General features: G+C 64.7%; 50 protein-coding genes (2 of these 50 only partly in view). 20 read left to right on the plus strand and 30 right to left on the minus strand.

Going from position 1 to position 57506, the window contains the following annotated elements:
• Positions 1–1183: the 3' portion of a sensor domain-containing diguanylate cyclase gene (locus tag MTX19_RS25795; RefSeq protein ID WP_280979900.1), read on the plus strand. The gene continues 320 nt to the left of window position 1, outside the view; only the last 1183 of its 1503 coding nucleotides appear in the window; its start codon lies off the left edge, out of view; the stop codon is at positions 1181–1183.
• 5 nt (positions 1184–1188) lie between these two features.
• On the opposite strand, the gene MTX19_RS25800 is transcribed toward MTX19_RS25795, so the two are convergent.
• From MTX19_RS25800 to MTX19_RS25845, 10 genes are all read right to left on the minus strand, one after another.
• Entirely contained in the window at positions 1189–2067 is an 879-nt protein-coding gene (locus MTX19_RS25800) for a transglutaminase family protein (protein ID WP_280985528.1), read from the minus strand.
• On the minus strand, positions 2064–4595 hold the full coding sequence (locus MTX19_RS25805; RefSeq protein WP_280979902.1) for a circularly permuted type 2 ATP-grasp protein: 2532 nt from the start codon (positions 4593–4595) through the stop codon (positions 2064–2066). Before MTX19_RS25805 ends, MTX19_RS25800 begins: the two co-directional genes overlap by 4 nt.
• A 20-nt stretch (positions 4596–4615) precedes the next feature.
• Positions 4616–7882 carry a transglutaminase family protein gene (locus MTX19_RS25810; protein WP_280985529.1) on the minus strand — a complete coding sequence of 1089 codons (3267 nt, stop codon included), beginning with the start codon at positions 7880–7882 and terminating at the stop codon, positions 4616–4618.
• A gap of 227 nt (positions 7883–8109) precedes the next feature.
• Positions 8110–9633: an altronate dehydratase family protein gene (locus MTX19_RS25815; RefSeq protein WP_280979903.1), complete on the minus strand. Its 1524-nt coding sequence runs from the start codon at positions 9631–9633 to the stop codon at positions 8110–8112.
• Positions 9634–9828: 195 nt separating this feature from the next.
• Positions 9829–10605 (minus strand): aldolase/citrate lyase family protein, encoded by a 777-nt coding sequence (locus tag MTX19_RS25820; protein ID WP_280979904.1) that lies wholly within the window; start codon positions 10603–10605, stop codon positions 9829–9831.
• A 39-nt stretch (positions 10606–10644) separates the two neighbouring features.
• Positions 10645–11730: a malate/lactate/ureidoglycolate dehydrogenase gene (locus MTX19_RS25825; RefSeq protein ID WP_280979905.1), complete on the minus strand. Its 1086-nt coding sequence runs from the start codon at positions 11728–11730 to the stop codon at positions 10645–10647.
• Between the two features lie 76 nt (positions 11731–11806).
• Positions 11807–12535, minus strand: coding sequence for an ABC transporter ATP-binding protein (locus MTX19_RS25830; protein WP_280979906.1), 729 nt, complete (start codon positions 12533–12535; stop codon positions 11807–11809).
• Positions 12535–14310: a branched-chain amino acid ABC transporter ATP-binding protein/permease gene (locus MTX19_RS25835; RefSeq protein ID WP_280985530.1), complete on the minus strand. Its 1776-nt coding sequence runs from the start codon at positions 14308–14310 to the stop codon at positions 12535–12537. Before MTX19_RS25835 ends, MTX19_RS25830 begins: the two co-directional genes overlap by 1 nt.
• Entirely contained in the window at positions 14307–15182 is an 876-nt protein-coding gene (locus MTX19_RS25840; protein ID WP_280976866.1) for a branched-chain amino acid ABC transporter permease, read from the minus strand. The genes MTX19_RS25835 and MTX19_RS25840 overlap by 4 nt, the downstream gene beginning before the upstream one ends.
• A gap of 86 nt (positions 15183–15268) precedes the next feature.
• The gene (locus tag MTX19_RS25845; protein ID WP_280979907.1) at positions 15269–16414 is read right to left on the minus strand and encodes an ABC transporter substrate-binding protein; all 1146 of its coding nucleotides are present in this window, start codon (positions 16412–16414) and stop codon (positions 15269–15271) included.
• Between the two features lie 292 nt (positions 16415–16706).
• Here MTX19_RS25845 and MTX19_RS25850 point away from each other — a divergent pair, with 292 nt between their 5' ends.
• Positions 16707–17696, plus strand: coding sequence for a GntR family transcriptional regulator (locus MTX19_RS25850; RefSeq protein ID WP_280984882.1), 990 nt, complete (start codon positions 16707–16709; stop codon positions 17694–17696).
• Positions 17697–17731: 35 nt separating this feature from the next.
• On the opposite strand, the gene hpaR is transcribed toward MTX19_RS25850, so the two are convergent.
• On the minus strand, positions 17732–18268 hold the full coding sequence (hpaR, locus tag MTX19_RS25855; protein ID WP_280979908.1) for a homoprotocatechuate degradation operon regulator HpaR: 537 nt from the start codon (positions 18266–18268) through the stop codon (positions 17732–17734).
• Positions 18269–18378: 110 nt separating this feature from the next.
• On the opposite strand from hpaR, the gene hpaH reads away from it, so the two are divergent.
• The 5 genes from hpaH (at position 18379) to MTX19_RS25880 (ending at position 23124) form a co-directional block, all read left to right on the plus strand.
• A complete protein-coding gene (gene hpaH, locus MTX19_RS25860; RefSeq protein WP_280985531.1) occupies positions 18379–19185 on the plus strand; it encodes a 2-oxo-hept-4-ene-1,7-dioate hydratase in 807 nt (268 codons plus the stop codon).
• A 29-nt stretch (positions 19186–19214) separates the two neighbouring features.
• Complete coding sequence (locus MTX19_RS25865; protein WP_280979909.1) at positions 19215–19613, plus strand: 5-carboxymethyl-2-hydroxymuconate Delta-isomerase; 399 nt, start codon at positions 19215–19217, stop codon at positions 19611–19613.
• Positions 19606–21147 carry a 5-carboxymethyl-2-hydroxymuconate semialdehyde dehydrogenase gene (gene hpaE, locus MTX19_RS25870; RefSeq protein WP_280979910.1) on the plus strand — a complete coding sequence of 514 codons (1542 nt, stop codon included), beginning with the start codon at positions 19606–19608 and terminating at the stop codon, positions 21145–21147. The genes MTX19_RS25865 and hpaE overlap by 8 nt, the downstream gene beginning before the upstream one ends.
• Positions 21148–21252: 105 nt before the next feature.
• Positions 21253–22236, plus strand: coding sequence for a 3,4-dihydroxyphenylacetate 2,3-dioxygenase (gene hpaD / locus MTX19_RS25875; RefSeq protein ID WP_280979911.1), 984 nt, complete (start codon positions 21253–21255; stop codon positions 22234–22236).
• Positions 22237–22248: 12 nt separating this feature from the next.
• The gene (locus MTX19_RS25880; protein WP_280979912.1) at positions 22249–23124 is read left to right on the plus strand and encodes a fumarylacetoacetate hydrolase family protein; all 876 of its coding nucleotides are present in this window, start codon (positions 22249–22251) and stop codon (positions 23122–23124) included.
• Positions 23125–23180: 56 nt separating this feature from the next.
• Here the strand turns inward: MTX19_RS25880 and tnpA are convergent, their stop codons facing one another.
• Entirely contained in the window at positions 23181–23645 is a 465-nt protein-coding gene (tnpA, locus tag MTX19_RS25885) for an IS200/IS605 family transposase (protein WP_280984622.1), read from the minus strand.
• Positions 23646–23783: 138 nt separating this feature from the next.
• On the opposite strand from tnpA, the gene MTX19_RS25890 reads away from it, so the two are divergent.
• A complete protein-coding gene (locus MTX19_RS25890; RefSeq protein ID WP_280979913.1) occupies positions 23784–25412 on the plus strand; it encodes a thiamine pyrophosphate-dependent enzyme in 1629 nt (542 codons plus the stop codon).
• 23 nt (positions 25413–25435) lie between these two features.
• Here MTX19_RS25890 and alkB read toward each other — a convergent pair whose 3' ends face one another.
• From alkB to MTX19_RS25935, 9 genes are all read right to left on the minus strand, one after another.
• Positions 25436–26107, minus strand: a complete 672-nt coding sequence (gene alkB, locus MTX19_RS25895; protein ID WP_280979914.1) for a DNA oxidative demethylase AlkB — start codon at positions 26105–26107, stop codon at positions 25436–25438.
• 12 nt (positions 26108–26119) lie between these two features.
• Positions 26120–26863 carry a 2OG-Fe(II) oxygenase gene (locus MTX19_RS25900; protein ID WP_280979915.1) on the minus strand — a complete coding sequence of 248 codons (744 nt, stop codon included), beginning with the start codon at positions 26861–26863 and terminating at the stop codon, positions 26120–26122.
• Positions 26864–27049: 186 nt separating this feature from the next.
• Positions 27050–27736: a DUF2848 domain-containing protein gene (locus MTX19_RS25905; protein ID WP_280979916.1), complete on the minus strand. Its 687-nt coding sequence runs from the start codon at positions 27734–27736 to the stop codon at positions 27050–27052.
• Positions 27729–29078 (minus strand): amidase, encoded by a 1350-nt coding sequence (locus tag MTX19_RS25910; protein WP_280979917.1) that lies wholly within the window; start codon positions 29076–29078, stop codon positions 27729–27731. The genes MTX19_RS25905 and MTX19_RS25910 overlap by 8 nt, the downstream gene beginning before the upstream one ends.
• Before the next feature lie 91 nt (positions 29079–29169).
• Complete coding sequence (locus tag MTX19_RS25915; RefSeq protein WP_280979918.1) at positions 29170–29889, minus strand: ABC transporter ATP-binding protein; 720 nt, start codon at positions 29887–29889, stop codon at positions 29170–29172.
• Positions 29879–30610 carry an ABC transporter ATP-binding protein gene (locus tag MTX19_RS25920; protein ID WP_280979919.1) on the minus strand — a complete coding sequence of 244 codons (732 nt, stop codon included), beginning with the start codon at positions 30608–30610 and terminating at the stop codon, positions 29879–29881. The genes MTX19_RS25915 and MTX19_RS25920 overlap by 11 nt, the downstream gene beginning before the upstream one ends.
• Complete coding sequence (locus MTX19_RS25925; protein ID WP_280979920.1) at positions 30600–31520, minus strand: branched-chain amino acid ABC transporter permease; 921 nt, start codon at positions 31518–31520, stop codon at positions 30600–30602. The genes MTX19_RS25920 and MTX19_RS25925 overlap by 11 nt, the downstream gene beginning before the upstream one ends.
• Positions 31513–32433, minus strand: a complete 921-nt coding sequence (locus tag MTX19_RS25930) for a branched-chain amino acid ABC transporter permease (RefSeq protein ID WP_280979921.1) — start codon at positions 32431–32433, stop codon at positions 31513–31515. The genes MTX19_RS25925 and MTX19_RS25930 overlap by 8 nt, the downstream gene beginning before the upstream one ends.
• A 45-nt stretch (positions 32434–32478) precedes the next feature.
• Entirely contained in the window at positions 32479–33726 is a 1248-nt protein-coding gene (locus tag MTX19_RS25935) for an ABC transporter substrate-binding protein (protein ID WP_280979922.1), read from the minus strand.
• 210 nt (positions 33727–33936) lie between these two features.
• On the opposite strand from MTX19_RS25935, the gene MTX19_RS25940 reads away from it, so the two are divergent.
• From MTX19_RS25940 to MTX19_RS25955, 4 genes are all read left to right on the plus strand, one after another.
• The gene (locus MTX19_RS25940) at positions 33937–34350 is read left to right on the plus strand and encodes a Zn-ribbon domain-containing OB-fold protein (protein ID WP_066504448.1); all 414 of its coding nucleotides are present in this window, start codon (positions 33937–33939) and stop codon (positions 34348–34350) included.
• A 4-nt stretch (positions 34351–34354) separates the two neighbouring features.
• Positions 34355–35494 carry a thiolase gene (locus tag MTX19_RS25945; protein ID WP_280979923.1) on the plus strand — a complete coding sequence of 380 codons (1140 nt, stop codon included), beginning with the start codon at positions 34355–34357 and terminating at the stop codon, positions 35492–35494.
• Between the two features lie 203 nt (positions 35495–35697).
• Positions 35698–36612 (plus strand): SDR family oxidoreductase, encoded by a 915-nt coding sequence (locus tag MTX19_RS25950; protein WP_280976844.1) that lies wholly within the window; start codon positions 35698–35700, stop codon positions 36610–36612.
• Between the two features lie 137 nt (positions 36613–36749).
• On the plus strand, positions 36750–37862 hold the full coding sequence (locus MTX19_RS25955; RefSeq protein ID WP_280979924.1) for an SMP-30/gluconolactonase/LRE family protein: 1113 nt from the start codon (positions 36750–36752) through the stop codon (positions 37860–37862).
• 115 nt (positions 37863–37977) lie between these two features.
• Here MTX19_RS25955 and ppc read toward each other — a convergent pair whose 3' ends face one another.
• The 3 genes from ppc to MTX19_RS25970 all read right to left on the minus strand — a co-directional run bounded on the left by ppc (position 37978) and on the right by MTX19_RS25970 (position 43451).
• Positions 37978–40785: a phosphoenolpyruvate carboxylase gene (ppc, locus tag MTX19_RS25960; protein WP_280979925.1), complete on the minus strand. Its 2808-nt coding sequence runs from the start codon at positions 40783–40785 to the stop codon at positions 37978–37980.
• Positions 40786–40952: 167 nt separating this feature from the next.
• Positions 40953–42500, minus strand: a complete 1548-nt coding sequence (locus MTX19_RS25965) for an acyl-CoA synthetase (protein WP_280979926.1) — start codon at positions 42498–42500, stop codon at positions 40953–40955.
• 138 nt (positions 42501–42638) lie between these two features.
• The gene (locus tag MTX19_RS25970; protein WP_280979927.1) at positions 42639–43451 is read right to left on the minus strand and encodes a crotonase/enoyl-CoA hydratase family protein; all 813 of its coding nucleotides are present in this window, start codon (positions 43449–43451) and stop codon (positions 42639–42641) included.
• Between the two features lie 100 nt (positions 43452–43551).
• Between MTX19_RS25970 and MTX19_RS25975 the strand changes: the two genes are divergently transcribed.
• Both MTX19_RS25975 and MTX19_RS25980 read left to right on the plus strand, forming a co-directional pair.
• Positions 43552–44427 carry an SDR family oxidoreductase gene (locus MTX19_RS25975; RefSeq protein WP_280979928.1) on the plus strand — a complete coding sequence of 292 codons (876 nt, stop codon included), beginning with the start codon at positions 43552–43554 and terminating at the stop codon, positions 44425–44427.
• A 240-nt stretch (positions 44428–44667) separates the two neighbouring features.
• A complete protein-coding gene (locus MTX19_RS25980; RefSeq protein WP_280979929.1) occupies positions 44668–46248 on the plus strand; it encodes a fatty acid--CoA ligase in 1581 nt (526 codons plus the stop codon).
• Positions 46249–46435: 187 nt separating this feature from the next.
• Here the strand turns inward: MTX19_RS25980 and MTX19_RS25985 are convergent, their stop codons facing one another.
• Positions 46436–46915: a GFA family protein gene (locus tag MTX19_RS25985; RefSeq protein ID WP_280979930.1), complete on the minus strand. Its 480-nt coding sequence runs from the start codon at positions 46913–46915 to the stop codon at positions 46436–46438.
• A 22-nt stretch (positions 46916–46937) separates the two neighbouring features.
• The gene (locus MTX19_RS25990; protein ID WP_280979931.1) at positions 46938–48212 is read right to left on the minus strand and encodes an acyl-CoA dehydrogenase family protein; all 1275 of its coding nucleotides are present in this window, start codon (positions 48210–48212) and stop codon (positions 46938–46940) included.
• 220 nt (positions 48213–48432) lie between these two features.
• Here MTX19_RS25990 and MTX19_RS25995 point away from each other — a divergent pair, with 220 nt between their 5' ends.
• Complete coding sequence (locus MTX19_RS25995; RefSeq protein ID WP_280979932.1) at positions 48433–49212, plus strand: enoyl-CoA hydratase-related protein; 780 nt, start codon at positions 48433–48435, stop codon at positions 49210–49212.
• Between the two features lie 102 nt (positions 49213–49314).
• Here MTX19_RS25995 and MTX19_RS26000 read toward each other — a convergent pair whose 3' ends face one another.
• From MTX19_RS26000 to MTX19_RS26010, 3 genes are read right to left on the minus strand one after another with little or no spacing between them, the layout of a single operon-like run.
• The gene (locus MTX19_RS26000) at positions 49315–49689 is read right to left on the minus strand and encodes a DUF6285 domain-containing protein (RefSeq protein WP_280979933.1); all 375 of its coding nucleotides are present in this window, start codon (positions 49687–49689) and stop codon (positions 49315–49317) included.
• Position 49690: 1 nt separating this feature from the next.
• The gene (locus MTX19_RS26005; RefSeq protein WP_280979934.1) at positions 49691–50677 is read right to left on the minus strand and encodes a phosphotransferase family protein; all 987 of its coding nucleotides are present in this window, start codon (positions 50675–50677) and stop codon (positions 49691–49693) included.
• Positions 50674–51468 carry an enoyl-CoA hydratase/isomerase gene (locus MTX19_RS26010; protein ID WP_280979935.1) on the minus strand — a complete coding sequence of 265 codons (795 nt, stop codon included), beginning with the start codon at positions 51466–51468 and terminating at the stop codon, positions 50674–50676. Before MTX19_RS26010 ends, MTX19_RS26005 begins: the two co-directional genes overlap by 4 nt.
• 154 nt (positions 51469–51622) lie before the next feature.
• Between MTX19_RS26010 and MTX19_RS26015 the strand changes: the two genes are divergently transcribed.
• The 5 genes from MTX19_RS26015 (at position 51623) to MTX19_RS26035 (ending at position 56470) form a co-directional block, all read left to right on the plus strand.
• Positions 51623–52405: an SDR family oxidoreductase gene (locus MTX19_RS26015; RefSeq protein WP_280979936.1), complete on the plus strand. Its 783-nt coding sequence runs from the start codon at positions 51623–51625 to the stop codon at positions 52403–52405.
• Between the two features lie 887 nt (positions 52406–53292).
• The gene (locus MTX19_RS26020) at positions 53293–53670 is read left to right on the plus strand and encodes a VOC family protein (protein WP_280976828.1); all 378 of its coding nucleotides are present in this window, start codon (positions 53293–53295) and stop codon (positions 53668–53670) included.
• A gap of 289 nt (positions 53671–53959) precedes the next feature.
• Complete coding sequence (locus tag MTX19_RS26025; RefSeq protein ID WP_280979937.1) at positions 53960–55234, plus strand: acyl-CoA dehydrogenase family protein; 1275 nt, start codon at positions 53960–53962, stop codon at positions 55232–55234.
• Between the two features lie 328 nt (positions 55235–55562).
• Positions 55563–56183, plus strand: a complete 621-nt coding sequence (locus MTX19_RS26030) for a flavin reductase family protein (protein WP_280979938.1) — start codon at positions 55563–55565, stop codon at positions 56181–56183.
• 11 nt (positions 56184–56194) lie between these two features.
• Positions 56195–56470: a GNAT family N-acetyltransferase gene (locus tag MTX19_RS26035; protein WP_280979939.1), complete on the plus strand. Its 276-nt coding sequence runs from the start codon at positions 56195–56197 to the stop codon at positions 56468–56470.
• 175 nt (positions 56471–56645) lie between these two features.
• On the opposite strand, the gene yghU is transcribed toward MTX19_RS26035, so the two are convergent.
• Positions 56646–57506, minus strand: partial view of a glutathione-dependent disulfide-bond oxidoreductase gene (yghU, locus tag MTX19_RS26040; RefSeq protein WP_280979940.1) — the 3' portion only. The gene runs 18 nt beyond the window's last position; 861 of the gene's 879 nt are visible here — the last part of the coding sequence; the start codon falls outside the window, past its right edge; its stop codon occupies positions 56646–56648.

The raw sequence follows: 57506 nt of genomic DNA on the forward strand, positions 1-57506 counted from the left end.
CTCAATCCTCGTGCTCGATACCGTCGGCAATGTCACGCTGGATTCCAGGACGTTGATGCCGCGAAAGGCGAATTTCGCCGATCATGATTTCTTCCGAATACACCGGGCGCGATCGGACGCCGGACTATTCATCAGCCCTCCCTGGATGACATCGGAGGGAGAGTATCTGATCAGCCTGAGCCGGCGCATCAGCAACAATGACGGCTCCTTCGCCGGCGTGGTCGCCGGCAGCATGCGGCTCAGCTACTTCCACAACCTGTTCCGGAAGCTGAATTTCGGACCTCTTGACAGCATGGCGCTGTTCAATAGCGACGGCACCATGCTGATGCGCGCGCCGTTCGAGATCGACCGCATCGGCCAAAGCATCAGGGATGCCCAGGTGTTCCGGCTGTTTCCGCGCCAGCGGTCCGGGTCCTATACAACGAATTCGATCGTCGATCACGTCAATCGGCTCTACGTCTTCCAGCAGATCGGGAACCGCCCGCTGCTGATCGCCGAGGGCCTCGCGCTCGACGGCATCTATGCGGACTGGTGGCAGCAGTTCTGGCTGATCAGCATCGTAGTCGTTGCACTTGGCAGCTTCGCGATCGTGCTGATGTTCTATTTGGTGGCCGCCGTGAAGCGGCGGGCCGCCGCAGAAACCCAGCTGGCACACCTCGCCGGCACCGACGGATTGACCGGACTCGCCAACCGCAGGCGGCTCGACCAGACCCTGGCCGTCGAATGGCGCCGCGGCCTGCGCGCACAAGCACCGCTCTCGCTGTTGATGATCGATGTCGATCACTTCAAGGCCTTCAACGACACCTACGGACACCAGGCCGGCGATGCGGTGCTGGCCACCGTGGGTCAATGCATCGCGACGAGCATCAAGCGCGCGTCCGACCTCGGCGCACGCTATGGCGGCGAGGAATTTTCCGTGCTGCTGCCCGGCGTCGGCAGGGCTGGCGCGCTGGAGATTGCAAACCGGATTCGTGAGCTCATGGCAGCGTTCCGCCAAACCCAGCATGAGTTGCCGACCGTGAGCATCGGATTGGCCTGCATGACGCCGGCCGAGGAAGGCGCCTTGCACGACCTCGTTTCGGCCGCAGATCTTGCACTCTATGAAGCCAAGCACGCAGGCCGCGATCGCGTGGTCGTCAGCCCCGCCGGGCACGACGGCTCGCGTGAACGCCGTGCGGCGTAGGCCGCCTACTCCACCGGCAGCACATCGACCGCGACGTTGAGCTTCTGCTTGCTCGCGCCGACGATGACGCCGTCGACCGGCGAAACATCGGCGAAGTCGCGGCCGATGGCGAGGATGATATGATCGTTGGCGACCATCAGATCGTTGGTGGGATCGAACCCGATCCAGCCGAGGTCGTCGCCGCACCAGACCGACACCCAGGCGTGCGTCGCATCCGCGCCCTGCAGCCGCGGCTGGCCCGGCGATGGAATGGTGCGCAAATAGCCGCTGACATAGGCCGCCGGCAGGCCGAGCCCGCGCAGCCCCGCGATCATCACATGGGCGAAATCCTGGCACACGCCATGGCGCTTCTCGAACACTTCCCGAAGCGGCGTCGAGATCACGGTCGCCTTTGGATCGTATCTGAAATCGGCGCGGATGCGGCGCATCAGGTCGGCCGCGCCGGCGAGGATGCCGCCTCGCTGTGGGAAGCTCGCGGCGGCGTAGTCGGTCAGCGGACGCAGCAGCGGCACCAGCGCACTGGCAAAGACATAGCCGACCGGTGAGGACGGACCGAGGCTCGTCGCCTCCAACGCGGTGTCGCGCACCTTCTCCCATGGCGCGCTCGCAGCATCGCGGGCCGGCGCCTGCCGCGCCACCGAGACCCGCGAGCGGGAATCGATGCGGAGATTGCGATGCGCAGTCTCGATCAGCACGCTGTCGGTCAGCGTGCCGAAGAAATCACGCCGCGCGGTGCGCTCCGCGGGCCTCGGGCGGATCTCGACGCTATGGGAGATCAGCTCCTGACCGTCCCCGCTCAGCGGCACCAGCCGCAGCGAGCAGCGCGCGAAGCTGACCTGGGCCTCGTAGCTGTAGGTCGTGACGTGACGGATGTCGTAGATCACGCCAGCCCCGTGAGCTTCTCCGGCCGGCTGGCGTTCGGTCCATGCGGGAAGTAATGCAGCCCAATGGCGTCGGCGAGATTGAGCAGATCCTGCTCCAGCGCGAACAGCATCTTGACGTCGAGGCTGGCGGCCTCCGCCGTCGTCAGCATTGCCTCCACGGCGACCGCGAGCCGCTGCGGCCGCTCGATCAGCCCGTGCTCCTTCAGGCTCGGCAACGCAGCGATGTGCTCGTTCAGGTCAGCGACCTGGAACGCAACCGAACGCGGGTTGTAGGGATCGAGCACGGCAAGATCGCGCACCGGCGCGAGCAGCGGTTGCACCAGATAGCGCGAGCGATAGGTGATCTGGCAGTCGACCAGCGTGAGCAGGACGTCGAGGTCCTCGTCGCCGGCTTCGTCATAGGCGAACTGGCGGGCGAAGCGCGTGGTGTTGATGGCGCGTTCGGCGCGGCGGCCCATGTCGAGGAAGCGCCAGCCGGCGGCGCGGTTCATGTTCTCCTGCGCAAGCCCCGCGAAGCTCGCCAGCTCCTGCAGCGTCAGTTCGGCAGCACTGACGACGCCGTCATCATCATGGACCTCGATCGCGAGCCGATCGGCCATCTCGGTGATGACCTGCCAGGCGTCGGGCGACAGCCGCTCGCGCAACGAGGTCGCGGTGCGCTGCGCCGACCGCACCAGCGAGAGCGCCGAGCCGAACTTGTCCTCGCTCTGCAGTGCCTCGAGCGCGACCTTCGCCGGATTGGCACGTGCGGTCTGTGAGGCCGCGCCCCAGGCGACCAGCAGGCGCTGGATGCGCTCCGCTGAATGCAGTGTCGGCGTGGTGCCGGCCGAATTGTTGCGGGCGGGATCGCGCAGTTGCGTGCACAGCGCGCGGATCAGCCGGATGGTCGCCTCGGCGCGCTCCAGGTAGCGGCCGAGCCAGAACAGATTGTCGGCGGCGCGGCTCGGCAGCACGCCGGCGATGCGGCGGATCCGCACGGTGTCGACCGCCGGCAGCAATGTCGAGGTTGCGACCGCCTTGTCGGAAACCACCCAGACGTCGGCCGACACGGCACCATCGCCCATCGACACCGCGCGCGCATCCGCTCTTTCGGCGATCCGGCAGAAGCCTCCGGGCAGCACCGTCCAACCGTTCGGCGTCGCGGCCGCGAACACCCGCAGCACGAAGGGCCGCGGCGCGATGCGGCCGTTCTCCCAGACCGGCGTCGTGGAGAGGCGCACCAGCTCCTGCCCGACATAGTCGATGCCGCGATGGCTGATCGCATCCTTCAGACGATCACGATCGGCTGCCGACAATTCGCTGGCCAGCACCGGGCCGTTGCCGGGGAAGCCGGGAACGCCGCGGCCATAGGCGCCCTCGATTGCGAACTCATCGAGCCGCGACAGCACCTCCTTGCGCGCGGATCTCTGGCCGCACCACCAGGTCGCGATGTGCGGCATCATCAGATCTTCACTCAGCAGGCGCCGGCAGAGATTGGGCAGGAAGCCAAGCAGCGCCCGCGCCTCCATCACACCGGAGCCCGGCATGTTGGCGACCACTGCGCCGCCCTTGCGCAGCACCTCGACCAGGCCGGGCACGCCAAGATAGGACGACGCGTCGAGCTCGAGCGGATCGAGCATGTTGGAATCGACCCGGCGCAGCAGCACGTCGAGCCGCTTCAGCCCGGCCACGGTGCGGATATGGATGCGGTCGCCGGAGACCGCGAGGTCGTCGCCTTCGACCAGCAGGAAGCCGAGATATCGCGCGAGCGTGGCGTGCTCGAAATAGGTCTCGCTAAATGCGCCCGGCGTGAGCAGGCCGATTCGCGGCTCGTCGCGGTCGGCGCTGGCGCGCAGCGAATCGCGGAACGCTTCGAAGAACGACGCGACGCGTTCGACATTCATCGACTTGTAGAGATTGGAGAAGGCGCGCGACAGCACCAGGCGGTTTTCCAGCGCGTAGCCCGCGCCCGAGGGCGCTTGCGTGCGGTCGCCGAGCACCCACCAGCGACCATCGGGCCCGCGGCCGATGTCGGCGGCGTAGAGATGCAGATAGCGGCCGCCCGGCGGCTTGATGCCGCTGACCGCACGCAGATATTCGCTGCTGCCCGCGATCGCCGCGGCCGGTATGGCGCCGCTCGCGACCAGGCGGCCCTCGCCGTAGAGATCGGCCAGCACCATCTCGAGCAGTTGCGCGCGTTGCGCGACCGCCGCGCTCAGTTGCCGCCAGTCGGCGGCGTCGATGATCAGCGGCAGATGGCTCAGCGGCCAGATCCGGTCGGCGGTGTCGCCGGGCGCGCGGTAGGTGACGCCGGCCTCGCGCAGATGGCGGTCGGCGGAGGCGAAGCGGCGCTTGATATCGACCGGCGACAGCGCGGCAAAGGCGTCGAAGAAGCGGGTCCAGACCAGGCGCGGCGCGCCGCTCTCGCCGAGATATTCGTCGGGAATGCCGGGAAGCCGGACGTAGTCGCGCATCCATTGCGCCATCCGCCGTTGACCGGGACTGGCCCTGCTCTCCTGACTGCTGCCTTGGCCGCCCGATCCGGTCATTGCACTTCCCCTGAGCACAATTAGTGCAGGAGCGGCGTTCGCAAGTCGAGGGTCAACGGAAACTCAATTGTGTGTTCCTGCGGCGGCGTCTCGATCTTGCCGGGGGTGTGACCGTGGTCCTGGAAGCGCGCCAGCCGCCGCGCCTCAGCCTCGTAGGAATTGACCGGCTTGCTCTCGTAGTTGCGACCGCCGGGATGCGCGACATGGTAGACGCAGCCGCCGAGCGAGCGGCCGTTCCAGGTGTCGATCAGGTCAAATGTCAGCGGCGCGTGCACGGGGATGGTCGGGTGCAGGCCCGAAGCCGGCTGCCAGGCCTTGAAGCGGACGCCGGCCACCGCCTCGCCGGCGCGGCCGGTCTCGGTCATCGGCATCCGGCGCCCATTGCAGGTGACGACGTGGCGTCCCTCGACGAAGCCGGTCGCTTTGACCTGCAGCCGCTCGACCGAGGAATCGACGTAGCGCACGGTGCCGCCCGAAGTGCCCTCCTCGCCCAGCACGTGCCAGGGCTCCAGCGCCTGCCGCAGCTCGAGGCCGACGCCGCCGTGATGGACGCGGCCGAAGGCGGGGAAGCGGAATTCGAGCTGGGCCTGGTACCATTCCGGCTCGACGTCGTAACCGGACTGTTTGAGCTCCGCGAGCACGCCGAGAAAATCCTCCCAGAGAAAATGCGGCAGCATGAAGCGGTCGTGCAACGCGGTGCCCCAGCGCACGAACCGACCCTGCTGCGGCTCCCGCCACAGCTTTGCGATCAGCGCGCGGATCAAGAGCTGCTGCGCAAGTGACATCCGCGGATCGGGCGGCATTTCGAGCGCACGGAATTCGACCAGCCCGAGCCGGCCGGTCGGGCCGTCAGGCGAATAGAGCTTGTCGATGCAGATCTCGGCGCGATGGGTGTTGCCTGTGATGTCGACCAGGATGTGCCGGAACAGGCGGTCGACCAGCCACAGCGGCGCCTCCATGCCCGGCGGCGGCACGTGTGAGAGCGCGATCTCCAGCTCATAGAGCCCGTCATGCCGCGCCTCGTCGATACGCGGCGCCTGACTGGTCGGGCCGATGAACATGCCGGAGAACAGATAGGACAGCGACGGGTGCCGCTGCCAATACAGCACCAGGCTCTTCAACAGATCGGGCCGGCGCAGGAACGGTGAGTCCTCCGGCCTGCTGCCGCCGACCACGACGTGATTGCCGCCGCCGGTGCCCGTGTGACGGCCGTCGATCAGAAAGCGGTTGGCACCGAGCCGCGTCTTCGCCGCGTCCTCGTAGAGTCCCAAGGTGATGTCGACGGCCTCGCGCCAGCTTTGCGCTGGTTGTACGTTGATCTCGATGACGCCGGGATCGGGCGTCACCTTGATGACCTCGATGCGCGGGTCGAAGGGCGGCGCGTAGCCTTCGACATGGACCTGCAATTGCAGCTCTTCCGCTGTCGCCTCGATTGCGGCGACCAGATCGAGATAGTCGTCGGCCGTCTCGACCGGCGGAATGAACGCGCACAGCGCGCCGTCGCGAAGCTCGATCGACATCGCGGTCCGCACCGGCAGCGGCTCGGGAATCTCCTTCAGCGCCTGCTGCAGCTCCGCATCGATCTCGGAGAGCGCATCGCGCGGCGCCATCGGATCAAGCTCGATGATGTAGGGATAGTCTTCGGGAGCGATATATTCGAGCGAGGAGATCGGAAGCCGCAAGCCCAACGGGGAATCGCCGGGTGACAGGAACAGATGGCTGCGCCGGATCTTCCAGCGCTCGCTGCGCCAGCGCGCAGGCACGCGATCGCCGAGCGGCGTCCAGCGCTGGATCGGCAGCACATAGCCTTTCGGCGTCGTCAATCCCTCGTCGAACACTCGCGCCAATCGCGCACGCTCTTCCGGATCGGTCAACCTGGAATTGGCGGGACTGACATTGGCGGGCAAACCTGCCTCGCGCTGCAGCCAGAAGGCGGGATCTTCATAGGCCGGCATGACATAGTTGGTGCTCAGCCCGAGCTTCCCTGAGATACCTTCGGCGAAGCGTTGGGCGTCCTCGATTTCGGCCTTGCGCGGATTGTCGATCGCAGCGATCAGGTCGGCGTTCTTCCAGATCGGCTTGCCGTCCTTGCGCCAGTACAGGCCGAACGCCCAGCGCGGCAGGCTTTCGCCGGGATACCATTTGCCCTGGCCGTAGTGCAGCAGGCCGCCGGGCGCAAAGCGCGTGCGGAGCTTGCGGATCAATTCGTCGGCGAGCGCACGCTTGGTCGGCCCGACCGCGGCGACGTTCCATTCCGGCGATTCCAGATCGTCGACCGAGACGAAGGTCGGCTCGCCGCCCATGGTCAGCCGCACGTCGTCCGTCTTCAAATCGGCATCGACCTGCCCGCCGAGGCGATCGAGCCGTGCCCAGGCTTCGTCCGAGAACGGTTTGGTGATCCGCGGCGCCTCGCGGATGCGCTTGACGCTCATCTCGAAGTCGAAATCGACATTGGCGACGCCTGCCGTGCCGGTGATCGGTGCGGCCGAGCGATAGTGCGGCGTGGCGCAGACGGGGATGTGTCCCTCGCCCGTCAACATGCCCGAGGTGACGTCGAAGCCGATCCACCCCGCACCCGGCAGGTAGACTTCCGCCCAGGCGTGCAGGTCGGTGAAATCACTCTCGACCTCACGCGGCCCCTCGACCGGGTCGATGTCAGGCCGAATCTGGATCAGATAGCCGGAGACGAAGCGCGCGGCGAGCCCGAGATGGCGCAACATCTGGATAAGCAGCCAGGCCGAGTCGCGACAAGAGCCGGAGCCTGCGGCCAGCGTCTCCTCGGGCGTCTGGATGCCGGGCTCCATACGGACGATGTAGCTGATCCTCTTCTGCAACTGCACGTTCAGCTCGACCAGAAAATTGACCGTGCTGTCGGCTGTGCGCGGAATCTCGTTCAGGTAAGCCGCGAGCAGCGGGCCGGGCTCGTCCGTCTCGAGATAAGGCGCGAGCTCGGCCTTGAGATGGTCGGCATATTCGAACGGAACGCTGTTGGCATAGGGCTCGACGAAGAAGTCGAACGGATTGACGACCGTCATCTGCGCGGTGAAATCGACCTCGATCCTGAGCTCGGTTACCTTCTCCGGAAACACGTAGCGCGCGAGCCAGTTGCCCTGCGGATCCTGCTGCCAGTTCACGAAGTGGTTTGTTGGCGTGACCTTGAGCGAATAGCTCAGGATCGGGGGGCGCGTATGTGGTGCGGGCCGGAGGCGAATGGTCTGGGGCCCGAGATCGATCGGCCGGTCGTATCTGTAGTGCGTGACGTGATGCAGTGCGACGAAGATCGACACGGACCAATGGCTCCAGCGGCTTTTTTGAGCAGAACATTGCCGCCGGAACGGATCAAGCACTAACAACGGGCACGCGGTGCCTGAAGTAATGGCGAACTCGTAGCCCGAATGAAGCGAAGCGCAATCCGGGAGCCCTCGTCGCTTGGGTAGACCCCGGATTTCGTGGAGCCTGTTATCGGGCGCGCATTCGCGCGACCCGTTGGCTCCATCCGGGCTACGCGATCGCGCTACATCGTCGCCCCTAACACCCAGGGCGCGAACTCGGCGCCGCCGAAATCAAAGCTCTCGCTCTTGGTCGGTTGGCCCGACGCGGTCTTGAGGATGAGGTCGAAGATGCGCTGGCCGCATTCCTGCACGCTCTCCTCGCCGTCGAGGATGGTGCCGCAATTGACGTCCATGTCGTCTTCCATCCGCTTGTACATCGGCGTGTTGGTGGCGAGCTTGATCGACGGTGCGGGCTTGCAGCCGAACACGCTGCCGCGGCCGGTGGTGAAGCAGACGAGATTCGCGCCGCCCGCCACCTGCCCGGTCGCGGCGACCGGGTCGTAGCCGGGCGTGTCCATGAACACGAAGCCTTTCTTGGTGACCGGCTCGGCATAGTGCAGGACGTCGACCAGATTGGTGCTGCCGGCCTTCGCCATCGCGCCGAGCGACTTCTCCAGGATCGTGGTGAGGCCGCCGGCCTTGTTGCCGGGGCTCGGATTGGCGTTCATCTCGGCGCCCTCGCGGCTCGTATATTCCTCCCACCAGCGCATCAGGCCGACGAGCTTCTCGCCGACCTCGCGGCTCACGGCACGGCGCGTCAACAGATGCTCGGCGCCATAGGTCTCCGGGGTTTCCGAGAGGATGACCGTGCCGCCGTGACGCACCAGCAGGTCACTCGCAGCGCCGAGCGCCGGATTGGCTGACACACCGGAGTATCCGTCCGAGCCACCGCACTGCAGCGCCACTGTCAATTCGCTTGCCGGCACCGGCTCGCGCTTGACCTTGTTGGCGTCGGCCAATGCTTCCTTCACGAAGGCGACGCCGGCCTCCACCGTCTTGCGGGTGCCGCCGACCTCCTGGATGTCCATCGCACGCAGACGGCCGGCGAGCTTCTGTTCCTGCATCAGGCCGCCGATCTGGTTCACCTCGCAGCCGAGGCCAAGGACAATGACGTTGGAGAAATTCACATGCCGCGCATAGCCGCCGAGCGTGCGGCGAAGCAGCGCCAGCGGCTCGTCCTGGGTCATGCCGCAGCCGGTCTTGTGGGTCAGCGCGACGACGCCGTCGACATTGGGAAAGTCGGCGAGCGGATTGTCGCCGGTGAACGGGTTCTTCTTGAAGACGTCGGCGACGAGGCCCGCGACATGGGCGCTGCAATTCACCGAGGTGAGGATGCCGATATAGTTGCGGGTGGCGACGCGCCCATCGGGGCGGCGGATGCCGTCGAACGTCGCCGGCAGATCGAAATTCGGCACCGGCTTGACGTCGACACCATAGGCATAGTCCTTGTCGAAATCGCCCATACCGCAATTCTGCGTATGCACATGCTGGCCCGGCGCGATCGGCTGCGTCGCAAAGCCGATGATCTGCCCGTAGCGCTTGATCGGCTCGCCTTGCGCGATCGGCTTGATCGCGACCTTGTGGCCGGCCGGAATGCGGTCGACCGTAGTAACGCCCTCGGTGACCACCAGCCCCGGCGGCAGGCTAGCGCGCGCGATCAGGACGCTGTCGTCGGGATGCAGGCGGATCACTTGTGCCGGGGCCATGTGGGTTCTCCTTTGGAGTTCTTCACCTCTCCCCGTCCTTTACGGGGAGAGGTCGGATCGCGACAGCGATCCGGGTGAGGGGCAAGGCACGTGCGCAATCACTAGCAATGTGCTCGCCGGATGGAAGCCCCTCACCCCAACCCTCTCCCCGCAAGAGCGGGCGAGGGAGCAGAGCATAATGCTTTGCCGGTGAGCTTACGCCTTGCCGCCGGACTTCTCGCGGGTCTGGTTGACCTGCATCTTGGCGTAGGTCTGCATCAGGCCGACCTCGTTCGACAGCGTCACGAGCTTGAAGCCCATGTTGATCGCGCGCACCGCGCCTTCCGCGCCGGAGCAATGGATGCCCGGGTTGAGGCCGCGCTTGCCGCACTCCTTGATGATCTTCTCGTAGATCTTTAGGATCTCCGGCTCGTCGCGATCGAGCTTCGGCACCAGGCCGTAGGAGAAGCCGAGGTCGGACGGGCCGATATAGACGCCGTCGATGCCCTCGACATCGAGGATCGCTTCCATGTTCTCGACCGCAGTCTTGGTCTCCATCATCGGCAGCAGTACGATCTCGTCATTCGCGGTCTGCTGGTAGGTGCCGGCCGAGCCGTACATGCCGGCGCGGATCGGACCGTTGGAGCGCACGCCCTTCGGCGGATACTTGGAATAGGAAACGAGGTTCTTGGCTTCCTGCGGCGTGTTGACCATCGGGCAGATCACGCCGTAGGCGCCGCCATCGAGCACCTTGCCGATGATACCGGGCTCATTCCAGGGCACGCGGACCATCGGCGTGACCGGGTGGGCATGCATCGACTGGAAGCACTGCACCATCGAGAGATAGTCCTGCACGCCATGCTGCATGTCGACGGTGACGCTGTCGAAGCCGCACTGCGCGATCACCTCGGCCGAAAATCCCGACGGGATCGCGAGCCACGCGTTCACCACCGCCTTGCCCGATGCCCAAATCTGTTTGACCTTGTTTGCCATTGATCGCGTTTCCTTTTCGCGTTTCTTGGAGGGCGAGCCTTAGCTGGTCGCCCGCTGGATAGAGACTTCGCTGACGCCGACTTCGCGCGCGGTGTTCACTATCGCCGCCCAGGTGTCGTCAGGCAAGGGGATGCCGTTCCTGGTGCGCTCGGCGCGGGTTTTCCGCTCGGGATCGCCCGGAACCAGCACGGACTCTGTGCCCGCGATCGGCTTGGTGGCGCGGATGAAATCGGTGTAACGGGTGATCTCCCCGTCGAAGAAATTGCTGGTGTCGACCACCTTGGGATCGATGTAGAACGCCATCATGCCGTTGGCGAAACGCCGGTCCGACGACGTCGCGCCGGTGCCGGTGAGCGCGCCGCCGAGCAGTTCACAGATGAAGGCAAGGCCCGAGCCCTTGTGATCGCCGAAGGCGCGGATCGCGCCGGTGCCCTTGGTGTGATCGCGCGGACCGTCGGGCGTGTACGGGCCATACAGCACGTGCGGATCCTCGCTCAGCGTGCCGTCGGCATCTACGAGTGCGCCGGCTGGCAGCTTCTTGCCGCCGCGGCTTGCGACCAGGCACTTGCCCTCGGCAACGACAGAGGTGGCGAAATCGAGCACGATCGGGTCCTGGCCCTGCCGCGGAATGCCGACGCAATACGGCGCGGTGGACAGGCGCTTTTCGACGCCGCCGTAGGGCGCGACCAAGAGCGAGCCTGCCGCGGTCACGAAATGAATCGAGACGAAACCTTCCGCGGCGGCCATTTCGGCCCAGTCGCCGACGCGGCCAAGATGGCCGGAGTTGCGCAGCGCGACCGCGGCAAGCCCTGCCTTCTTGCACTTCTCGATGCCGATCCTGACCGCGATCGGCGTGACGGTCTGGCCGTAGCCGAATTTGCCGTCGACCACCGCGAGCGACGGCGTATCGACCACGACCTCCGGCGTCTGGTTCGGCACGATCGAGCCCATCTTCTTCCAGCGGACATAGACGGGCACGCGGATCACGCCGTGGCTGTCATGGCCGGTAAGGTTCGCGGTCGTCAGGTAAGTCGCGATGCGCCGCGCCTCTTCCGGAGAGGATTCCGAATGGGAAAAGACCTCGGAGACGAAGTTGATGAGGTTCTCGACCTTGATGGTGACCATGAAAGACTAGCTCGCTCGGTTGTTGAAGCATGATCTGATCGGAAGACCGGGGCCCACTTTTCCGGATCATGTAGCTTTAGGCATGGGCCTTGGCGTGACCGCCAAGATAGGCCGCAGCGATGGCTTCGTTGCCCCACAATTCGTCGGGTTTGCCGCCCAGCACGATCCGTCCGGTTTCCAGGACGAAGCCGTGATCGGCGACCGAGAGTCCCATGCGCGCATTTTGCTCGACGAGCAAGACCGTGGTGTCCTTCCTGATCTGCGAAATGATGCGGAAGACGGCCTGCACGATCACCGGCGCCAGCCCGAGCGAGGGTTCATCGAGCAGCAGGAGCCGGGGCTTGGCCATCAGGCCGCGGGCGACCGCGACCATCTGCAACTGACCGCCGGACAGCGTCCACCCGAGCGCATTGGAGAACGTACGGATCTCCGGAAACAGGTCGAACATCGCGTCCGCCTCGCGCGAGATCTGCGACGCCGGCACCTTCCGGTTCGACGCGCCGAGCATGATGTTCTCTTTCACGGTGAGGCCCGGGAACACGCGGCGGCCTTCCGGCACATGCGAGATGCCGAGCCGGACGATCGCTTCCGGCCCAAGGCCCGCGATCGATTGACCGTCGAAGATGATGTCGCCCGAGGTTGGCTTGGCAAGGCCGCTGATCGCGCGCAGCGTGGTCGACTTGCCGGCGCCGTTGGCGCCGAGCAGCGTTACCACCTGGCCCTGCTCCACGGCGATGGTCACGCCGCGCAGCGCCTCGATCTCGCCGTAGCGGACCACGAGATTGCGGATTTCGAGCAGCGGCATCATTCGCTCCCGAGATAGGCGGAGACGACGTCAGGATGGCGCAGCACCGCCATGGATTCGCCGTCCGCGATGCGGCGACCGAAATTCAGCACGGTGATGTGCTGGGCGGCTTCCGAGACCAGCGTCATGTCGTGATCGATGATCAGGATGGTCAGGCCCTGCGCCGCGATGCGCTTGAGCAGCTCGTGCAGCTCGAGCTTTTCGGTCGAGTTGAGGCCGGCGGCCGGCTCGTCGAGCAGCAACAGTGTCGGATTGGACGCAAGCGCTCGTGCGATCTCGATCAGGCGCTGGTGGCCGTAGGAGAAGCTCGAGATCAGCTCGTTGGCGCGGTTGCCGAGGCCGACGAAGGTCAAGGCCTCCATCGCGCGCTCGGTAAGTGCGTCCTCGCCCTTCCCGATCATGGTGTTGCCGGGACGCTCCGCGCCGATCTCGACGTTCTCCAATGCCGTCATCGAACGGAACAGGCGGATGTTCTGGAAGGTACGTCCGAGGCCCGCAGCCGTGCGTTGGTGCGGCGCCATGTTGGTGATGTCGGTGCCGTCGAGCACGATCTTGCCCGCGGTGGCCTTGTAGAGGCCGGACAGCACGTTGAGTGTCGTGGTCTTGCCCGAGCCGTTGGGGCCGATCAGTGCATGGACGCCGCCGCGCTTCACGGCGATATCGACGCCGTCGACCGCCTTGAGGCCGCCGAAGTGCTTCGAGAGCCCGGTCACCTCAAGCACGATGTCGCCACCCGCGGTCGCCGGCTTGAGCTGCAGCGCGGCAGCAGCCGGCGGCGCCTTGGTGCGCGCGCGCCAGCGCGTGAAGGCGTCCGAGACAAAGCCCCAGATGCCGTCGGGCATGAAGCGGATGATCAGGATCACGAACAGGCCGTAGATCGCGAGATAGAGGCCCGGCACGCTCTTGAGGAAGCGCAGCCATTCCGGGATCAGGATCAGAAGGCCCGTACCTATCGCTGCGCCGATCGGCGAGGCCACGCCGCCGAGCAGCGACATGGTCAGGAAGCCGATCGATTCCGCGAACGAGAACTGATCCGGGCTGACATAGGCGAAGCCGCCCGCGAACAGACCGCCGGCCAGGCCGCCGAGCAGCGCGCAGATGCCGAAGGCGTAGACCTTGGTGCGGAATACGTCGATGCCGTTGACGCCGGCCGCGAGCTCGTTGTCACGCACCGCGCGCATGGCGCGGCCGAGCTTGGTGTCCGGCAGGTGCCAGACGATGTAGCCGACGATCGCGAGCACCGCGACGCAGAAGGCGAGATAGCTCTGCGAGCTCTGGAACAGCGCCGGCCTCTGGATGTTGGCCACGCCGTCCGGCCCGTGGGTCAGGCCGATGGCATTGATCATCACCAGGGTCACGATCTGCTGGAACGAGATCGTCACCATCGCCAAATAGTGGCCGCCGAGCCGCAGCGTCGACATGCCAAGGAACGCGCCGGCAATCAGCGCAATCAGGCAGCCGCCGACCAGGCAGGGCCAGAAGCTCATGTGCAGATCGGTCGTGCCGAGACCAACCGCATAGGCGCCAAAGCCGAAGAATGTCGCCTGCGCCAGATTGATCTGGCCGCAGAGGCCGAGCACGACCGACAGCCCGAACACCGCGATCGAGAAGGTCGTCGCCTGCAACAGGATGTTGAGGACGTAGCCGTCGAACCCCATGCTGCCGGCGAGCGCGACCAGCACGGCGGCGCCGATGAAATACGGCAAGTGACGGATGACCAGCGGCCTCGAGCGCACCGCCGGCGCCGGAATCTGAATGTTGTCGCTGGCGCTCATGCTTTCTCCGCGACACGTTCGCCGAAGATGCCCTGCGGCCGGAAGATCAGGAAGGCGATCAGCACCAGGAAGGCGAAGCCATCCTTGTACGGCACCGAGATATAGGCGGCGCCGAACGTCTCGATCACGCCGAGCGCAAGGCCGCCGATGATGGCACCGGCCACATCGCCGAAGCCGCCGATGATGGTCGCGGCAAACGCCTTCAGCGCGATCGTCGAGCCCATCTGGATCGACACGAACAGGACGGGCGCCACCAGGATGCCGGCGAGCCCGCCGAGCACGGCCGAATAGATGAAGGTGATCATGATCATGGTGGAGACGGAAATGCCGAGCAGCGAGGCCATTTCCTTGTCCTGCGAGGTCGCCTGCAGCTTCTTGCCGAGCAGCGTCTTCTCGAAGAACCAGAAATTGAACAGCACTAGCAGGATCGTGACGCCGATGATCAACAGATACTGGCTGTCGAGATAGACCGGGCCGAGCTGGATGCCGGGCGTATCGAACCAGCCCTGCAGCACCTGCGGCTGCGGGCCATAGATCGCGAGCACGGAATTGGAGAGCAGGATCGAGGCGCCGATGGTGGCGATGATCACGGGCAGATAGGTGCGATGGCGCAGCGGATAGTAGACGCCGAGATTGAAGATGACGCCGAGCAGCGCCATGCCGGCGAGCGCAATCAGGAACGACAGCCAATAGGGCCAGCCGAGATCGACGGCGAACACCACCATCAGATAGGCCGCCACCATCGAGAATTCGCCTTGCGCGAAGTTCACCACGTTGGTGGCGCGGAAGATCAGCACGAAGCCGAGCGCGACCAGCGCGTAGACCGCGCCGATGCCGATGCCCGTGAACAGGAGTTGAAGGACCAGATCCATGACAAGCGTTCGGTTGAAGGAGAACTCGTTTCAACGGCTGGCCGGCGCGGCCTCCCTGGCTATTGCCGGAGAGGCCCTCACCCGCATCAGCCGTTGGATTCGATGTGCTTGTCGAAGACGATCTTGCCCTTGTCGTTCTTCACGATGTTGTAGCCGTGAAGCCCGTCGCCGTTCTGGTCGAAATTGTATTCGCCCTCGGCGCCCGGGAATTTCTTGATCGCCAGGATCGCGTCACGGATCTTCTCGGGCTCGGTCGAACCGGCCTTGTTGATCGCCGTGGCCAGCACGGTGACGGCATCATAGGTCCAGGCGCTCTGGTTGTCGGGCGCGACCTTGACCGCATCACGATAAAGCTTGCCGAACGCCTTCGAGGCGTCGCTGGAATCCTCCGCGTAGTCGGCAACACCATAGGTGTTGTAGAGCGCAGGACCGGCGAGCTTGAGCGCGGTGATGTTGACGATCGAGGGCGAGCCGACCCACGGAATATTGACGCCGAGCTGACGCAGCTGGCGGGCGAAGATGCCGAGATCGTTCTCGAAGGTGAAATAGGAACCGAGGATATCCGCGCCCGACTGCTTGATCGCAAGCACGACTGGTGTGAAGTCCTGACTCTGGTTGGCATAGCCCTGATCGAGCACCGGCGGCGCGCCGAGCTTCTGCAGCGCTTCGGTCAGCGCCTTGCCGCCGGCGGTGCCGAACGCGTCGGTCGAATGCAGCACGGCCCACTTCTTCTTGCCGAGCGTGTTGACGCCGTATTCGGCGATCACGCGGCCCGAATAGCTGTCGTTCGGACGGAAGCGGAATAGCCATTTGTTGCCCATGTGGGTGAGATTCGGATCGGTGCCGCCGATCATCACGGGCTTGCCGAGCTTCAGCACGTCGGGCGCCATCGCATGGACCTGCGTCGAACGGATCGAGCCAAGGAAGCCGACGATGTCGGACTGGGCGGCGAGCTTGGAAAACGCGAGCACGATGCCGGGGTTGGTGGTCTGATCGTCCTCGATGATCAGTTCGCCCTGCTTGCCGAGGATGCCGCCGGCCTTGTTGACGGCCTCGAGCGCCAGCTTGGCGCCCTTGATGGCGTACCCGCCGGATTCGGCCGCGGGACCGGTGACGGGCGCGCACATGCCGATCTTGATGGTCGCACCTTGCGCCTGTGCGCTCCGCAGCAGCGCAGGAGCAGCGAGACCTGCCGCCAAGCCGGCGGAAAACTCACGTCTCGTCAGTTTCATTCAATCCTCCCTGTATTACGCCGAGCTTGCATGTCGGCTGCATTGAGACGAGCTAGACGCGTAGACTTGTTGCCCCACCCATGGCCATCACGCAGCGCGACGAACAAACGTTTACGCCGCTGCAGCGCACCCGACGCGCAACGGCGATTTATCGATCTAAGCGTATGGGCGCAGCTAATCATGATTGCACATTGCACGCAATAGCCATCATGACGGTGCGTAAATGCCTGCAACGAGCGACCACGGCCCCGATCACGTGATAGTGTGACCGGCGGGGCAGCCATCCATGTCGATGCCAAGAGCGAAATCGCGGACCAGACGGAAACAGCCGGCCTATGCGCTGATCAAGAATGCATTGGCAAAGCGCATTCGCACCGGTGACGTTCCGGCCGGAACCGTTCTCTCCGAATCGGCGATTGCGACCTTGTTTGGCTCCAGCCGCTCCCCGGTGCGGCAGGCCTTTGAGCAGTTGGAGCACATCGGCCTGGTGCGCCGGTTCGACGGCCGTGGCGTGATCGCCGGCAAACGCAAGGTCGAACCTCGACGCGTCCCAATCACGCCGGAAATGCTGGGGCTGACCGACGGGCCGGTCGAGGCGGTGCGAAGCGACGCCTGGGACGCCCTCTACTATGAGCTCGAACGTGAAATCATCTACCGCTCGCTCTTCGGACGCTTCCGCGTCAGCGAACTCGCACTGGCGCGGCATTTCCGCGTGGGACGCACGGTTGCCCGCAACCTGCTGCTACGTGCGCAGGCGATCGGAATCCTGGAGAAGGGCGCCAAAGCCCACTGGTACGTGGTGCCACTGGACGAGGATCGCGTCCGCGACATCTTCGAAGTGCGGGCAACCCTCGAGCCGCTCCTGCTGAAATCCGCTGCTACGAGGATTCCAGCGGCGCTGCTGGACCGGATGGCGGAGCGGCTGCGCGAGGGAATCCGGTTCCGCGACCGCGTCGGCGTCGCCGAGCTCGACGAAATCGAAGGTCATCTCCATATCCAGTGCCTGGGTTACGGCACCAATCGCGAGATGATCGAAGCCCTCAAGCGCACCCACTGCGCTTTCGTGATCGGCAAACACATCCAGGTGGCCCTGACCGCGCCGCAGATCGATTCCTTCATGGATGAGCATCTGGTGATCATTGAAGCGTTGCGCGCGCGCGACGGGGACGCGGCGGCTGCGACGTTGCGCCGCCATATCGAGTGGTCCCATTCGAAAGTTGCCGGCTGGATCGCCGAATTCCGCGCCATCAACGTGATTTCGCGCGTGCCTTACATGGCCTAGCCTGTATTGCCGAGCACCATCGTGCGAAGTCTTGACTACTCGTCGGCCTCGACCTCGACGTCATCGATGGACGTCATTCCGGCCAGGCTCGCCTCCAGCGCGCCCAGCATGTCCTGGAGTTCCGCAAGCTTGCGCGCGCCATAGCGCCGGGTGATCGCGGCATAGATGGCTTCCGATGTCGGCGCCACCGCCTCGATCAATTTCAGGCCCTTCGTCGAGATCGAGACGACCGCGCGCCGAAGGTCGTTCTCCGCCGCCTTGCGCTCAATCAACTGACGGGCCTCGAGATCGCGCAGGATTCGCGACAGGCTCGGCCCGAGCAGGAACGCCACGCGCGCGAGCTCGGTGACCTCGATCTCGTCGACGGAGGTGAGCGCGCGCAGGATCCGCCATTGCTGCTCGGTCAGCCCATGATTGCGCAGTGACGGGCGGAATTGCCGCATCACGGCCTCGCGCGCCCGGAGCAGCGACATCGGCAGCGAGCGCGAGAATTCGCGCATCGGCGCGCGGCGGGGTGACTCGGCCTCGGCCGGCGCTGATCGCATGTCGTTCGACGATTTCTTGCGCGCCATTGCTCAATCCACTGCCACGAACTTTTGCGTTGCACCAAATCTCGATTCAGTTTGCGGGAATTCACTTAACATGTTAATCATCTCCCGACATCCAAATTTGTGTATCACGCATGGCCCTCTCCCAGGACGATATCCGCACTGCCGCCGCAAGGCTCGACCAGGCGGAAAAGACCCGCAAGCAAATCCGCCAGCTTTCGCTGCAATATCCTGGCATCACCCTTGAAGATGCCTACGCGATTCAGAAGGCCTGGGTCGAGATGAAGGTGGCGCAGGGCCGTGTCGTCAAGGGCCACAAGATCGGCTTGACCTCGAAGGCGATGCAAAGCGCGCTCAACATCGACGAGCCCGATTCCGGCATCCTGCTCGACGATATGTTCTTTGCCGATGGCGGACTGGTGCCGAGCGATCGCTTCATCGGGACACGGGTCGAAGCCGAGCTCGCCTTCGTGATGAAGCATCGCCTGGCGGGACCGAACTGCACCCTGTTCGACGTGCTCAACGCCACCGACTTCGTGGTGCCGGCGCTTGAAATCCTGGATACACGCGTTGAGCGCGTCGACCCCGAGACCAAGGCGACGCGCAAGATCTTTGACACCATCGCCGACAATGCCGCCAATGCCGGCATCGTGCTCGGCGGCCGGCCGATCCGCCCGTTGGACGCCGATCTGCGCTGGGTCGGCGCGCTGTGCTTCCGTAATGGACAGCTCGAGGAGACCGGGCTTGCCGCCGGCGTGCTGAACCATCCGGCGACTGCCGTGGCGTGGCTTGCCAACAAGATCGCGCCCAACGGGCTCGCATTGGAGGCCGGCCAGGTGGTGCTGGCGGGCTCCTTTATCCGCCCGATCGAGACCCGCAAAGGCGACACGATTCAGGCCGACTATGGAGCTTACGGTTCCGTGAGCTGCTACTTCGCCTGACGCCGGACGCAATCGCAAGGAGACTGCTCATGCCGCACTTCACGCTTGAATACTCCGCCAATCTCGACGGTCTCGTCGACATGGCCGAGACCGTCGAAGTGGTGCGCAAGGCAGCGGCCGAAACCGGCATCTTCCCGCTCGGCGGCATCCGCGTCCGCGCCATCAAATGCGAGCATTATGCAATCGCCGACGGCCGGGAAAACTACGGCTTCCTCGACATGGTGCTGCGCCTCGGCGAAGGCCGCGATCTCGCCACCCGAAAGAAGGCCGGCGAGCACATCTTCAAGGTGCTGTCGGCCCATCTCGATCCGGTATTCGCCAAAGCCAAGTTGGCGCTGTCGTTCGACATGCAGATCAACGACAAGGAGACGAGCTGGAAGCGCAACAACATCCATGAAGCGCTGAAAGTGGAGACCGTCAATGGATAAGGCCAGCCCGAAATCTGCAGACCTGTTCCAGGCCAATCGCGACCGCGCGGCCCCCCTGCTCGCCAAGCTGAAGGCCGAAGGCATCGGCCACATGATCGACGGCAAGGTCGTGCCGTCGGTGACGGGTCAGACCTTCGAGACGAAGTCGCCGATCGACGGCACCGTGCTGGCGTCGGTCGCAAAGGGCAATGCGGAAGATATCGATCGCGCCGCGACCGCTGCTGCCCGCGCCTTCAAGGCCTGGCGCGACGTGCCGGCGGCACAGCGCCGCAAGCTCCTGCATCGCGTGGCCGATGCGATCGAGGAGCGTGCCGACGACATCGCCGTGCTCGAATGCATCGACACCGGTCAGGCGCACCGCTTCATGGCCAAGGCCGCGATCCGCGCCGCCGAAAACTTCCGTTTCTTTGCCGACAAATGCGCCGAGGCCCGTGACGGCCTGAACACGCCGAGCGAGGAGCACTGGAACATCTCGACCCGCGTGCCGATCGGCCCGGTCGGCGTGATCACCCCGTGGAACACGCCGTTCATGCTCTCGACCTGGAAGATCGCGCCGGCGCTCGCTGCCGGCTGCACGGTCGTGCACAAGCCGGCGGAATGGTCACCGGTGACCGCTGACCTGCTGGTCAAGCTCGCAGAGCAGGCCGGCATCCCCGATGGCGTGTTCAACACCGTGCACGGCTTCGGCGAGGACGCCGGCAAGGCGCTGACGGAACATCCCGCCATCAAGGCGATCGGTTTTGTCGGCGAGAGCGCAACCGGTTCGGCGATCATGGCGCAGGGCGCGCCGACCCTGAAGCGCGTGCATTTCGAGCTCGGCGGCAAGAACCCGGTGATCGTGTTCGACGATGCCGATTTCGACCGCGCGCTCGATGCGGTCGTGTTCATGATCTACTCGCTCAATGGCGAGCGCTGCACGTCCTCCAGCCGTTTGCTGGTCCAGCAGAGCATCGCCGACAAGTTCATCGAGAAGCTGACGGCGCGGGTGAAGGCGCTGAAGGTCGGTCACCCGCTCGATCCAGCGACCGAAATCGGGCCGCTGATCCACGAGCGGCATCTCGCCAAGGTCTGCAGCTATTTCGACGTTGCGAAGCAGGACGGTGCCACCATCGCCGTCGGCGGCAAGCCGCATGATGGCCCGGGCGGCGGACACTATGTGCAGCCGACATTGGTGACCGGCGCCAATGCCACGATGCGCGTCGCGCAACAGGAAGTGTTCGGTCCGTTCCTGACCGTGATCCCGTTCCGCAACGAGGCTGATGCCATCGAGATCGCCAACGGCGTACAATACGGCCTCGCCGGTTATGTCTGGACCGGCGACATGGGCCGGGCGCTGCGCGTGGCGGATGCGCTCGAAGCCGGTATGATCTGGCTCAACTCGGAAAACGTCCGCCATCTGCCGACGCCGTTCGGCGGCATGAAGGCCTCGGGCATCGGCCGCGACGGCGGTGACTACTCGTTCGATTTCTACATGGAAACCAAGCACGTCTCGCTCGCGCGCGGGACGCACAAGATTCAGAAACTGGGAATCTAGCCAACCGTCGTTCCGGGCGATGTGGAGCATCGAACCCGGAACTTCGAGATTCCGGGTTCGGTCCTGACGGACCGCCCCGGAATGACGATCCAGAGGGGAAGCACCATGCCCGTTCCGCAGCACGTCTTCGATCCGCCGTTCAACATCATCCGTTGCAGCCACGTCATTCTCGATGTGACGGACCTCGACGCGAGCGCCGCGTTCTACGAAAAGACCATCGGCCTGCACATCGAGGGCCGCGACGACAGGGCGGTGTACCTGCGGGCCTACGAGGAGCACCAGCATCACTCGGTGGTGCTGCGCAAGGCGCCGAAGGCGACCTGCAACCGGCTCGGCTTCAAGGTCGGCAATGACCGCGACCTCGACAAGGCGGCAGCATTCTGCTCCGAGAACGGCATCGAGCACGCGTTCGTCGACCAGCCGTTCCAGGGCCGCACCCTGCAATTCACCGATCCCTTCGGCTTCCAGATCGAGCTCTACGCCACGATGGAGAAGCGCCCGCATCTGCTCCGGCGCTACGACCTCTACAAGGGCTGCCATCCGCAGCGGCTCGACCATTTCAACGTGTTCGCGGCCGAGGTGCAGGACACCGTCGACTTCTACGCCCGGCTCGGCTTCCGCCTCACCGAATATGCCGAGGAGGACGGCGCGAACGGCCGCATTGCGGCGGCCTGGATGCACCGCAAGGGCAATGTGCACGACTTCGCCATCACCAACGGCAAGGGCCCGCGCCTGCACCACATCGCTTATTGGGTGCCGACCGCGATGAACATCGTGCATCTCTGCGACGTGATGGCCTCAAGCGGCTTCCTCAAGAACATCGAGCGCGGCCCCGGCCGGCACGGCATCTCCAACGCCTTCTTCCTGTATGTCCGCGATCCCGACGGCCATCGCATCGAGCTCTACACCAGCGACTACTTCACCGGCGATCACGACCACGAGCCGCTGCGCTGGTCGCTGCGCGATCCGCGCCGCCAGACGCTTTGGGGCGCGCCGGCGCCGCGCTCCTGGTTCGAGGAAGGCTCACCGTTCGCAGGCCAGGCCGTGCGCGAGCCGCGCTTCGTCGCGGACGTGCTGGTTGCGGACTGACGGGAATTTGCAATGCCTGCTCCTCGCCTCGCCACCTATTCCGCCAACGGTGCAATCCGATATGGTGCCGTCACCGACACCGGCATCGTCGATCTCTCTTCGCGGTTCGCCAAGGACTATCCGACGCTGCGCGAAGCGATCGCCGCGGGCGCGCTGATGAAGCTCGCGGACACCGCCGCCGCCCGCTCGCCCGATCACGCGCTCGACGCGGTCGCCTTGCAGCCGCCGATCCCGTCGCCGGAAAAGATCATCTGCATCGGCGTCAACTATCCGGACCGCAACGCCGAGTACAAGGACGGCTCGGACGCCCCGAAATATCCGAGCATGTTCCTGCGCGTGCCGCGCTCCCTCGTCGGCCACAACGCATCCCTGGTGCGCCCACGCGCCTCGCCGCAGCTCGACTATGAGGGCGAGCTCGTGCTGGTCATCGGCAAGGCCGGCCGGCACATCCCGGAAAGCGCTGCGCTCGACCACATCGCGGCGGTTTCGCTGTGCAATGAAGGCACCATCCGCGACTGGGTGCGCCATGCGAAATTCAACGTCACCCAGGGCAAGAATTTCGATTCCACCGGCAGCTTGGGTCCGTGGATCGTGCCCTATACCAGCGAAGCGCAAATCGCCGACATCCGCCTGACCACGCGGGTGAACGGCGAGACGCGGCAAGACGACCGCACCTCGCGCTTGATCTTCGGCTTCCGCTACCTCATCAACTACATCTCGACCTTTACGACACTGGTTCCCGGCGACATCATCGTCACGGGCACGCCGACCGGCGCAGGTGCGCGGTTCGATCCGCCGCGCTATCTGAAGCCGGGCGATGTCATTGAAGTCGAGGCCGAGGGCGTCGGAACCTTACGCAACGGCGTCGTCGACGAAGCCAGCCAATAACCTCCAGCAAAGCTGGAGGTTTGATTGGGAACCGCCAAAGGCGGTTTTAAGGGATGTTAGGACGATTGCTTGGATTTTGGGGCAGCTGAAATCTTTAGCTCAAACTGATCCAGTTGCTGGTCGGCCATTTCCTGATTCTTGATGTAGGCCCGGATCATTTCCTCATCGCGGCCGACGGTCGTGACAAAATATCCGCGTGCCCAGAATTTGTGGCCCAGGAAATTTCGCATCTTCCGTTCGACGTTCTGCGCGATCCAGATCGAACTCTTCCCCTTCATATACCCGATGATCTGCGCCACCGAATATTTCGGAGGTATCGATATCAGCATGTGGACATGATCCGGCATCAGGTGACCTTCCTCGATCCGGCACTCCTTCCGTCGTGCCAGATCGTGAAATACCTGGCCCAGATGTCGCTTGATCTTCCCGAACAGCAGCTTCTTGCGGTACTTCGGCGTAAACACGACGTGGTACTTGCACTCCCAAGTCGCGTGATTAAGATGATTGTACTCTGCTTCCATCATGGTCTCCTTGAGGGTTCTTGGCGGTTCCCCAAGGAGACTCCATGACTTCATTCCCGCAGCTGTAGAACTGCCGGTTTTCGCCCCGCCATAGGCGGGGGCTTAGCAGGCTTGGTTAGCAAACGAACGGACAGTGCCATGACCTCAACATCCGGCGGCGAAGCGATCGTCAACGGTCTTGTCGCCCACGGCGTCGACACCGTCTTCGGCCTGCCCGGCGCGCAGATCTATGGCCTGTTCGATGCGTTCCACCAGGCGCAGCTCAAGGTGATCGGCGCGCGGCACGAGCAGGCCTGCGGCTACATGGCATTCGGCTATGCACGCTCCAGCGGACGGCCCGGCGTGTTCAGCGTGGTGCCCGGCCCCGGCGTGCTGAATGCCTCGGCCGCGCTGCTCACCGCGTTCGGCTGCAACGAGCCGGTGCTGTGCCTGACCGGGCAGGTGCCGACGCAATTTCTCGGCAAGGGCCGCGGTCATCTGCACGAGATGCCGGATCAGCTTGCGACCCTGCGCACCTTCGTGAAATGGGCCGACCGCATCGAATATCCCGACAATGCGCCCGCGATGGTGTCGCGCGCGTTTCAGGAGATGCTGTCGGGTCGGCGCGGACCGGCCTCGCTGGAGATGCCGTGGGATGTATTCACACAGCGCGCCCAGGTCGCGACGGTCAAGCCGTTCGACCCGCTGCCGGCGCCGCAGCCCGATCCTGACCGCATCAGGGCGGCCGCCGACCTGATCGCCGGCAGCAAGACGCCGATGATCTTCGTCGGCAGTGGCGCGATCGACGCGCGCGAGGAGATTCTCGAGCTTGCCGAGATGATCGATGCGCCGGTCGTCGCCTTCCGCAGCGGCCGCGGCATCGTCTCCAACGCGCATGAGCTCGGGCTCACGATGGCGGCGGCCTACAAGCTCTGGCCGAAGACCGATCTGATGATCGGCATCGGCACCCGGCTGGAATTGCCGACGATGTCGCGCTGGCCTTATCGGCCGGACGGGCTGAAATGCGTGCGCATCGATATCGATCCCGTCGAGATGCGCCGATGGCCGGCCGATGCCGCCGTGATTTCCGACGCGAAAGCTGGCACCGCCGATCTCGTCGCCGCCGTGCGCAAGGCCGGTTACAGCAAGACGAGCGGCCGCCGCGCCGCGATCCGTGAGGCGACCGTTGCCGCCGGGCACGAGATCCAGCGCATCCAGCCGCAGATGGCCTACCTGAAGATCCTGCGCGAGGTGCTGCCGGCGAATGCCATCATCACCGACGAGCTATCGCAGGTCGGCTTCGCCTCCTGGTACGGCTTCCCGATCTACGAGCCGCGCACCTTCGTCACTTCGGGCTATCAGGGCACGCTCGGCTCGGGCTTTCCGACCGCGCTCGGCGCCAAGGTCGCCAACCCGAACAAGCCGGTGGTCGCGATCACCGGCGACGGCGGCTTCATGTTCGGTGTGCAGGAGCTCGCCACGGCCGTGCAGTTCAAGATCGGCGTGGTGACGCTGGTCTTCAACAACAACGCCTATGGCAATGTCCGCCGCGACCAGCGCGAACGTTTCGACGGCCGCGTCGTCGCCTCCGACCTCGTCAATCCGGATTTCGTCAAGCTCGCGGAGTCCTTCGGCGTGGGGGCTGCCCGCGTCACCTCGCCCGATCATTTCCGCCCCGTGCTGGAGAAGGCGCTGGCCGACGGTGGCCCCTACGTGATCTCGGTCGAAGTGCCGACCGACTCCGAGGTCTCGCCCTGGGCATTCATCCACCCGGCGAAGAACAACTAACGCAGGGCACGATCGCCGTCGGCCTAAAGGCCGACGGCGCCTCGGCGTACCTTGCGAAAGGTCAGGTTGATGCGCTGGCGGCCGAGCACGCCGTGCTCGCCGTCGGCGAGCGGCGCGACGCCGTGGAACGCCAGCCGCGACGGCCCGCCCCACACCACGACATCGCCATGCTCCAGGCGGTAGCGCCGCGTCGGATCGCCGCGCTTGAGGCCGCCGAACAGGAAGATCGCCGGCAGCCCGAGCGACACCGAGACGATGGGTGCTGCGAAATCCAGCTCGTCCTTGTCCTGATGCAACGACAGTTTCGCGCCCGGCACATAGCGGTTGATCAGGCAGGCCTGCGGCGCAAAGCCGTCGAAGCCGGCCTCTGCCGCGGCGTCGGCAGCGAGCTTGCGCAACGCCGGCGGCATCGGCGGCCACGGCGCACCCGAATTCGGATCGATGCCGTCATAGCGATAGCCGCTGGGGTCCGAGACCCAGCCGAGGCTGCCGCTATTGGTCATCGCGACCGACATCCGGTGGCCGCCTGGCGTGATCAAATGGCGGAACGGCGCCTGCTTTACGATTTCGCGCAGGGCTGGGATCAGCTCGGCCTCGAACGGCCTGGCGAAGCCGCGCAGCACGACGGCGCCCTCCGCCATCGTCTCGCGCGGGGGCCTTGCGTCGCCAACGGTCTCGAACAGATCAGCGGTCACGCTTGTCCGCACTCATGTCGCATCGTGGAAGATCACGCCAACGGTGTGGCGATGGCCGGAGCGGATCCGGCTGACGCCGTGGCGCAGATTAACGCGATAGGACCCGCGTGTCCCCTGCACCGGGCGATGATGCACGGCAAAGGCCACCGCATCGCCTTGCGTGAGCGGCACCACCTCGGGCCGCGACTGCATCCGCGGCCGCTGTTCCGTCAGCACGAATTCGCCGCCGGTGAAATCGCGCCCCGGCTGCGACAGCAGGATCGCAACCTGGATCGGGAACACGTGCTCGCCATAGAGATCCTGGTGCAGGCAGTTGTAGTCGCCTTCGCCATATTGCAGCAGAAGCGGCGTCGGGCGCGTCTGCCCGGCATCATGGCAGCGCTTGAGGAACGCCGCATGCGATGCGGGATAGCGGATGTCGATCGCCATCGTCTGGTTCCAGCGATTGGCCGTGACGGTCAGCTGCGCATAAAGTGCCGGCCGCAGTTCCGCGATCAGATCCGGCAGCGGATAGGAGAAGTATTTGTACTCGCCGCGGCCAAAACCGTGGCGGCCCATCACCACCTTGCTGCGGAACAGGCCGTCATCGGGATAGAGCGCGGCGATTGCGTCGCACTCCTGCGGGGTCAGCAGGCTCGGAAGGACGGCGCAGCCCTGCCCGTCGAGATCGGCCGTGATCCGGTCCCAGTCCAACGCGTCGACGCGGACGGAGATGCCGGTGGTTGAGCGGGTGATAGTTTTGACGGTTGCTGTCATGGGGTTGAATCTGGTCCATGATCGCGGCTCGCGCCACCCGATTTCCGGCAGGAGCATGCTGGGAACAGCGCCGCAAATTTCGCTGTCGTCCGGCGAAGACGGCCCGTGGAGAGAACACTGCCCCGCTCGCGGAGAACGACGCGAGGAAAGAGTATCGGCCGACTTTGCCCGGCGTGTGGTGAGAGATCAGCCCAGTACCGGCAGCGTGATCACGTCGTAGCCGTGCCGGATCGTGCGCTTTAGCACGGGATCTTCCATCTCGAACTCGAAGCGGCTCGCCGGGCGGATACCGCCTTTGGCCGCGAAGGTGCCTCCGAACATCGCGCAGCCGTCAGGCAACCCGCGCCCACCGAAACCTCTGTTGATCAGGTTCTGCACCGGCAGCATGTGGTCCAGCGTGCCTTCCTGGTAGAGCACGCGCTGACCGCCGATCACGGCCCAGGAGCGCAGGATCAACTGGTCCCAGTGGCCGATCACATCCTCGAGCTCCCACAGCTCGGACGCGATCGGCTTGTCGCACATCTGCTTCGAGACGGTGACGTTGTAGCTCTCGACCTTGCGGTCGGTGTGGTCGGAGCCGCAACCGACGAAGGTGCGGCCCTGCCAGCCGATCAGCACGAACTCGACCTCGCCGCTGGAGTCCCCGCCGCAAACCTCGATCGCATCCGCGAAGGTGAGCCGGCGCGCCGAGCAGCGGTAATAGATCGGCGTCGTGGCGGGCCGCGCGATGCCGAGCGCCTCGAGCTCGGCGATATGCTTGTCGCGCGCAACCGGATCGCGGCCGGTCCACCCGGCGATCACGGCCTGCCTGATCTCGAGCGTGAGCGGCGTCGCGACGCCCTTGTCGTCGACGTTGAAGGTGAGGTCAAACACGGATCACGGTCTCCATCCCGGCCGCAAGCTCGAAGATGCGGCGATCCGAACTACCCGCGGCGGCGAGCATCAGGCCGACCGGCGCCTCGCCCTCGCGATGCGCCGGCAGCGAGATCGCGCAGCCGTCGAGCACATTGATCAGCGAGGGATTGCGCAGCGCGCGCAGGTTCTGCGTTGCAAACGCCTTGTCGTCGGCGAGATCGGCGATGGCCGGCGGCAGATTCGCCGTGGTCGGCAGCACCATCGCGTCATAGGGCGCGATGCGCTTTTCGGTGCGGGCGATAAACGACCGCCGCGCATTGAAGAGATCGATGTAGTCGGCGGCAAGGAAACCCTCGCCGCGCAGGATGCGCACCGACACGCGGGGATCGTAGATGTCGCCCTTGCTGGCGATCAGGAAGCGATGCCAGGCGTAGCTTTCGGCCGCGGAGAAACCGCCTTTTGCGTTCATCACGCCGACATCGAGTAGTTCCGGCAGTTCGATTCGCTCGATCAGTGCGCCGGCACGCGACAGGGCCGCGAGCGCACGCTCGAAGGTCTTGGCCACCGCATCATCGAGATCGTCGAGCACGACGGTGGTCGGGACCGCGAGCCGCATGCCCTTCACTGGACGCGGGGTGAGCGGTTCGACCTTCTCGTCGGCGAGCACCGCATCGAGCGTCGCGCAGCAGGCCACCGAATTTGCCAGCGGCCCGTAGCTGTCGAGCGTGAACGACAGCGGCACGCCGCCATCGAGCGGAATGCGGCGCTGTGTCGGCTTGTAGCCGACGATGCCGTTGAAGGCCGCCGGGATCCGGCAGGAGCCGCCGGTGTCGGTGCCGAGCGCGCCATAGGCCATGCCGTCGGCGATCGAGACCGCGGCACCGGACGACGAGCCGCCGGGCACATGGCCGACGCTCCGGTTCCAGGCGCTCTTCGGCGTGCCGTAATGCGGGTTGATGCCGATGCCGGAATAGGCGAACTCGGTCATGTTGGTGCGGCCGATCACGATGAAGCCGGCGCGCCGCAGCCGCGCCACCACGGGGGCATCGGCCTCCGCCGGCGCGGAATCCTCCAGCGCCCGCGAACCGGCGCGCGTCACCTGCCCCTTGATGTCGAAAAGATCCTTGATCGAGACCGGGATGCCGGCAAAGGGTGACGGCGCGGCGTTGGCCTTGCGCAGCCTGTCCATGGCGTCGGCGGCCTCAAGGGCAGCGTCCTTGTCGACATGGATGAAGGTGCGCTGGCCCTCGCCAGCGGGATCAGCGATCCTGGCGATGCACTGCTCGACGAGCTTGCGGGCGGAGGTGGTGCCGCTGGCGAGATCGGCGGCAAGGGAGGCGAGGGTCGGATTATTCGGCATAGCTCTCACTTCATGGCTTGCATCTGATTGTCGCGCGAACCGGCGTCGATTTCCAGATGGCTTGCGCCAGACCCGGCCCTGACCGTCCGCATCACTTCAACCCGAAATAGGCGCGATGTAGCTCCTCATTGCCGCTCATCTCGGCAACCGTGCCGGAGAAGCGGATCCGTCCGCCTTCCAGCACGAACACGCGGGTGGCGACGTCAAGGAAACTGATATTTTGCTCGGCAATCAAGAGCGCCAATCCCCGCCCCTGCAGGCTGGAGAGAGCGCGGATCACCTCCTTGACGAACAGCGGTGACAACCCGGCCGAGGGCTCGTCCATGACCAGCAGCTTCGGATCGGCCGACAGCGCCTTGGCGATGCCGAGCATCTTGCGCTGGCCGCCCGAAAGGCTGGAAGCCGGATCGCGACGCTTGTCGCGCAGCACCGGGAATAAGCCGTACAGCTCATCGACCCGTGCCCCCGGATTGGTATGCCCCAAGGCCTGCGCGCCGACCCGAATGTTCTCCTCGATCGACAGATCGGGGAACACCGCGAGCTCCGACATATAAGTCATGCCGCGCTTCATGCGGTCCGACGAGCGCATCCGCGTGATGTCCTCGCCGCCGAGCTTGATATGGCCGCTGCGCGTCTCGATCAGGCCGACCAGCGATTTCAGGAAGGTGGTCTTGCCCGCGCCATTGGCGCCGAGCAGCAGCACGGTCTCGCCGGCGCGGACGTCGAGATCGACGCCCCATAGCACCTGCATTGTGCCGTAGCCTGCATCGACGCCCTTGGCGTCCAGAAGCGGCGCCGCGTCAGTGGGCATGCTCGCCTCCCAAAAACACCTCGATCACCTGCGGCTCGCGCACCGCGGTCGCCAGCGTGCCCTCGAAGATCTCCTTGCCCGCATTGAGCACGATGACGCGGTCGGTGATCTGCTCGATGAAGCCCATGAGATGCTCGACCACGATGATCGCCATTCCGGTCGCGGCCAGCGCCTTGATGCGTCCGGCAATCCAGTCGAGCTCCGCCGGGTTGAGGCCGGCGGCGAGTTCGTCGAGCAGCAATAGCCGCGGGCGGGTCGCGAGCGCGCGGGTGAGATCCAGCATCTTCTGCTGCGCACTGTTGAGATCGGCTGCCGGGCGGTCGGCGACCTCCTTCAGCCGGTATTCGTCGAGCAATTCCGCCATCGAGGGCGGCGCCACCCCGGCATGGCCGTAGGCCAGCGCCACCTGGATGTTCTCGCGCACCGACAGCGACAGGAACGGTTTCGGCACCTGGAAGGTGCGGTTGATGCCGCGGTGAACCAGCTTGTGGGAAGCGACACCGCCGGCCACGGCGCCGTCGAAGACCACCTCGCCGCCGTCAGGCGCATAGAGGCCGGAGATCACGTTGATCGCTGTCGTCTTGCCGGAGCCGTTGGGACCGACGAGACCAAGGATTTCACCGGGCACGACGTGAAAGCTCAGGCCATCGAGCGCGTAGAAGCCACCGAAGCGCTTGACCAGCTTGGAGACCTTGAGGAGGGGTGCTTTCTCAGGGGACATACCACCCCCTGCGCGTTGCCAGCGACACCAGCCCTGCGGGCAGGAACAGCACCAGTCCCATGATCAGGAGGCCGTAGATCAACTGGAAATATTGCGGCGTGGTGAAGCCGATCAGGTTGTAGATGCCGTAGAGGATGATCACGCCGACGATTGGTCCGGTGATGGTGGCGACGCCGCCGAACAACGCGAACACAATCGCAAAGATGCTGAACTCGCCGGAGAACACGTTGTCCGGATAGAACACGGAGACGTACCAGGCATAGATGCCGCCCGCGAGGCCGGCGACCAGCGCGGAGGCGAGCCAGGCGATCACCCGCATCTTGACGATGTTGACGCCGGCCATCGAGGCCGAGACCCCGTCCTCACGCACCGCCTGCAAGGCGAGGCCGAAGGCCGAGTTCCTCAGATAGACGACGCCGCCGACCGTCAGCGCCATCACGGCGACAGCAGCGTAGTAGGCGTACGTCGGATTGAACGTCCCGGTCAGCGACACGCCGTAGGGCCCCTTGGTGATGCCTTCGAGCGCCGGATTGGCGACGAAGTGCAGCACGGCAAGCGAGGCCGCCAGATTGGCGATCGCGAAATACGCGCCGGACAATCGCAGCAGCGGTGTCAGCAGCAGGCCAAGCGCCACAGCGACCAAACCGCCGACCACCACGGCAAGGACGGCCGGCGTCTGCAGATGCATCACCATGATGGCGAAGCCATAGGCGCCGGCGCCGAAGAAGCCGACATAGCCGAACGGCAGATAGCCGGTGAAGCCATAGATGATGTTCACGCCTTGCGCGAGGATCAGAAAGATCACGAAGTTGAACAGCAACAGATGGTTTTGATAGACGCCGGGGAGAGCCGCGAACACCACGACCAGCGGCGCCAGGATGAACAGCAGGTGTTTCGATGCGTTAGGCAACGCGCACCCGCCTTCCGAGCAGACCGCTCGGGCGCAACAACAGGATCACGATCAACAACACATAGGGCAGCAAGTCGGCCCAGGAACTGAGATAGGTCTGCACCAGCATATAGCAGACGCCGTAGACGACGCCGCCGAGCGCGGTGCCGAGCGGATTGCCAAGCGAGCCCAGCACCACGATCGCAAACGACGTCACCGTCGCATCCGCGCCGAAGGCTGGCGTCACCGAGCCGAACATGAAGGGCGCGAACACGCCGGCGATGGCGGCGAGCCCCAAGCCGATGCCGAACGCCGCCGCCGAGACGCGGTCGACGTCGATGCCGGTCGCCAGCGCCTCATCGCGCCGTGACATCACCGCGCGGGTCAGCGTGCCGAGCCGCGTGTGGTAGAGATAGAGATAGACGAACGCGATCACGATCAGGCTGGTTACAGCCGCGATCACCCAGGGCGCCGGAAAGCCCTGGCCGAAGATCTGGATCGGCCCCGCCCCGGCCTTGCCGCCGAACCACTTGACCTTGATGGTCGTGAATACGGTTCCCAGCAGCCGGCTCTGGATCGACCGCTCGCTGGTGCCGGCGAAGATCGTGGTGACGGCCTCGATCACCTGCGACAGGCCGAAGAACAGGATGATCGACAGCATTTCCGGGTTGGCCGAGCCCTGCAGACGCGGCACCAGCACCCAGTACAACAGCAGGCCTGCGAGCACGAAGATCACGAAGGCTAGCGGCACCGCGAACAGCGGGTCGAGGCCGGCGATGCCGACCACCCCGACCGCGATGAAGGCGCCGAGCATCAGAATGTCGCCATGCGCAAGATTGACGATGCGCATGACACCGAACACGAGATTGAGACCGATGCCGACGAGGCTGAAATACAGCCCGAACAGCACGCCGGCGACGAGCGCGTAGGTCATGCTACCGCCCGCCCCCGATAACCTCGATTGACGCCGATGACTGCATTACGGCGCCGGATAGACCGGCTTGCCGGTCGCGGTCTCGTGCGGATAGATCGAGACGAACTTGATGTGATCGTGCTCGTCGACCGTGAGCTGGCCGAGCGGCGTCAATTCGCCGACCTGCCCGCCGGTGTCATCCAGCGCAAAGGTGCCGTCGAGCGTCTTGAGCTTGCCGTTGAGCGAGAACACCGCGCGGCGCAGCTCCATCTGGTCGAGGCTGGTCGCCTCCGACAGCGTCTTCTCGATCACCAGCGCGGTGGTGTAGCCGGCCACCGCGTTGAAGCCGAACTCCATCTTGCCGTCGCTGTACTTCCTCTCCCAGGCGGCGCGGAAATCCTTCATGTTCATCCCGAAATTGACGGGATAATCCAGCTCGGACGGCGGCACATAGGTCCAGATGTGCTCGAGGCCCTTGGCGCCGACGTTCTTTTCGAGCAGCTCGGTCTCGAGGCCGGCATAGATCGAGAACAGCATCTTGAACTTGATGCCGACGTCCTGGACGTTGCGCAGGAAGGCGATGTCGTTCGGCGCGTAGCCGAAATGGATCACCGCGTCGGGATTGGCGTTGTTGATGTTGTTGATGATGACGTTGTAGTTCGTGGTCTCGGTCGGTACGCCCTGGTCGTAGACGATCTCGATCGGCGCGCCCGAATCCTTGACGAACTTGCGGAAGGCGTTGGCCTGCGTTCCCGTGAACTCGTTGGTCGCGTAGAGGATCGCGATCTTCTTGATGCCGAGACCCGGACCGTCATGGCTGATGAAGTCCGCCACCGGCTTCGGCCAGATGGTCGACACCGGGTCGGCCATCAGCGCGATATACGGATTGTCCTTGGAGAAGAAGCTCGCGCCGGTGCCGGTCTGATCGAACAGGAACATCTTGTGGTCGCGCGCGATCGCAACCGCCGGCGCCGTCAGCACCGATCCGGAATCCGCCACCAGCAGATCGACCTTATCCTGGGTGATGAGCTGATTATAAAGAGTCGCGGCGGTCGCGGTGTTGCTCTGGTCGTCATAGGAGACGAGCTTGATCGGGATCTTCTTGTCGAACGCCTTCACAAAGACGCCGCCGTCGGCGTTCTTCTGTTCGACCCAGAATTTCAGCGAGCTGTAAACCGGCATCGAGATCGAGGCATAGCGCCCCGAGGACGCATAGAGCGTGCCGATCTTGATCTCGGACGGCGCATCTGCCGCCATGGCCTGCGTGGCAATTGCGAGGCTGGCAGCGAGTGCCGCGCCGGTCATCCTCAGCATGATCTCATTCCTCCCGGATGCTTGATACCGGCGCCCTTCTACGCGCGAGACCGGAGGGACACAAGCAGGCCAGCCTTATCAATTGTGCGAGGGGCGGAATATGCGGCATGCGCGTGGCACAGGCGGCTGCGCGCTGCACGGATAGACCGTTGACGGGCCTTGGTCCAATGTCGCATCAAGATTGGAACGATTTCGGGAGGATTTTCAGACATGGCCGAGCCCGCGCGCGCGAAACCAAAACCGACACCGGAGACCCAGCACTTCTGGGACGGCACGAAGGCGGGCGAATTGCGCCTGCAGCGTTGCGATGCCTGCGCCAATGTCTATTTTCCGCCGCGGCCGTTCTGCCCCTCCTGCGCCTCGCGCAAGGTCTCGGTCTTCAAGGCCAGCGGCAAGGGCAAGCTCTACAGCTATGTCATCAATCATCGCCCTGCCGCGCCCGGCTTCACGCCGCCTTACGCGATCGCGGTGGTGGAGCTCGACGAAGGCCCACGCATGATGAGCAACATCATCGATTGTCCGCAGACGCCGGAGGCGCTCGAGCTCGACATGCCGCTCGAGGTCGCGTTCCAGCAACTCGACGACAAGATCACCCTTCCCGTTTTCCGTCCGGCAAAGGGGTAACGCGATGCGCAGGAACCAGGTTGCCGTCGTCGGTGCGGCTGAAACCACCGAGCTTGGCGTGATTCCGAACATGTCGCAGATCCAGCTGCACGCGGATGCGGCGCTGAACGCGATCGCGGACGCGGGGCTGAAGCTGTCCGACATCGACGGCTTTGCCACCGCGGTCGAGACGCCGCAGCAGGTCGCACATTATCTCGGCATCACGCCGACTTGGGTCGACGGTACGTCGGTCGGCGGCTGCTCCTTCATGCTGCATGTCCGCCATGCCGCCGCCGCGATCGAGGCCGGCCTCTGCAAAACCGTGCTGATCACCCATGCCGAGAGCGGCAAGTCGATGATCGGCAAGCAGCCGCGCTTCACGCCGCCCGACAGTCTCAACGGCCAGTTCGAGGCGCCGTTCGGCGTCTACGGGCCGCCGAGCATGTTTCCGATTCCCGTGCTGCGCTTCATGAAGACCCACGGCATCACCCATGAGCAGCTCGCCATGGTCGCCGTCGTGCAGCGCGAATGGGCAGCGAAGAACCCGCGCGCGACCATGAGGGACCCGATCACGGTCGCCGACGTCCTGAATTCGCGGATGATCGCCTATCCGTTCCGCCTGCTGCAGTGCTGCCTCGTCACCGACGGCGGCGGTGCGCTGATCCTGACCTCGGCCGACCGCGCCAAGGACTTCCCGAAGAAGCCGGTCTACATCCTCGGCACCGGCGAGAGCGTGGAAACGCCGATGGTCAGCCAGATGAAGACGTTCGATTCCTCGCGCGCCTTCAAGGTCGCCGGCCCCCTGGCCTTCAAGGAAGCCGGCATCACGCACAAGGACGTCGATCATCTGATGATCTACGACGCCTTCGCGCATCTGCCGCTCTACGGCCTCGGCGACCTCGGCTTCATGCCCTATGAGGAGACCGGCAAGTTCATCGCCGACGGCAACACCCGCCCAGGCGGCAAGCTGCCGCTCAACACCAATGGTGGCGGCTTAAGCTACATGCACTCCGGCATGTACGGCATGTACGCGCTGCAGGAGAGCGTGCGGCAGATGCGCGGCATCGCGCCGGCGCAGGTGCCGAATGCGAAGATCTCAGTCTGCCACGGCGTCGGCGGCATGTTCGCAGCATCAGGTACCATCATCTTCACGAACGAGAAGTGAGTCATCTGTGAGAGACACGCTGCTCCTTTCCCTCCCTCTCCCCGCCCTCCGCGGGGAGAGGGTTGGGGTGAGGGGCTCTCTCGACAAAGACAGACTCGCGGAGAATCCCCCTCACCCGGATCGCTCGCTTGCGCGTGCGATCCGACCTCTCCCCGCAAGCGGGGCGAGGTAAGGGCGCACGGTCACTCAATCAGGAGAACCACATGGCAAAATCACTGCAGGATAAAGTCATCATCGTCACCGGCGCGGGCCGCGGCATCGGCCGCGAGATCGCGCTGCTCTGCGCGGCCGAAGGCGCGAAGGTCGTCGTCAACGACCCGGGTGGCGCGGCCGACGGCGCCGGCTCGAGCGCGGCGCCCGCCGAGGAGGTGGTCGAGGAGATCAAGAAGCGTGGCGGCACCGCCGTCGCGAACTTCGAGTCGGTGGCGGAAGCGATTCCCGCCAGCAAGATCGTGAAGACCGCGACCGATCATTTCGGCCGGCTCGACGGCGTGGTCAACAATGCCGGCATCCTCCGCGACATGATTTTCCACAAGATGAGCGTGGAAGCCTTCGAGGCTGTCATCAAGGTGCATTTGATGGGCTCGTTCTACGTCTCTCACGCTGCGGCGCGCATTTACCGCGAGCAGGAGAGCGGCTCCTTCGTGCACTTCACCTCGACCTCGGGCCTGATCGGCAATTACGGCCAGGCCAACTACGCCGCCGCCAAGCTCGGCATCGTCGGTCTGTCGAAGTCGATCGCACTCGACATGGGCCGCTTCAACGTGCGCTCGAACTGCGTATCGCCGTTCGCCTGGACCCGCATGATCGGCACCATCCCGACCGAAACCGACGCCGAGAAGGCGCGTGTCGAGAAGATCAAGCAGATGGGGCCGGAGAAGATCGCGCCGGTCTGCGCCTACCTGCTCTCGGACGCCGCCAAGGACGTCACCGGGCAAATCTTCGGCGTGCGCATGAACGAGATCTTCCTGATGGGCCAGTCGCGCCCGATCCGCTCGGTGCATCGCGGCGAAGGCTGGACCCCGGAAACGATCGCCGAGCACGGCATGCCGGCGCTGAAGGGATCGTTCTACAAGCTCGACCGCTCGGCCGACGTCTTCACCTGGGATCCGATCTGACAATTTTATGAAACGTGGTCCCGGCGCACGCGCCGGGACCACACTATCTTCGGTTGCTTCACGGCAACTTGCCCGCTTTGTGCCAGATTGCGGGCGCATGAACGGCCTCCCCATAACAAAAAGCCTGGGAGGACTTCATGACTAATCCAATCCAAACATCTGACCGTCAGGACGACAGCGTGAAGGCGTTCGACCGTCGGACAATCTTGCGCGGTGCAACCGCGCTGGCCGCGACCGCCATGGCCGCGTCCGATGCGACAGCGCGCGACTACGGCCGCAATGCAGAACCGCAGCGCTATCCCGACCCCGATATCGTCGTGATCGACGACAAGCGCTTCAAGGCCAAGGTCGGCAACACCGCGATCAAACGGCTCTACACCGGATGCCTGTGGGCGGAGGGTCCGGCCTGGAATGCGCAGGGCCAGTATCTGGTGTGGAGCGACATCCCGGCCAACCGGCAGTTGCGCTATCTCGACGATGACGGCCACATTTCCGAGCAGTTCCACAAGCCGTCGAACGAAGCGAACGGCTCGACGTTCGATTTCGAGGGACGGCAGATCACGGCCGAACGCACGCGGCTGGTTCGCTACGAGCACGACGGGACCATCACGTCGCTGGCAGAACAGGCCAATGGCAAGCAGCTCAACGGGCCGAACGACATGGTCGTGCATCCCAACGACAAGTCGATCTGGTTCACCGATCCCGGCTATGGCGCGCTCTCGACCTACGAAGGGCAGCGCGCCAACACCGGCTCTCTCCAACCCTACCAGAAGGAAGCGGTCTATCGGATCGACGCATCGACCGGACAGATCACCAAGGTCGCCGACGAGCCGTTCAAGCCGAACGGCATCGCCTTCAGCCACGACTACAAGAAGGTCTATGTCTGCGATACCGGCATCACACATTATCCGAACGCGAAGAACATCGTCTGGCAGTACGACCTCAACGGCGACAAGCTCTCCAACCCGCGCACGCTGATCGACATGACGTTGGACGGCAAGTCAGGCTTCCCGGACGGCATGCGCGTCGACATCGACGGCAACATCTGGGTCGGCGCCGGCTGGGTCGGCCCCGGCTATGACGGCGTGCAGGTGTTCGCGCCCGATGGTCAGCGCATCGGCCAGATCCTGCTGCCGGAGACCTGCGCCAACCTCACCTTCGGCGGCAAGAAGCGCAACCGCCTGTTCATGACCGCGAGCCAATCGCTCTATGCGGTCTATGTCGAGACCAAGGGTGCGCATAACTGCTGAGAGACTTGTCATACGTCGTCATTGCGAGGAGCAAAGCGACGAAGCAATCCATCTTACCGCTTGCGGCTCAATGGATTGCTTCGCTGCGCTCGCAATGACGGCGTATCATCACGGACTAGCCACTATTTCTCAGTCCGGCTGAAATCCCGTTGATCGTGATCTGAATCCCCCGCAGCACCTGCTCGTCAGGGTTCTGCGCGCGATGCTCCTTCAACAGCTCCACCTGCACATGGTTGAGCGGGTCGAGATAGGGGAAGCGGTTGCGGATCGAGCGCTCCAGCAGCGGGTTGCCTTGCAGCAGGCGATCCTGGCCCATGATGTCGAGCAGCGTCTCGATCGAGAGATGCCATTCCCTGCGGATGCGGCCGAAGATCTCCTCGCGCAGCGCGACGTCGGAAACCAGTTCTGCATAGCGCGAGGCGATCGCAATCGAGCTTTTCGCCAGCACCATGTCCATGTTGGAGAGCAGCGTGCGGAAGAACGGCCATTCCTTGTAGAGCTCCTGCAGGAAGGGCATGCCCTGCTCCGGATGCTCGGCGATCCATGTCTCCACCGCGCTGCCAAAGCCGTACCAGCCCGGCAGCATCAGCCGGCACTGCGCCCAGGAGAACACCCAGGGGATGGCGCGAAGGTCCTCGATCTCGCGGGTCTTCTTGCGTGACGCCGGGCGGCTGCCGATGTTTAGCGTCGCGATCTCATTGATGACGGTCGAGCCCCAGAAGTAATCGGCAAAGCCCTCGGTCTCGTAGACGAGGCCGCGATAGGCCTTGAAGGCGAGCGCCGAGATCTGCTCCATCGCCTGCAGATATTCGAGCCGCGGTGCGCTCTTCCGCGGCTGCAACAGGCTGGTCTCGAGCGTCGCGGCGGCGAGGATCTCGAGATTGCTGCGGCCGACCTCGGCATTGGAATATTTCGAGGAGATGATCTCGCCCTGCTCGGTGATGCGGATCTGGCCGTTCACCGCGCCGCCGGGCTGCGCGATGATCGCGTCATAGCTCGGGCCGCCACCGCGCCCGACCGAGCCGCCGCGGCCGTGGAACAGGCGCAAACGCACGCCGTGGCGTTCGAACACCTCGACGAGGCCGATCTCGGCCTTGTAGAGTTCCCAGCCCGAGGTGACGAAGCCGCCATCCTTGTTGCTGTCGGAATAGCCGAGCATCACTTCCTGCACGCTGCCGAGGCTGTCGACCAGCTTGCGGTAATCATGCAGCGCCAACATGCGGTCCATGATGCCGCTGGAAGCCTGCAGATCCTCGATCGTCTCGAACAGCGGCACGATGTTGATCGCGCTGCGGCCGGACGGATTGACCAGCCCGACCTCCTTTAAGAGCACCGCGACCTCGAGCATGTCGGACATGCCCTTGCACATCGAGATGATGCACTGGGAGATCACCTCGGAGCCGAATTTGGCGTGCGCCTCGGCCGCAGCACGGAACACAGCGAGCTCGCCCTGGGTCTCCTCCGAATATTTGACGAAGGGTGAAGCGAGCGGCCGCGCGTTGCGCAACTCATTGACCAGCAGGCTGACCCGGGCGTCCTCGCCGAGCGCCAGATAGGACATGCCGGCATTGGCCGTATCGAACAGCTCGGCAATGGTGCGCTCGTGCACCGCCGAATTCTGGCGGATGTCGAGCCGCGCGAGATGGAAGCCGAAGCAATCCACCGCGCGCCGCAGCAGCCGCAGGCGGCCGCGCGCGATCACGCCGGAATTGTTCGCGATCAGCGAGCGGTTCAGCACGTCGAGATCGGCCTGGAATTCCTTGACGCTCGCATACGGCTCGGCCTTGCCGACGGGCGGCCGCCTGGTCTCGACCTCGAGCCGGGCGGCAGTCGCCACGAGCCTGGCGTAGATGCCCGAGACCGCGAGCCGATAAGGCTCGCCGCTTCGGTGCGGCGAGGTGTCGGGTGAGCGTTCAGCAAGCGTGCGCAGCTCCTCCGAAACGTCGGCGAGATGCGCCGCCAGCGACAGCTCGGCGCCGAGGGCGTGTAGCTCCTCGAGGTAGAAGCTGAGCGCGCAGCTCGACTGCAGCCGCAGCGTGCCGCGCATCACCTCCGCGGTGACGAAGGGATTGCCGTCGCGGTCGCCGCCGATCCAGCTTCCGATCTTGAGAAACGAGGCGAGATCACCGGCCTCGCCGCCCTCCTTGTTCAGGCGATCCTCCAGCGCGCAGTGCAGCCGCGGGACTTCCTGCAGGAAGGTGTAGTCGTAGAAGGACAGGCCGTTGGCGACCTCGTCGAGCACGGTCAGCTTGGTCCGGCGCAGGAGATTGGTCTGCCACAGCGTCACCACCGCGCGGCGGAGCTGCTCGTCGGTGGCCTCGCTCTCGTCCGGCGTCATCTTCAATCGCTCGCGGCGGTCGAGCAGTTCCGCGATCTCCATCTCGCGGTCCATCGTGCTCTTGCGGCGGACCTCGGTCGGATGCGCGGTGAGCACCGGGCTGACCAGCGCGCCTTTGAAGAAGCTGCGGAGATCGGCCGGGCTGATGCCGGCGTCCCTGGCGTGCTTGAGCGTCTGCTCCAGCAGGCTCCGCCGCGGCGCCCCGCCCGGGCCGCCACTGCGCATCTGGCGGATGTTGTTCTGGTCCTCGGCGATGTTGGCCAGATGGGAGAAGTAGCTGAAGGCGCGGACGATCCGCAGCGTCTCGGCGATCGACATGCCGTCGAGGATGGTCTCCAGCTCGCGCCGCGCCAGCTTGTCCTCGTCGCGATGGAACCGGACCGAGGTCTGGCGAATGCGCTCGACCAGGTCGAACGCGTCCGCCCCCTCCTGGTCCCGCACGGTATCGCCGAGCACGCGGCCCAGCAGGCGGATGTCTTTCCGAAGCCGCGCGTCCTCCTCCTGAGCCGTTCTCTCAAGCAGGTTGGCTTCCTCGGCGCGCTTGGCCCGGGTTTCGGTCTCGGAAGGCATGGTCTGGGGAGGCATAGCTGGCTACTCCAGAAGCTTGCCCGGCAATGCCTCGGAGTGTGCAACTTTTTTGCCGCAGCGCAAGATGAACTTGCGCGGTGCACACGTCCACCGCTGTCCCTGCGAGAGCAGGGACCCGGCTACGTCCAGCTTGCCGCGGGATGACGGCGTCCATGGTCCGCCCCCTAGATCCTCCTCCCCGCCCGTTCCCAATACGGGTCGCGCAGGCGGCGCTTGAAGATCTTGCCGGAGTCCTCGCGCGGCAGATTGGTCTGGATCTCGACGTGCTTGGGCACCTTGTAATCGGCAAGCGAGGTCTTGAGCTCTGCGCGGATCGCGGCCGTGTCCAGCGTCACGCCGGGTTGCGGCTCGATCACCGCCATCAGCGCCTCGCCGAACTCCGCGTCGGGAATGCCGAACACCGCGCAATCGTGCACGCCGGGAACCGCATGCAGCACCGCCTCGATCTCCGCCGGATAGATGTTGACGCCACCCGAGATCACCATGTCTCGCTTGCGATCGCAGATGAAGACATAGCCGTCCTCGTCGATATAGCCGACGTCGCCCGAGGTGATGAATCCCTCGCGATCGATCTCGGCGCGCTTCTCGGGCTTGTTGTGATAGGTGAAGTCGGGGTTGCCCGCGATTCGCGAATAGATCTCGCCGATCTGCCCCTGCGGCACCTCCTTGCCGTCATCGCCGATGAAGCGCAGCTCGGCGCCGGGCGAGATCTTGCCGACCGTTCCCGGCTTCTTCAACGCATCCTCGGAATTGGCGAAGGTGACCGCGCCCGATTCCGTCGAGCCGTAGAATTCGTAGATCACCGGTCCCCACCACTCGATCATCGCGCGCTTGACGTCGGGCGGACACGGCGCGGCAGCGTGGATGATGTGGCGCAGCGACGACATGTCGTACTTCCTGCGCACCTGCTCCGGCAGCTTCATCAGGCGAATGAACATCGTCGGCACCATGAAGATGGTGTCGATCTTCTCGCGCTCGATCAGCCGCAGAAATTCTTCCGCGTCGAACCGCGGCATCAGCACCAGCACGCCGCCGAGCCGCCCGGAGCGCAGCCCGAACGAATTTGGCGCGGAATGATAGAGCGGACCCGGTAGGATCGCCCGCGCCCCCGGCTTCAGGCCGTAGATCATCGCCCGCATGGCTTCGGCGTTGGCCGTCTGTGCCGGCGTCGGCGCGAAGCGGCGCACGCCCTTGGGATGGCCCGTGGTGCCGGAGGTGTAGATCATGTTCTGCGGCTGCGGCACCGCCGGCCCCTCGTAGCGCGGATGCTGCGCCAGCCAGGACTCGAAATCGATCGCGAAATCCGGCGTTGCGAGATGATCGGGATCGATCTTGTAGTTCGCCAATATCTCCGGCGGCGTCGGCACGCTGAGCACGGTGACACCTGCCGGGATGGCGCCGCGCAGCGCATGCAGCATATCGGCATGGGCGATCAGGACGCGCGTGCCGGAATCGGTCAACACATAGTTGATCTCCTCCGGCTTGAAGTGCCAGTTGATCGGCACGCCGTAGGCACCGAGCCGCATCGCCGCATAGGCGGCCTCGATGAAGGCGATGTCATTGCGCATCTGCATGCAGACGCTGTCGCCCGGCCTGACGCCGAGCTTGTGCAAGCCGCTCGCAATGCGGTCGGCGCGCTCGGCGATTGCGGCATGGTCGCGCTTACGCTCGCCGCTGATGATGCCGTGGAAGAGTTGGGACGTTTCGCTCATTCTTTCTTCTTTTTGGTCAACTCGAATAGCTACCCTCATGGTGAGGTGGCGCATCGCGCCGTCTCGAACCATGAGGCCCGTGGCCCATTCCTCGAGACGCCGCTTGCGCGGCTCCTCTGGATGAGGTCGGAAGCTGGCTCACGCATCCGCAAAGCGCGGCGCGCGCTTCTCGAGATTCGCGCGTACGGCTTCGGTCTGGTTCGGGCTGCCGAGCAGCTTCTGCTGCTCGACGGACTCCGCAAGCAGCGCCGCAGCCGGATCGACGGAGAGATTGTTCAACATCCGCTTTGCCGCGCGGATCGCATCCGGGCTCTTGCCGGCGATCTCGCGCGCAACCTCGAGCGCCGCGGCGCGGGGATCGTCGCAGACGCGGGTGGCAAGGCCGTAGCTCTGGGCCTCCTGCGCCGAGAAGATGCGCCCGGTGTAGGTGAGCTCGCGCAGGATGTCGTCGCGCACCAGGCTCGCGAGGATTGGCGTGCCCGCCATGTCGGGCACTAGGCCCCATTTGATCTCCATGATCGACATCCGCGCGTCCGGCGAGAGGAAGCGCATGTCGGCACCGAGCGCGAGCTGGAAGCCGCCGCCGAAGGCAACGCCGTGGACTGCGGCGATCACGGGCACCGGAAGCTGGCGCCAACCCCAGACCGCCTGCTGCGGGAAGTTGGCCTTGCCATGGGTGCGAACGGTGAGGTCGCGCTTTTCGCCTCCCGGCACCCCGTTACCGCCCTTCTCCTTCATCGCGGCGAAGCGGCCCATGTCGAGGCCGGCGCAGAAGGCCCGGCCCTCGCCGGACAACACCACCACGCGCAGGCCTTTTTCCTTGGAAAGTCGGTCGGTTGCAGCGACCAACGCCTCGAACATCGCGGCATCGAGCGCGTTCATCTTGTCCGCCCGCACCAGGCGGACATCGGCGATACCGTCCGAAATCGATATCGAAACGCGATCTTCCATTGAAATCTCCTCCGCTTTCCTCGTTGGCGCTTTACAGAAAGGCCGTTGTTCGGTTTTAGTCAATCGACCAATTAACTGACAACCCCCGTGGGTGGAAACGATGTTTAGCGATCAGCTTCTCGCCGGGCGGCGCATACTGGTAACCGGAGGCGGCACCGGCCTCGGCAAGTCCATGGCCTCGCGGTTCCTGCAGCTCGGGGCCGAGGTCCACATCTGCGGACGCCGCAAGGCCGTCTGCGACGAGACCGCCACCGAGCTGATGGGCGAATACGGCGGACGCGTCGTCAGCCACGGCGTCGACATCCGCAACGCGTTGGCCGTCGACGAGATGATCGAGGCGATCTGGACCACCAGCGGCCCCCTCACCGATCTCATCAACAACGCCGCAGGCAATTTCATCTCGCGCTCGGAAGAGCTGTCGCCGCGCGGCTTCGATGCGGTCGCCAACATCGTGATGCACGGCACCTTCTACGTGACGCATGCGGTCGGCCGCCGCTGGATCGCCGGCAAGCACCGCGGCAACGTGGTGTCGATCACCGTGACCTGGGTGCGCAACGGCTCGCCCTATGTGGTGCCGTCGGCGATGAGCAAGTCGGCGATCCACGCCATGACGATGTCGCTCGCGGTCGAGTGGGGCAAATACGGCATCCGCCTCAACACCATCGCGCCCGGTGAAATCCCGACCGAGGGCATGAGCAAGCGCATCAAGCCGGGCGACGAGGCCGGTGCGCGGACCAAGGCAATGAACCCGATGGCCCGCGTCGGCACCATGGAGGAATTGCAGAACCTCGCCGTGTTCCTGATCTCCGGCGGCTGCGACTGGATCAACGGCGAGACCATCGCCATGGACGGCGCGCAGGCGCTCGCGATGGGCGGCAACTTCTACCAGCTTCGCGACTGGAGTGACGACGACTGGACCAAGGCGCGCGAGTCGATCAAGGCGCAGAACGAGAAGGATCGCGCAGCGCGAGGCTGAAGCTCGCGCTTGCGCATCAATCATCGCTGTCGTCCTGGCGAAAGCCAGGACCCATAACAACCGCCGTGTGTTGTTACGCAGGCCGTGGCCCCAGCGCCGCGCCATACGCGCACTCGTGGTAATGGGTCCTGGCTTTCGCCAGGACGACGTTGAAACATCGCGGCCGCCTCTACCGTATTGTCTTTGCTGCCGGATGCCGCCACACTCCGCGCAAGCAAAACAAAACACTCCTGGGGAAATATGTCCGCTGCACAGCCACTGGCGAACCTCGCCGACATGGTCCGCGACCGCGCCAAGAGCCGCGGCGATGCGCTGGCCTACGAATTCGAGGGACGCCAGACCACCTTCGCCGAGTTCGACATCAAGACCAACCGCGTCGCCAATGCGTTGATCGCAATGGGCGTGAAGAAAGGCGAGCGCATCGCCTATCTCGGCAAGAACAGCGACTTCTATTTCGAGCTCTTGATGGGCGCGATGAAGGCCGGCGTGGTGATGGCGCCGGTGAATTGGCGGCTTGCGGGCCCCGAGGTCGCCTTCATCGTCGACGACTGCAAGGCGCCGGTGCTGTTCGTCGGTCCCGAATTCATCACGCAGGTGCGCAACATCAGAGACAAGCTGCCGAACGTGCGCACGATCATCACAACCGAAGGCGGCGCACCGGAATGGTCCGATTATCTCGCCTGGCGTGACGCGCAGAGCAGCGACGATCCACGCGTGCCGATCGCGCCGAAGGACATCGCGATCCAGCTCTACACCTCGGGCACGACCGGCAAGCCGAAGGGCGCGATGTTGTCGCACGCCAACTTCCTCAACCTGGTGCAGTCCGGTAACGAGGCCGACAAGCCGGACTGGAACAAATGGACCACCGACGACGTCTCCCTGGTCGCGATGCCGATCTTCCACATCGGCGGCTCCGGCTGGGGCGTGATGGGCCTCTATCACGGCGCCCGCGGTGTGATCGCCCGCGAGTTCGATCCGACCAAGGTGCTCGACTTCTTCGAGCAGTCCGGCATCACCAAGCTCTTCATGGTGCCGGCCGCGATGCAGTTCGTGGTGCGGCAGCCGCGGGCGCGGCAGGTCGATTTCTCCCGCCTGAAATACATGCTCTATGGCGCTTCGCCGATTCCCGCGGCGCTGCTGAAGGAATGCATCGAGGTCTTCAAATGCGGCTTCGTTCAGATGTACGGCATGACCGAGACCACCGGCACCATCGTCGCGCTGCCGCCGGAGGATCACATCGAGGGACTCGACCGCATGCGCTCCGCGGGGAAGGCCCTGCCCGGCGTCGAGCTCGCGATCCTGGACGCGGAAGGCAACCGCCTGCCGCCCGGCGAAGTCGGCGAGATCGCGACCCGCTCCGGCTCCAACATGGCCGGCTACTGGAATCTGCCTGAGGCGACTGCGAAGACCATCGACAAGGACGGCTGGCTGCGCACCGGCGATGCCGGCTATATGGACAAGGACGGCTATCTCTACATCCACGACCGCATCAAGGACATGATCATCTCCGGCGGCGAGAACATCTATCCGGCCGAGGTCGAGAGCGCGCTCTGCGATCACCCCGACATCGCGGAAGCCGCGGTGATCGGCATCCCCGACGAGAAATGGGGTGAGGCGGTGAAGGCCGTGGTGGTGATGAAGCCGGGCAAGACGGCGACGGCGACCGACATCATCAACTTCACCCGCGAGCGAATCGCCGGCTACAAGACGCCGAAGTCGGTCGACTTCATCGCGGCGCTGCCGCGCAACCCGTCGGGCAAGATCTTGCGCCGGAACTTGCGTGATCCGTACTGGGCGGGAAAGGACCGGCAGGTGAATTAGCCTCCGTCACCGTTGAGCCGTCGGCCAGTGCCGTCGGCCTCATGGTTCGAGACGACCCACGTCGTGGGTCTCCTCACCATGAGGAGATCGATTTCCGGTGCCGCACGAACGTTTCCCTTCATGGTGAGGAGGCGCAACGCGCCGTCTCGAACCATGAGGCCCGGCTGGTGCCGAATGGCGCTGCGCATCACTTCTTCCCCGCCTTCTCCCGCATGATCCGCCGCCGCTCCTTCGCCTCGTCAGACCACACCTCGTTGAGGTCGTAGAACTCGGCGAAGACTTTTGCGCCCGGCGGCAGCGTCACCCAGGGCTGCTTCGTCGAGGTGAAGATGTGGACGTCGGGCGGGCACTGGCTGGGATCATCCATGGTGCCGACGCGGACGAAGCGCACCGCCGGCCCCGAGCCCGGGTAGTTGCTCCAGACAGCGACCTTGCAGATCGGACAGCGCGCGATCTTCTGGCCCTTGCCGCTGGCCGACGGGGTATCGATGATCTCCGGCTCAGCCGCGAGGTGCTCGACCCGCTCGGCCTCGTACATCGCGTTGACCGCATGCACGGTGCCAGTCTCGCGCTGGCACCAGGTGCAGTGGCAGGCATGCACGATCAGTGGCCTGCCGGTCAGGCGGTAGCGGATGTGTCTGCAGGTACATCCACCTTCCATGCTCATGCCGCCTCCTCCATCGGATGGCTCAGTGCTTGCCGGCTCCCATGTAGCCGAACAGGAAGCCCGCCACCTTGCGCTTCTGGATCTCCTCGCTGCCCTCGGTGATGCGATAGCGGCGGTGGTGGCGATAGATGTGCTCGAACGGCTTGTGGCGCGAATAGCCCATGCCGCCATGCACCTGCATCGCGCGATCGGCGGCATCGCAGCACAGCCGGTTTGCCCAATAGTTGCACATCGAGACCCTGTCCGACAAAGTGTGCTCGACCTGCGCCTGGGTGAGCTGGTCCATCTCCCAGGCGGTCTTGCGGATCAACAGCCGCAGCATCTCGGCCTGGGTCGCAAGCTCGACCAGCGGCCACTGGATCGCCTGGTTCTCGGCCAGCGCCTTGCCGAACGGCTTGCGCTCCCGCGCGTATTTGACGCTCTCATTGATGCAGTAGACCGCAGCCCCCAGCGAGCTTGCCGCCTGTCGAATGCGGTTCTCGTGGACGAAGCATTGCGCCAGCGACAGGCCGCGGCCGACCTCGCCGAACTGGGCATCCTCAGGCACGAACACATCGGTAAAGCTGACGCGCGGATGATCGGTCGGCATGTTGAAGGTCCACATATACTGCTCGACCTTCACGCCCGGCGATTTCGCCGGCACCAGGAAGCAGGTGATGCCGCGGGCATCGCCATCATTGCCGGACGTGCGGGCAAACAGCGCGCAGTGCGTGGCGACATGCATGCCGGTGGTCCACATCTTCTCGCCGTTGATGATCCAGCCCTTCACATTGTCGCGGGTTGCCGGCACCGCTCTGGTTTCCATATGCGTGGCGTCGGAACCATGCTCGGGCTCGGTGAGCCCGAAGGTGATGCGGTACTTGCCGGTGATCGAACCATCGATCATCGCCTTCTGCTCGTCGGTTCCGTAACGGTCGAGCATCGTCACGACAGGGAAATTTCCGACGATCGAATGCTCGTTCTGCAGGTCGTTGTGCAGGCCGAGCCCCTTCGAGGCGAAATGCTCGCGGATCACGGCCATCCAGAGGTTGGAGCCGTCCTTGCCGCCATAGCGCTTCGAGATCGCAAAACGCAGGTGACCGGCGGCATCGGCTCGATCCTTGGCCTTGCGCAGCAACGCCTCCCATTCGTGGCGCGGCAGGCCGCCATTGTCGAAATCGGTGCGCGCCCATTCGCGGCGATGATCGAAGAAGCGGATGTTGTCGTCGGCTTCCTCGAGCGGCTTGATCTCACGTTCGATGAAGCGATCGAGCTCGCCGAGATAGGCTGTCAGGTCAGCCGGCAGATTGAAATCCAAGGCAGTCTCTCCCGGAAATATCGTTGATTTTGAGTTTGTGTTTAGACGCTATCGCGCCTGCGCGTTCGGATCGATTAAGGTGAGAAGCCCACGTCCAAGTCAAGCAGGCGGATGACGCTTGCATGCGCGGTCGCCTTGCGTAATTGGATGGCACGGAACGGCGCGCACGCGCTAGGATGCCAATCATATTCTTCGCCGCAGAAAATCGACGGGAGCAAACATGGACCTCAAATTCTCCAAGGTGACGCGCAAGGGCCCCATCACCATCGTAACGCTGTCGCGCCCCGAGGTTTACAACGCGCTGCATATCGACGCGCATTTTGAGCTCAACAAGGTGTTCGACGACTTCTCCGCCGATCCCGACCAATGGGTCGCGATCGTCACCGGCGCCGGCGACAAGGCGTTCTGCGCCGGCAACGATTTGAAATGGCAGGCCGCGGGCGGCAAGCGCGGCTGGGACAAGGGCGGCTTCGCCGGGCTGACCACCCGCTTCGACTGCGACAAGCCGATCATCGCCGCCGTCAACGGCGTCGCGATGGGCGGCGGTTTCGAGATTGCGCTCGCCTGCGATCTGATCATCGCCTCTGAGAATGCGACCTTCGCCCTGCCCGAGCCGCGCGTCGGGCTTGCGGCGCTGGCCGGCGGCCTGCACCGGCTGCCGCGGCAGATCGGGCTGAAGCGCGCGATGGGGATGATCCTCACCGCGCGCCATGTCAGCGCCAAGGAGGGCCTTGAGCTCGGCTTCGTCAACGAGGTGGTGCCGCAGGGCGAGGCGCTGGCCGCCGCCGAGCGCTGGGCCGAGACGATTGCCAAGAACTCGCCGATGTCGATCCGCGCCTCCAAGCAGACCATCCAGCGCGGCCTCGAAGTGTCGCTGGAGCAGGCGATGACCGAGCAGCGCGACTATCCGGCGGTGAAGGCGATGGTGGCCTCGCAGGATTACATCGAGGGTCCGAAGGCGTTTTCGGAGAAGCGCCCGCCGAAGTGGCTGGGGCGGTAAGCCAGCCGTCATTGCCGCACCATCCTGTAGGATGGGTAGAGCGCAACGAAACCCATCGGCCGTTGCCGCAGTCGTGATGGGTTTCGCTTCGCTCTACCCATCCTACTTGTTCCCGAGCTCCCTCTTGTACGACGCGTAGTTCGGCTGATCGACCGCGAGCTTGTCCATCGTGGTCTGCCAGAGATGCTCTGACAGTCCCGGCGTCTTCAGATCGACCTCGCCGCGCGCGATCTTGTCCGATAGCGCTCGGTTGAGCTCCGTCAGCGAACCATCGACGCCGAGCAACTGCTTCAGCCGCGCGGCTTCGGCGGTGTCGCTTGCCTCAGCCAGCGCGAGCTGCCGCGTCACCAGGTCGAGCGCGTTGATGCCGACGCGGAGCTTGAAGGCGTTATGGCCCTTGATCGCCGGAGTGATCTCGCTTCGCAGAAAGTCGGCGACGGCCTTGATCAATTCAGTGGGTGTCGGTTCGTCCTGCATGTTAATTGCCTCGCGGAGCAAGTAGCCGCAACAGATCGATCTCGGTTTCGGACGCACGCCGCCCGATCATCGCGCGCTCCATCGAATGATCGGGGCCGCTGCGGAAGCGCTGCATCATGCCGCAGCACATCACGCCCCAACGCAGCGTGCCCATCACCTCCCAGAACATCACCCGCTCCGGGTCCGCCTTGCGGCCGGCCTCCTCGTAGCCCGCGAACAGGTCCTCGCGCGAACCGAAGCCGCCGACCGGCTTGTCGATCTCGCCGAACCGCCAGGAGTTGACGCAGATCCATCCCAAGTCCTCCATCGGATCGCCGAAATGCGCGAGCTCCCAGTCGAGCACCGCGCGCACCCCGTCGGGGCCGATGATCAGATTGCCGTGCCGGAAATCACCGTGCACCAGCGTCACCTCGGACGACGGGCCGGGATCGTGATCGCGCAGCCAGCGCAGCGCCAGCTCGAACACCGGCCGCGGCCAATTGAAGCTGCGATATTCGCGTTCGAGATCCTCGATCTCCCTGGTCGCGGTCATGCTGCGCAGCTTCGGCAGCCTGGCTTGCGGCAGGCCATGAATGCCGGCGATGACCCGGCCGAGCTGGCGCGCCAGGATCGGCCGGGCGCTCGCAAATTCCTCGTCGCGCAAAATCTTGCGCGCGATGGTCTCGCCCTCGACGCGCGCCATGATAAAGCCGCGGCCGAGGCCGTCCTCCGGCGTCAGGATGTGCATCACCTTCGGCGACGGCAGGCCCGCGTCATGCGCGAGCTGCATCAGCGTGGCCTCGGCATCGAGCCCCGCCGCCCGCGAGGGCGAGGCGCCGTAGCCCGGCGGTGCGCGGCGCAGGATCGCGCCGACATTGCCGCTGGGATGGACGATGTCGAAGCTCCAGGTCTCCTGGCTGGCGCCGCCGGAGAGCTTTGCGGCGCCAGTGACGCCGGTTGCGCCTGAAAAGAACGACGCGACGCAGCGCCCGAGCTCGGCCTCGATCATTTGCCCTTGAACTTCGCTGGCCGCTTCTCGAGGAATGCGGTGACGCCTTCCTTGAAATCCTCGGCGCTGCCGGCGATCCGCTGCGACTCGAATTCGAGGTTGAGCTGCTCCTCGAACGAATTCTCCGGGCTATCCCAATAGAGCTTCCTGATCAGCGACAGCGCAATCGTCGGACCGTTGGCGAGCTCATGGGCCAGCTTCATCGCTTCCTCCATCAGCGCGCCGTCGTCATAGACGCGGTTGACGAGGCCCCATTCCAGCGCCTTCTCGGCCGGCAGCCGCTCGCCGAGCAGCGACAGCTCGACCGAGCGCGCCTTGCCGATCAGCCGCGGCAGCAGCCAGGTCGAGCCGCAATCCGGCACTAGGCCGATGCGGCGGAACGCCTGCAGGAAGTAGGACGAGCGCGCGCACAGAATGAGATCGCCCATCAGCGCGAAGCTCATCCCGGCGCCGGCCGCCGGGCCGTTCACCGCCGTGACGATCGGACAGTGCAGCTTGCGCAATCGGCGCAGGAACGGATGGAACGCGGTCTCCAGCGCCGCGCCGGCATTGCTGCGGCCGGGCTTCTGCTGCGTGTTGCGGCCCTGCAGATTGGCGCCGGTGCAGAACGCGCGGCCCGCGCCCGTGATGACGAGGCAGCGCACCTCATTGCGCGTGTCGTCGATCGCATCGAGCGCCTCGCCAAGGCCGCCCAGCATGTCGATCGACACCGCGTTCATGACCTCCTGATGGTCGAGCTTGAGGATCGCGACCGATCCGTCGAAGTCGAGCGTGACGTGCTTGAACTGCATTGTTTCCTCTATCTGTTGTCCCGCATTGGTAGTGCGGTAGGTCGAACGTAATGTCTCGACCCATATTTGATTTTTGCGCCGGGCTTGTCCATGGTGGCCGCAAGCCCATCCTCGAACGCGTGATTAGCGCGCACCCAACCAAATGGAAACCCCAATGAGTGGCATCTTCGACCTCACCGGCCGCGTCGCGGTCATCACCGGCGGCAATGGCGGCATCGGCCTCGGCATCGCGCAGGTCCTGAACGCCGCCGGCTGCAACGTCTCGATCTGGGGCCGCAACGCGGACAAGAACGCGAGCGCGGCCGCGTCGATGGCGGCCGGTCCCGGCAAGGTCGCAACGCAAATCTGCGACGTCAGCGATCCCGCCTCCGTCAAGGCGGCGATGAAGGCAACGCTCGACAGGTTCGGCCGCGTCGACGGTTGCTTCGCCAACGCCGGCATCGGCGGCGGCGGACGGCGTGCCTTCATCGATCGCACCGAGGAAGAATGGCGCAGGATGTTCGCGACCAATCTCGACGGCGTCTTCCATGTCTTCCAGGCCGCCGCGCGCCACATGACCGCGCGTGCCGAGGCCGGCGACAAGTTCGGCCGCCTGGTCGCGACCTCGAGCCTCGCCTCGCTGTTCGGCACCGCGCGCAACGAGCACTATGCCGGCACCAAGGCGGCGCTGAACGCGCTGTGCCGCGCGCTCGGCGTCGAGCTCGCGCGCTACGGCGTCACCGCGAATGCCATCCTGCCCGGCTGGATCAAGAGCGACATGACCGCAGGCATCATGGCCAACGACAAGTTCGTCGCCAACGTGATGCCTCGCATCCCGGTGCGCCGCTTCGGCGAGCCGAGCGACTTCGGCGGCATCGCCGTCTACATCATGAGCAAGGCCTCGTCCTATCATACGGCCGACTGCTTCGTGATCGACGGCGGATACACGGCGTTCTAGGCCGGCGTCGCCGCATCCACCGATGTCGTCCCTGCGAAAGCAGGGACCCATTACCACAGTAGCCTGTTGTGTGAGAGACTGCGGCCGCAGCGTCGCAAGACAATTCGTGCTGGTGGTTATGGGTCCCGGGTCGCGCTGCGCTTGCCCGGGACGACATCGAGTGTGCGGTACAAGCGTGGTCATACTTCCGCATTCTCGCGGCGCCGATGCGTCCGAGTCTTGCGTTGACTTGCTCCTCCGCATTCAGCAGAGGGCGCAGGGAAAGCCGGGTGCCGATCGCACCCATGGGCCCTGTGCAACAAAAAAAGCACAGGGGTGGGACCACAGGTGAAACCGGAAAACACTCCGGCTTTCCCTGCGCGATGGTTTTACGGCTTATACGTGCTCTCCCCGGCGAGACTGGGCTTTGTTGTCACCGTCATCAGTGAGAGCTCTTGCTCTTACCGATGAGACACCTGCCACTAGGGCGTCAGGCCTGCACGATTTCGCCGTCCGCCGCATGCGCACTCGTCAGTTGCACGTGAGGCGTCCACCGCATCCCAACCCAACACTCGTGACGATCGCGAAGCGCCCCTCAGGCGGGTGAGATGGGCGGATTCATACACTGAATTTATATTCTGAAAAACAGAAATATTTTTGGCGTGAGGCCTTGCGCCGTCGGGCAACTCAGTGCCAAGGGCCGCCCTCCATCAACCCCGGGTTCGACGCTGACGCGCCGCCCCGGAACGACGGTTGGAGACGGCATCGCGTCAAGCAAGGCGCGACGCGGAGTCCGCTTCCGTTGCGAGAAAACTGCTGCTAGCGTTTGAGCTGCAGCACGCACCGGACGGTCACTTCCGACATCGCGCATCGTTGCGGCTGTCGCAAGCAACAGGAGGATTCTTGAGATGTTTTCACACGTGATGGTCGGCACCAACGATCTGGACAAGGCCAAGGCGTTCTATGATGCGCTGCTGGCCACCCTCGATGTCCGGCCAGCCAGGGTCGACGGTCACCGCATTTTCTACATCACCAAGACCGGCGTTTTCTCGGTCTCCAAGCCGATCAACGGCGAACCAGCAACGCACGCCAATGGCGGCACGATCGGCTTTGCCTGCAATTCGCCTGAACAGGTCGAGGCCTGGCACGCGGCCGGCGTCGCCAATGGCGGCAAGTCCTGCGAGGATCCGCCGGGCGTGCGCGAGGCCGCCGTGGGCAAGCTTTATCTGGCTTATCTCAGGGATCTCGACGGCAACAAGCTCTGCGCGATGCATCGGCTGGGATAACCGCCGTCCGGCCGCGTCGCATAGCAACTCCGGACTTCTTGGTGTTGCCGTTTTCACCTCGTCATGGCCGGGCCATCCACGTCTTCGTTGCGCGAGACCAAGACGTGGATGCCCGGCACAAGGCCGGCCATGACGAGGGTGTGGAGAGACCGCGTTCAAACAACGTTTTAAACGCCGTCGCCAAATTCCGCGATGCGGCACAGATCGTCTTCGAAATCGGTGCTCGCGCTTCGCGTCGGCCGCGTCTATTGTCCGCCGCGAAGCGCCTACATCGATGGGAGAAACGACAATGAAACACGCCTACGTGCCCCGCACGACCAACTACACGCTCAACCCGGGCGACGAGCTCAACGACCTGCGCATGTCGGACCAGGTCCGCCCGCTCTACGACCATGTGAAGCAGTTCATCCGCGACGTGGTCGAGCCGATGTCGGTCGAGTTCAACCGGCTCGGCGAGAAGAAGACCGATCGCTGGAGCTTCACGCCCGAACAGCTCGCGGTGCTGCAGAACGCGAAGGACAAGGCGAAGGAGGTCGGCCTCTGGAACTTCTTCCTGCCCGACGCCGAGACCGGCGAAGGCCTCAAGAACCTCGACTACGCCTATATCGCCGCCGAGCTCGGCAAGAGCCCGCTGGCCTCCGAGACCATGAACTGCTCCGCGCCCGACACCGGCAACATGGAGGTGCTGGAGCGCGTCGGCACCAAGGAGCAGAAGGAGAAGTGGCTGAAGCCGCTGCTCAACGGCGAGATCCGTTCGGCCTATGCAATGACCGAGCCGAACGTCGCCTCCTCCGACGCCAAGAACATCTCGACCACCGCGAAGCTCGTCGGCGACGAGTGGGTGATCAACGGCGAGAAGTATTACATCTCCGGCGCCGGCGATCCGCGCTGCAAGATCATGATCGTGATGGTGAAGACCAATCCCGACGCCCCGCCGAGCAAGCAGCAGTCGCAGATCCTGGTGCCGATGGACACGCCCGGCGTCGAGATCCTGGGGCCGATGCAGGTGTTCGGCCATGATCACGCGCCGCGCGGCCACATGCATCTGCGCTTCAACAATGTGAAGGTGCCGAAGGCCAACATGCTGCTCGGCGAAGGCCGCGGCTTCGAGATCTCCCAGGTCCGCCTCGGCCCGGGCCGCATCCATCACTGCATGCGCACCATCGGAAAGGCCGAGAAGGCGCTCGACATGATGGTGCAGCGGGGCCTGACCCGCGAAGCGTTCGGCAAGAAGATCGCCCATCTCGGCGGCAACACCCAGATCATCGCGCAGGCGCGCTGCGAGATCGAGGCGATGCGGCTGATGGTGCTGAAGGCGGCCAAGGCGATGGACGTGCTCGGCAACAAGGAGGCGCGGGTGTGGGTCTCGATGGTCAAGGCCATGGTCCCCGAGCGCGCCTGCAAGGTGATCGACCAGGCGATCCAGATGCACGGCGCCACCGGCATCTCGCACTGGACCCCGCTCGCCGAAATGTACCAGGACGTCCGCCATCTCCGCTTTGCCGACGGTCCGGACGAGGTGCACTGGATGGTGGTCGGCCGCCACGAGCTGAGCATGCCGTAGTCCTTCTCCTCCCTCTCCCCGCTCTTCGCGGGAGAGTGTTGGGTGAGGGGCTCTCTCCGCGAGCAGTGTGCGCGGACAGACCTGTGCCCCCTCACCCGGATCGCATCTTACGATGCGACATAGCCGAAGCTTCGCTTCGGCGTCCTTTTCAACAACGGCCGCCGGAGGCGGCCTATGCCTCTCCCCCGCAAACGGGGCGAGGTAAGCAAGAGAGAGCCAATAGCTTGTCGGGCGGGTTCGCGTGAGCGTAACCCGCCTTTGACTTTCATGTCCGTCGGCGGCGGGTTACGCTGCGCTAACCCGCCCCACGCTTTTTTCGGACCATCGCATGGAATACGCCCCTGACGATCTCACCCAGCGCGAACGCTACAAGGTGCTGACCTCGTTCGTGCTGCCGCGGCCGATCGCCTGGGTGACGAGCATGGGCGCGGACGGCGTCGTCAATGCGGCGCCGTTCTCCTTCTTCAACGTGTTCTGCGAGGATCCGCCGCTCTGCATGTTCGCAGTCAACCGCCGGCCTGACGGCCGCGAAAAGGACACGCTCTCCAACATCCAGGCTACGTCCGAGTTCGTGGTCAACCTCGCCGATGAGCCGCTGGCGCGCGCGATGCACGAGACGAGCGGCGACTTTCCGCCCGAGATCGGCGAGCCCGCCTATCTCGGGCTCAAGCTTGCGCCCTCGAGCAAGGTCGCGGTACCGCGCCTCGCCGACACGCCGTGGGCGATGGAGTGCAGGACCTGGAAGCTGATCGACGTCAACGGCGACCGTCAGCTCATCATGGGCGAAGGCATCAACTTCTACATCCGCGACGAATTGTGGGATCGTGACGCGATGCGCGTGCACATGGAGCGCTATCATCCGATGGGGCGCATGTTCGCCGACCGCTACTGCCGCACCGACGACCGCGTGGTTTTTCCGGCGGCCGAGGGCGCGCGGAAGCAAAAGTGAAGGACGGGACAATGAGCGAAGCATTCCGCGACAACGAGGCGCAGAGCCGGTTCGAGCTGGAGGTCGACGGCGCTATTGCCTTTGTCGTCTACCGCAAGACGCCTGACACCATCACGCTGGTTCACACCGAGGTGCCGCCGGAACTCGGCGGCCGCGGCATCGGCTCGAAGCTTGCCCGCGCCACGCTCGACGCGGTGCGCGCGGATGGCCGCAAGCTGGTCGTCAAATGCGAATTCATCCAGGGCTTCATGAAGAAGCATCGGGAGTACAATGACCTGCTGGGGTGACGCGGAGTAACAGTCTTGCGACGTCACAAACCCTCATGGTGAGGAGCGCGGAACGCGCGTCTCTTGACGATGCTGCGCATCGCCAGGCGAACCATGAGGCCCTGTCCGTGGCCTACATCCTTCGAGACGCCCGCTTGGCGGGCTCCTCAGGATGAGGGTTAGGGACATACCGCGGCTACGAGGCCGCTTGCTCACCGATCTTGTCCTGCGTCTTCGTCTCGAAATCGCTGGCGTCGTGGCGCTCGTGGAGCTGGCTTGCGGGATCGCCCCAGGTGCGGTTGACCATGCGGCCGCGCTTCACCGCAGTCCGCGCCGCGATCGCATCGGCCCAGCGTTGCACGTTCTTGTACTCATGCACCGAGAGGAATTCGCCGGCACCATAGAGCAGTCCCTTGGCCAGTCCGCCGTACCAGGGCCACACCGCCATATCGGCGATCGTGTAGACATTGCCGGCGAGATATTCGTTGTCGGCGAGCCGGCGGTCGAGCACGTCGAGCTGGCGCTTCACCTCCATCGCGAAGCGGTCGATGGCGTATTCGATCTTGGTCGGCGCGTAGGCATAGAAGTGACCGAAGCCGCCGCCGAGATAGGGCGCGGCGCCCATCTGCCAGAACAGCCAGGAAAAGGTCTCCGCCCGCGTCTTGATGTCGGTCGGCAGGAACGCGCCGAACTTCTCGGCGAGATAAACCAGGATCGAGCCCGACTCAAACACCCTGATCGGCTCCGGCCCGCTGCGGTCCATCAGCGCCGGGATCTTCGAGTTCGGATTGACCGCGACAAAGCCGCTGCCGAACTGGTTGCCGTCGATCTTGATCAGCCAGGCATCATACTCGGCGCCCTTGTGGCCGGCCGCCAGCAGTTCCTCCAGCATCACGGTGACCTTCACACCGTTCGGCGTCGCCAGGGAATAAAGTTGCAGCGGATGACGTCCGACCGGCAATTCCTTCTCATGCGTGGGACCGGCAATCGGCCGATTGATGCTGGCAAAGCGCCCGCCGCTCTCCTTGTTCCAGGTCCAGACTTTCGGCGGCTCGTA

It is taken from the genome of Bradyrhizobium sp. ISRA464 (genome assembly GCF_029910095.1).
Taxonomy (GTDB): domain Bacteria; phylum Pseudomonadota; class Alphaproteobacteria; order Rhizobiales; family Xanthobacteraceae; genus Bradyrhizobium.

Excerpts from the sequence above, each read along its gene's own strand:
- MTX19_RS25950 (WP_280976844.1), top strand. The coding sequence starts at position 35,698 with ATGGCAAAATCACTGCAGGATAAAGTCATCATCGTCACCGGCGCGGGC.
- MTX19_RS25805 (WP_280979902.1), bottom strand. The coding sequence starts at position 4,595 with ATGACCGGATCGGGCGGCCAAGGCAGCAGTCAGGAGAGCAGGGCCAGT.
- MTX19_RS25900 (WP_280979915.1), bottom strand. The coding sequence starts at position 26,863 with ATGACAGCAACCGTCAAAACTATCACCCGCTCAACCACCGGCATCTCC.
- MTX19_RS26005 (WP_280979934.1), bottom strand. The coding sequence starts at position 50,677 with ATGATCGAGGCCGAGCTCGGGCGCTGCGTCGCGTCGTTCTTTTCAGGC.
- hpaD (WP_280979911.1), top strand. The coding sequence starts at position 21,253 with ATGCCCGTTCCGCAGCACGTCTTCGATCCGCCGTTCAACATCATCCGT.
- ppc (WP_280979925.1), bottom strand. The coding sequence starts at position 40,785 with ATGCCTCCCCAGACCATGCCTTCCGAGACCGAAACCCGGGCCAAGCGC.
- MTX19_RS25970 (WP_280979927.1), bottom strand. The coding sequence starts at position 43,451 with ATGGAAGATCGCGTTTCGATATCGATTTCGGACGGTATCGCCGATGTC.
- MTX19_RS25935 (WP_280979922.1), bottom strand. The coding sequence starts at position 33,726 with ATGCTGAGGATGACCGGCGCGGCACTCGCTGCCAGCCTCGCAATTGCC.
- MTX19_RS26030 (WP_280979938.1), top strand. The coding sequence starts at position 55,563 with ATGGAATACGCCCCTGACGATCTCACCCAGCGCGAACGCTACAAGGTG.
- MTX19_RS26015 (WP_280979936.1), top strand. The coding sequence starts at position 51,623 with ATGAGTGGCATCTTCGACCTCACCGGCCGCGTCGCGGTCATCACCGGC.
- MTX19_RS25945 (WP_280979923.1), top strand. The coding sequence starts at position 34,355 with ATGCGCAGGAACCAGGTTGCCGTCGTCGGTGCGGCTGAAACCACCGAG.
- MTX19_RS25940 (WP_066504448.1), top strand. The coding sequence starts at position 33,937 with ATGGCCGAGCCCGCGCGCGCGAAACCAAAACCGACACCGGAGACCCAG.
- MTX19_RS25910 (WP_280979917.1), bottom strand. The coding sequence starts at position 29,078 with ATGCCGAATAATCCGACCCTCGCCTCCCTTGCCGCCGATCTCGCCAGC.
- MTX19_RS25820 (WP_280979904.1), bottom strand. The coding sequence starts at position 10,605 with ATGGCAAACAAGGTCAAACAGATTTGGGCATCGGGCAAGGCGGTGGTG.
- MTX19_RS25850 (WP_280984882.1), top strand. The coding sequence starts at position 16,707 with ATGCCAAGAGCGAAATCGCGGACCAGACGGAAACAGCCGGCCTATGCG.
- hpaE (WP_280979910.1), top strand. The coding sequence starts at position 19,606 with ATGGATAAGGCCAGCCCGAAATCTGCAGACCTGTTCCAGGCCAATCGC.
- MTX19_RS25825 (WP_280979905.1), bottom strand. The coding sequence starts at position 11,730 with ATGGTCACCATCAAGGTCGAGAACCTCATCAACTTCGTCTCCGAGGTC.
- tnpA (WP_280984622.1), bottom strand. The coding sequence starts at position 23,645 with ATGGAAGCAGAGTACAATCATCTTAATCACGCGACTTGGGAGTGCAAG.
- MTX19_RS25975 (WP_280979928.1), top strand. The coding sequence starts at position 43,552 with ATGTTTAGCGATCAGCTTCTCGCCGGGCGGCGCATACTGGTAACCGGA.
- MTX19_RS25830 (WP_280979906.1), bottom strand. The coding sequence starts at position 12,535 with ATGCCGCTGCTCGAAATCCGCAATCTCGTGGTCCGCTACGGCGAGATC.
- MTX19_RS25915 (WP_280979918.1), bottom strand. The coding sequence starts at position 29,889 with ATGCCCACTGACGCGGCGCCGCTTCTGGACGCCAAGGGCGTCGATGCA.
- MTX19_RS25845 (WP_280979907.1), bottom strand. The coding sequence starts at position 16,414 with ATGAAACTGACGAGACGTGAGTTTTCCGCCGGCTTGGCGGCAGGTCTC.
- MTX19_RS25930 (WP_280979921.1), bottom strand. The coding sequence starts at position 32,433 with ATGACCTACGCGCTCGTCGCCGGCGTGCTGTTCGGGCTGTATTTCAGC.
- MTX19_RS25880 (WP_280979912.1), top strand. The coding sequence starts at position 22,249 with ATGCCTGCTCCTCGCCTCGCCACCTATTCCGCCAACGGTGCAATCCGA.
- MTX19_RS25955 (WP_280979924.1), top strand. The coding sequence starts at position 36,750 with ATGACTAATCCAATCCAAACATCTGACCGTCAGGACGACAGCGTGAAG.
- MTX19_RS25965 (WP_280979926.1), bottom strand. The coding sequence starts at position 42,500 with ATGAGCGAAACGTCCCAACTCTTCCACGGCATCATCAGCGGCGAGCGT.
- MTX19_RS26000 (WP_280979933.1), bottom strand. The coding sequence starts at position 49,689 with ATGCAGGACGAACCGACACCCACTGAATTGATCAAGGCCGTCGCCGAC.
- MTX19_RS25815 (WP_280979903.1), bottom strand. The coding sequence starts at position 9,633 with ATGGCCCCGGCACAAGTGATCCGCCTGCATCCCGACGACAGCGTCCTG.
- MTX19_RS26010 (WP_280979935.1), bottom strand. The coding sequence starts at position 51,468 with ATGCAGTTCAAGCACGTCACGCTCGACTTCGACGGATCGGTCGCGATC.
- MTX19_RS25985 (WP_280979930.1), bottom strand. The coding sequence starts at position 46,915 with ATGAGCATGGAAGGTGGATGTACCTGCAGACACATCCGCTACCGCCTG.
- MTX19_RS25865 (WP_280979909.1), top strand. The coding sequence starts at position 19,215 with ATGCCGCACTTCACGCTTGAATACTCCGCCAATCTCGACGGTCTCGTC.
- MTX19_RS25840 (WP_280976866.1), bottom strand. The coding sequence starts at position 15,182 with ATGGATCTGGTCCTTCAACTCCTGTTCACGGGCATCGGCATCGGCGCG.
- hpaH (WP_280985531.1), top strand. The coding sequence starts at position 18,379 with ATGGCCCTCTCCCAGGACGATATCCGCACTGCCGCCGCAAGGCTCGAC.
- MTX19_RS26025 (WP_280979937.1), top strand. The coding sequence starts at position 53,960 with ATGAAACACGCCTACGTGCCCCGCACGACCAACTACACGCTCAACCCG.
- MTX19_RS26035 (WP_280979939.1), top strand. The coding sequence starts at position 56,195 with ATGAGCGAAGCATTCCGCGACAACGAGGCGCAGAGCCGGTTCGAGCTG.
- MTX19_RS25890 (WP_280979913.1), top strand. The coding sequence starts at position 23,784 with ATGACCTCAACATCCGGCGGCGAAGCGATCGTCAACGGTCTTGTCGCC.
- MTX19_RS26020 (WP_280976828.1), top strand. The coding sequence starts at position 53,293 with ATGTTTTCACACGTGATGGTCGGCACCAACGATCTGGACAAGGCCAAG.
- MTX19_RS25920 (WP_280979919.1), bottom strand. The coding sequence starts at position 30,610 with ATGTCCCCTGAGAAAGCACCCCTCCTCAAGGTCTCCAAGCTGGTCAAG.
- MTX19_RS25835 (WP_280985530.1), bottom strand. The coding sequence starts at position 14,310 with ATGAGCGCCAGCGACAACATTCAGATTCCGGCGCCGGCGGTGCGCTCG.
- MTX19_RS25980 (WP_280979929.1), top strand. The coding sequence starts at position 44,668 with ATGTCCGCTGCACAGCCACTGGCGAACCTCGCCGACATGGTCCGCGAC.
- hpaR (WP_280979908.1), bottom strand. The coding sequence starts at position 18,268 with ATGGCGCGCAAGAAATCGTCGAACGACATGCGATCAGCGCCGGCCGAG.
- MTX19_RS25995 (WP_280979932.1), top strand. The coding sequence starts at position 48,433 with ATGGACCTCAAATTCTCCAAGGTGACGCGCAAGGGCCCCATCACCATC.